General features: G+C 65.2%; 48 protein-coding genes and 1 pseudogene (1 of these 49 running past the window's edge). 17 read left to right on the top strand and 32 right to left on the bottom strand.

What is annotated here, in order from left to right:
* Positions 1–129, bottom strand: partial view of a bifunctional hydroxymethylpyrimidine kinase/phosphomethylpyrimidine kinase gene (thiD, locus tag K359_RS0148570; protein WP_029085331.1) — the start only. 669 nt of this gene lie to the left of the window's left edge; the window shows 129 of its 798 coding nt (coding positions 1–129); it begins with the start codon at positions 127–129; its stop codon lies beyond the left edge, outside the window.
* A gap of 181 nt (positions 130–310) precedes the next feature.
* On the opposite strand from thiD, the gene K359_RS0148565 reads away from it, so the two are divergent.
* Positions 311–556, top strand: coding sequence for an Lrp/AsnC ligand binding domain-containing protein (locus K359_RS0148565; RefSeq protein WP_016845986.1), 246 nt, complete (start codon positions 311–313; stop codon positions 554–556).
* 125 nt (positions 557–681) lie between these two features.
* Here the strand turns inward: K359_RS0148565 and K359_RS0148560 are convergent, their stop codons facing one another.
* On the bottom strand, positions 682–1614 hold the full coding sequence (locus K359_RS0148560) for a cytochrome c (protein ID WP_029085330.1): 933 nt from the start codon (positions 1612–1614) through the stop codon (positions 682–684).
* A 165-nt stretch (positions 1615–1779) separates the two neighbouring features.
* Between K359_RS0148560 and K359_RS0148555 the strand changes: the two genes are divergently transcribed.
* A complete protein-coding gene (locus K359_RS0148555) occupies positions 1780–2202 on the top strand; it encodes a CHRD domain-containing protein (protein ID WP_029085329.1) in 423 nt (140 codons plus the stop codon).
* A gap of 91 nt (positions 2203–2293) precedes the next feature.
* Here the strand turns inward: K359_RS0148555 and K359_RS0148550 are convergent, their stop codons facing one another.
* The gene (locus K359_RS0148550; RefSeq protein WP_029085328.1) at positions 2294–2740 is read right to left on the bottom strand and encodes a cytochrome c; all 447 of its coding nucleotides are present in this window, start codon (positions 2738–2740) and stop codon (positions 2294–2296) included.
* 102 nt (positions 2741–2842) lie between these two features.
* A complete protein-coding gene (locus K359_RS0148545) occupies positions 2843–5152 on the bottom strand; it encodes a xanthine dehydrogenase family protein molybdopterin-binding subunit (RefSeq protein WP_029085327.1) in 2310 nt (769 codons plus the stop codon).
* Positions 5153–5647: 495 nt separating this feature from the next.
* Here K359_RS0148545 and K359_RS56785 point away from each other — a divergent pair.
* A pseudogene (locus K359_RS56785) lies at positions 5648–7969 on the top strand (EAL domain-containing protein); the annotation flags it as partial.
* Positions 7970–8194: 225 nt separating this feature from the next.
* Here the strand turns inward: K359_RS56785 and murJ are convergent.
* The 4 genes from murJ to K359_RS0148510 form a co-directional block, all read right to left on the bottom strand.
* Positions 8195–9724: a murein biosynthesis integral membrane protein MurJ gene (gene murJ, locus K359_RS0148525; RefSeq protein WP_029085324.1), complete on the bottom strand. Its 1530-nt coding sequence runs from the start codon at positions 9722–9724 to the stop codon at positions 8195–8197.
* Positions 9725–9767: 43 nt separating this feature from the next.
* Positions 9768–10919: a DegT/DnrJ/EryC1/StrS aminotransferase family protein gene (locus tag K359_RS0148520; RefSeq protein WP_029085323.1), complete on the bottom strand. Its 1152-nt coding sequence runs from the start codon at positions 10917–10919 to the stop codon at positions 9768–9770.
* 33 nt (positions 10920–10952) lie between these two features.
* On the bottom strand, positions 10953–11969 hold the full coding sequence (locus K359_RS0148515) for a Gfo/Idh/MocA family protein (RefSeq protein WP_029085322.1): 1017 nt from the start codon (positions 11967–11969) through the stop codon (positions 10953–10955).
* Positions 11970–12215: 246 nt separating this feature from the next.
* Positions 12216–13628, bottom strand: coding sequence for a mannose-1-phosphate guanylyltransferase/mannose-6-phosphate isomerase (locus K359_RS0148510; RefSeq protein ID WP_029085321.1), 1413 nt, complete (start codon positions 13626–13628; stop codon positions 12216–12218).
* Positions 13629–13966: 338 nt separating this feature from the next.
* On the opposite strand from K359_RS0148510, the gene K359_RS0148505 reads away from it, so the two are divergent.
* Positions 13967–14932, top strand: coding sequence for a lysylphosphatidylglycerol synthase transmembrane domain-containing protein (locus K359_RS0148505; protein ID WP_029085320.1), 966 nt, complete (start codon positions 13967–13969; stop codon positions 14930–14932).
* 31 nt (positions 14933–14963) lie between these two features.
* Entirely contained in the window at positions 14964–15974 is a 1011-nt protein-coding gene (locus tag K359_RS0148500) for a glycosyltransferase family 4 protein (protein ID WP_029085319.1), read from the top strand.
* Positions 15975–16061: 87 nt separating this feature from the next.
* Here the strand turns inward: K359_RS0148500 and K359_RS0148495 are convergent, their stop codons facing one another.
* The 6 genes from K359_RS0148495 to rfaD all read right to left on the bottom strand — a co-directional run bounded on the left by K359_RS0148495 (position 16062) and on the right by rfaD (position 24020).
* Positions 16062–17003 carry an NAD-dependent epimerase/dehydratase family protein gene (locus tag K359_RS0148495; protein WP_029085318.1) on the bottom strand — a complete coding sequence of 314 codons (942 nt, stop codon included), beginning with the start codon at positions 17001–17003 and terminating at the stop codon, positions 16062–16064.
* Complete coding sequence (locus K359_RS0148490; RefSeq protein WP_029085317.1) at positions 17000–18214, bottom strand: glycosyltransferase family 4 protein; 1215 nt, start codon at positions 18212–18214, stop codon at positions 17000–17002. The genes K359_RS0148495 and K359_RS0148490 overlap by 4 nt, the downstream gene beginning before the upstream one ends.
* A gap of 48 nt (positions 18215–18262) precedes the next feature.
* Positions 18263–20176, bottom strand: a complete 1914-nt coding sequence (locus tag K359_RS0148485) for a nucleoside-diphosphate sugar epimerase/dehydratase (RefSeq protein WP_029085316.1) — start codon at positions 20174–20176, stop codon at positions 18263–18265.
* 84 nt (positions 20177–20260) lie between these two features.
* Positions 20261–21541 (bottom strand): O-antigen ligase, encoded by a 1281-nt coding sequence (locus K359_RS56780; protein WP_035978658.1) that lies wholly within the window; start codon positions 21539–21541, stop codon positions 20261–20263.
* Between the two features lie 8 nt (positions 21542–21549).
* The gene (gene rfaE1, locus K359_RS0148475; RefSeq protein WP_029085315.1) at positions 21550–23022 is read right to left on the bottom strand and encodes a D-glycero-beta-D-manno-heptose-7-phosphate kinase; all 1473 of its coding nucleotides are present in this window, start codon (positions 23020–23022) and stop codon (positions 21550–21552) included.
* 17 nt (positions 23023–23039) lie between these two features.
* On the bottom strand, positions 23040–24020 hold the full coding sequence (rfaD, locus tag K359_RS0148470) for an ADP-glyceromanno-heptose 6-epimerase (protein WP_029085314.1): 981 nt from the start codon (positions 24018–24020) through the stop codon (positions 23040–23042).
* Positions 24021–24156: 136 nt separating this feature from the next.
* Between rfaD and waaF the strand changes: the two genes are divergently transcribed.
* On the top strand, positions 24157–25221 hold the full coding sequence (gene waaF / locus K359_RS0148465) for a lipopolysaccharide heptosyltransferase II (protein ID WP_029085313.1): 1065 nt from the start codon (positions 24157–24159) through the stop codon (positions 25219–25221).
* On the opposite strand, the gene K359_RS0148460 is transcribed toward waaF, so the two are convergent.
* Complete coding sequence (locus K359_RS0148460) at positions 25203–26294, bottom strand: glycosyltransferase family 4 protein (RefSeq protein WP_371261271.1); 1092 nt, start codon at positions 26292–26294, stop codon at positions 25203–25205. The genes waaF and K359_RS0148460 overlap by 19 nt on opposite strands.
* 86 nt (positions 26295–26380) lie before the next feature.
* On the opposite strand from K359_RS0148460, the gene galE reads away from it, so the two are divergent.
* A complete protein-coding gene (galE, locus tag K359_RS0148455) occupies positions 26381–27394 on the top strand; it encodes a UDP-glucose 4-epimerase GalE (protein ID WP_029085311.1) in 1014 nt (337 codons plus the stop codon).
* Between the two features lie 108 nt (positions 27395–27502).
* On the top strand, positions 27503–29314 hold the full coding sequence (locus K359_RS0148450) for an ABC transporter ATP-binding protein (RefSeq protein ID WP_029085310.1): 1812 nt from the start codon (positions 27503–27505) through the stop codon (positions 29312–29314).
* Positions 29315–29340: 26 nt separating this feature from the next.
* Here K359_RS0148450 and K359_RS0148445 read toward each other — a convergent pair whose 3' ends face one another.
* A complete protein-coding gene (locus K359_RS0148445) occupies positions 29341–30519 on the bottom strand; it encodes a dipeptidase (RefSeq protein ID WP_029085309.1) in 1179 nt (392 codons plus the stop codon).
* Positions 30520–30684: 165 nt separating this feature from the next.
* Between K359_RS0148445 and K359_RS0148440 the strand changes: the two genes are divergently transcribed.
* On the top strand, positions 30685–31386 hold the full coding sequence (locus K359_RS0148440; RefSeq protein WP_029085308.1) for a fumarylacetoacetate hydrolase family protein: 702 nt from the start codon (positions 30685–30687) through the stop codon (positions 31384–31386).
* 66 nt (positions 31387–31452) lie between these two features.
* Here the strand turns inward: K359_RS0148440 and K359_RS0148435 are convergent, their stop codons facing one another.
* A complete protein-coding gene (locus K359_RS0148435) occupies positions 31453–31674 on the bottom strand; it encodes a hypothetical protein (protein ID WP_029085307.1) in 222 nt (73 codons plus the stop codon).
* 206 nt (positions 31675–31880) lie between these two features.
* Between K359_RS0148435 and K359_RS0148430 the strand changes: the two genes are divergently transcribed.
* On the top strand, positions 31881–32138 hold the full coding sequence (locus tag K359_RS0148430) for a hypothetical protein (protein WP_063619013.1): 258 nt from the start codon (positions 31881–31883) through the stop codon (positions 32136–32138).
* Between the two features lie 36 nt (positions 32139–32174).
* Here the strand turns inward: K359_RS0148430 and K359_RS0148425 are convergent, their stop codons facing one another.
* The gene (locus K359_RS0148425; RefSeq protein WP_029085305.1) at positions 32175–33866 is read right to left on the bottom strand and encodes an NAD-dependent malic enzyme; all 1692 of its coding nucleotides are present in this window, start codon (positions 33864–33866) and stop codon (positions 32175–32177) included.
* 449 nt (positions 33867–34315) lie between these two features.
* Here K359_RS0148425 and K359_RS63975 point away from each other — a divergent pair, with 449 nt between their 5' ends.
* Positions 34316–34471 carry a hypothetical protein gene (locus K359_RS63975; protein ID WP_165124580.1) on the top strand — a complete coding sequence of 52 codons (156 nt, stop codon included), beginning with the start codon at positions 34316–34318 and terminating at the stop codon, positions 34469–34471.
* Between the two features lie 140 nt (positions 34472–34611).
* Here K359_RS63975 and K359_RS0148415 read toward each other — a convergent pair whose 3' ends face one another.
* Entirely contained in the window at positions 34612–35541 is a 930-nt protein-coding gene (locus tag K359_RS0148415; RefSeq protein ID WP_029085304.1) for an aspartyl/asparaginyl beta-hydroxylase domain-containing protein, read from the bottom strand.
* 347 nt (positions 35542–35888) lie between these two features.
* On the opposite strand from K359_RS0148415, the gene K359_RS0148405 reads away from it, so the two are divergent.
* The 3 genes from K359_RS0148405 (at position 35889) to K359_RS0148395 (ending at position 39819) form a co-directional block, all read left to right on the top strand.
* Positions 35889–37091, top strand: coding sequence for an ABC transporter substrate-binding protein (locus K359_RS0148405; RefSeq protein ID WP_371261270.1), 1203 nt, complete (start codon positions 35889–35891; stop codon positions 37089–37091).
* 10 nt (positions 37092–37101) lie between these two features.
* Positions 37102–38820, top strand: coding sequence for an FAD-dependent oxidoreductase (locus K359_RS0148400; RefSeq protein WP_029085301.1), 1719 nt, complete (start codon positions 37102–37104; stop codon positions 38818–38820).
* A gap of 204 nt (positions 38821–39024) precedes the next feature.
* Entirely contained in the window at positions 39025–39819 is a 795-nt protein-coding gene (locus tag K359_RS0148395) for an IclR family transcriptional regulator (protein ID WP_029085300.1), read from the top strand.
* 1110 nt (positions 39820–40929) lie between these two features.
* On the opposite strand, the gene K359_RS63970 is transcribed toward K359_RS0148395, so the two are convergent.
* The 4 genes from K359_RS63970 to K359_RS0148375 all read right to left on the bottom strand — a co-directional run bounded on the left by K359_RS63970 (position 40930) and on the right by K359_RS0148375 (position 45453).
* Complete coding sequence (locus tag K359_RS63970) at positions 40930–41082, bottom strand: hypothetical protein (RefSeq protein WP_165124582.1); 153 nt, start codon at positions 41080–41082, stop codon at positions 40930–40932.
* 204 nt (positions 41083–41286) lie between these two features.
* On the bottom strand, positions 41287–42714 hold the full coding sequence (gene ahcY, locus K359_RS0148385; RefSeq protein WP_029085299.1) for an adenosylhomocysteinase: 1428 nt from the start codon (positions 42712–42714) through the stop codon (positions 41287–41289).
* 126 nt (positions 42715–42840) lie between these two features.
* Entirely contained in the window at positions 42841–44037 is a 1197-nt protein-coding gene (gene metK, locus K359_RS0148380; protein ID WP_029085298.1) for a methionine adenosyltransferase, read from the bottom strand.
* A gap of 60 nt (positions 44038–44097) precedes the next feature.
* Entirely contained in the window at positions 44098–45453 is a 1356-nt protein-coding gene (locus K359_RS0148375; protein WP_029085297.1) for a hypothetical protein, read from the bottom strand.
* A gap of 173 nt (positions 45454–45626) precedes the next feature.
* Here K359_RS0148375 and K359_RS0148370 point away from each other — a divergent pair, with 173 nt between their 5' ends.
* Positions 45627–47372, top strand: a complete 1746-nt coding sequence (locus K359_RS0148370; RefSeq protein WP_029085296.1) for a caspase family protein — start codon at positions 45627–45629, stop codon at positions 47370–47372.
* Positions 47373–47391: 19 nt separating this feature from the next.
* Here the strand turns inward: K359_RS0148370 and K359_RS0148365 are convergent, their stop codons facing one another.
* The 6 genes from K359_RS0148365 to K359_RS0148340 form a co-directional block, all read right to left on the bottom strand.
* Positions 47392–48510, bottom strand: a complete 1119-nt coding sequence (locus K359_RS0148365) for a cobalamin-independent methionine synthase II family protein (RefSeq protein ID WP_029085295.1) — start codon at positions 48508–48510, stop codon at positions 47392–47394.
* A 31-nt stretch (positions 48511–48541) separates the two neighbouring features.
* Entirely contained in the window at positions 48542–49258 is a 717-nt protein-coding gene (locus K359_RS0148360; RefSeq protein ID WP_029085294.1) for an ABC transporter ATP-binding protein, read from the bottom strand.
* Entirely contained in the window at positions 49251–50003 is a 753-nt protein-coding gene (locus tag K359_RS0148355; protein WP_029085293.1) for an ABC transporter ATP-binding protein, read from the bottom strand. The genes K359_RS0148360 and K359_RS0148355 overlap by 8 nt, the downstream gene beginning before the upstream one ends.
* On the bottom strand, positions 50000–51031 hold the full coding sequence (locus tag K359_RS0148350) for a branched-chain amino acid ABC transporter permease (protein ID WP_029085292.1): 1032 nt from the start codon (positions 51029–51031) through the stop codon (positions 50000–50002). Before K359_RS0148350 ends, K359_RS0148355 begins: the two co-directional genes overlap by 4 nt.
* Positions 51032–51038: 7 nt before the next feature.
* Positions 51039–51908: a branched-chain amino acid ABC transporter permease gene (locus tag K359_RS0148345; protein WP_029085291.1), complete on the bottom strand. Its 870-nt coding sequence runs from the start codon at positions 51906–51908 to the stop codon at positions 51039–51041.
* Positions 51909–52043: 135 nt separating this feature from the next.
* A complete protein-coding gene (locus K359_RS0148340) occupies positions 52044–53225 on the bottom strand; it encodes an ABC transporter substrate-binding protein (protein WP_029085290.1) in 1182 nt (393 codons plus the stop codon).
* A gap of 377 nt (positions 53226–53602) precedes the next feature.
* Here K359_RS0148340 and K359_RS0148335 point away from each other — a divergent pair, with 377 nt between their 5' ends.
* Positions 53603–53881, top strand: coding sequence for a hypothetical protein (locus K359_RS0148335; protein ID WP_029085289.1), 279 nt, complete (start codon positions 53603–53605; stop codon positions 53879–53881).
* A gap of 81 nt (positions 53882–53962) precedes the next feature.
* On the opposite strand, the gene purU is transcribed toward K359_RS0148335, so the two are convergent.
* Positions 53963–54826, bottom strand: coding sequence for a formyltetrahydrofolate deformylase (gene purU, locus K359_RS0148330; protein ID WP_029085288.1), 864 nt, complete (start codon positions 54824–54826; stop codon positions 53963–53965).
* A 129-nt stretch (positions 54827–54955) separates the two neighbouring features.
* Between purU and K359_RS0148325 the strand changes: the two genes are divergently transcribed.
* Positions 54956–55801, top strand: coding sequence for a uroporphyrinogen-III synthase (locus tag K359_RS0148325; RefSeq protein WP_029085287.1), 846 nt, complete (start codon positions 54956–54958; stop codon positions 55799–55801).
* Here K359_RS0148325 and K359_RS0148320 read toward each other — a convergent pair.
* Both K359_RS0148320 and K359_RS0148315 read right to left on the bottom strand, forming a co-directional pair.
* Positions 55798–56775 carry a tripartite tricarboxylate transporter substrate binding protein gene (locus K359_RS0148320; protein WP_029085286.1) on the bottom strand — a complete coding sequence of 326 codons (978 nt, stop codon included), beginning with the start codon at positions 56773–56775 and terminating at the stop codon, positions 55798–55800. The two genes, K359_RS0148325 and K359_RS0148320, sit on opposite strands and share 4 nt — an antisense overlap.
* Positions 56776–56890: 115 nt before the next feature.
* A partial coding sequence (locus K359_RS0148315) for a GDP-L-fucose synthase (protein WP_029085285.1) occupies positions 56891–57671 on the bottom strand: 781 nt, incomplete at its 5' end.

Below are 57671 nucleotides of genomic sequence, written 5' to 3'. Positions count from 1 at the left end.
CTGCGCGGTCAGCGCCGTGATCGCGGAGGCCCCGAAAACCCCGAGCGCGGCAAAGCTCTTGAGGTCGGCCTGGATGCCCGCCCCGCCCGAGGAATCCGAGCCGGCAATGGTGAGCGCGACCGGCGTCATCTCGCAGCACCGGCGGTTGATACGAATGAGACCGTTACGATCAAGACCATGGCCTGTCCTAGCCCGGCCGCCCATCGGCAGCAAGTTCGCCTGACTTTACCGCGAGTTGGCCTTGAGTTGGCCTTGCCTTGGCGGCCCGTTTTGGGCCTATAGTCGCGAAAATCCCCCGGAGACGACTTTGATGGTTCCTTTCTTCGTCCAGATCAAATGCAAGCTCGGCCAGTCCTACACCGTCGCCAACGCGCTGGCGGAAGCCGAGATTGCCTCCGAGATCTACTCCACCGCGGGCAATTACGATCTGCTGGTCAAGTTCTACGTCGACCACGACACCGACATCGGCCATTTCATCAACGAGAAGGTTCAGGTGATCCCGGGCATCCAAGACACCCTCACCATCATCACCTTCAAGGCGTTCGGCGCGAAGTAGACTTCGACTCCACTTTCGTCATGGCCGGGCAGATTCGCGAAGCGGGTCTTCCCGCTAAATCTCCCGGGCATGACCAAGCCAGGTGAAAGCGCCTGACGACATGGATCACGCTCTGAGCAAACCTCTCAGGAATCCTTCGCGGGCTTCTTCACCGGTTTCGGCGGTCCCTCGACCGGCGGCAGCGACTTGATGTATTCGGCGATTGCGTCGCGATCGTTCGGCGAGAGCTGCGAGGTGTTGCGGATCACGCGCACCATCGATCCGCCGGCGCTATCGCCGTCCGGCGTCTGCCCGCTCTCGAGGAAATAGGCGACATCCTTCGCGCTCCAGTCCGAGAGCCCCCTCGGCGTGATGTTGGGCACCCAGCCCTCGCCCTCCGGATTCGGGCCGCCGGCGAAGCGTTGCGCGCTGATGATGCCGCCGAGGAAATTCCGCGGGCTGTGGCACTCGGCGCAATGGCCAAAGCTGTTGACCAGATAGGCGCCGCGATACCACTGCGCCGAACGGCTGGGGTCCGCGATGAACGGCTGGCCGTTCATGAACAGGAATTTCCAGACGCCGACATTGCGCCTGATGTTGAAGGGAAACGGCAAGTCGTGACCGCGCACCTTGCCGGCAACCGGCGGCAGGGTCTTCAGATAGGCAAACAGGTCACGCACGTCATTGAGCTTGGCGTATTGATAGGACGTGTAGGGAAACGCCGGGAAATAGTGCGTTCCCGACGGCGAGGTGCCTTTCATGACCGCGGTGACGAAATCGGCCTCGCTCCAGCGGCCGATGCCGTCGTTCGGATCGGGCGAGATGTTCGGCGCATAGAAGGTGCCGAACGGCGACGGTATCGCAAGGCCGCCACCGAGCCTGGTGCGGTCGTCCTGCTTCGGCACGGCGTGGCAGGAGGAACATCCCCCCGCATTGAACGTTGTGAGGCCGTTGGCCAGGTTGGGCTGGTAGGCGGGCAGCGCGCTTGCGGCAACGGTCGCGGGGATCGTCAGCCACCAGAACACGCCGAAGCCGATTAAGCCGGCCAGGACGGCCAGGAGAAGAATTCGTCGCAACATTCACCGATCCGTCATTGGTCGCTTCAGCGTCTCAACCAGTATGATGGCAACCCGTCGCACAAGCTCGCATCAAATTTGCCGCAGTCACGATCAATTTGGGAATAAATCCGAAAAGCCGCTGTTTGAAGACTGCAACCATCGTGTGACGTCAAAGGGGAGAGAACCATGTCCAACAAGACCTTGCTTGCCGCACTCACGCTCGGCGCTGCCATCGCCCTCGCCGGCCCGGCCTTTGCCGAAAAGCTGACAGCGAAGCTGGATGGCAAGGCGGAAGTGCCGGCAACCACCACTGCCGGCACCGGCACCGCCGATATCGACTACGACGCCGCGAGCAAGAAGCTCAGCTGGAAGCTGACCTATTCCGGTCTCTCGGGCCCCGCCACTGCCGCGCACTTCCACGGCCCCGCCGAGGCCGGCAAGAATGCCGGCGTCGCGGTCGCGATCCCGAACGCGACGTCGAGCCCGGTCGAAGGCAGCGCAACACTGACCGACGCGCAGGCCGCCGATCTCCTCGCCGGCAAGTACTATGTCAACGTCCACACCGCGGCCAACCCGGGCGGCGAGATCCGCGGCCAGGTCACCAAGTAGTCTCTGACGAAGTAACACCAACAAGAAACGGCCGGCACAAAAAAGGGCGGACGCCTCAAAGCGTCCGCCCTTTTGATTGACCGAACGACGATCAGCCCTTCTTGAGGCGATAGGTCTCGTGGCAGCCGCCGCACTGCTTGAACAGCGCCGGCATTTCCGCCTTCAGCGTGTCGAGATCCTTGACCTTGCCTTTGGTGTCGGCGACGACCTTGGTGAAGCTCGCAATGTGGGATTCGAATCCGGCCTTGTCTTCCCAGATCTTCGGCGAGGCGGAGTAGTCGCCCTCCGGCTTGAGACCCTTGGTGCTCTCAGGGAACAGCGTCGGAAGCTTCTTGGCGGTGTCTTCGAACCTCGCCAGCGCGGCATCGACGGTTGCCTGGTCGTAGGGCTTCTCGCCCTTGATCATCGCCGCGATCGCGCCGGCGTTTTTGCCGGTTTCCTTCATCTGGGCCTGGGTCTTGTTGACCTGGTCCTGCTGGGCCACGACCGCACCCGCACTTAACGCAAGCACCGCAGCAACGACGACAATCCGCTTCATCGGCAAAACCCCTCAATCCTGCTCTGTCCCGGTCCGCGGTGTGCGGCCGGCCTGGTTTGCAAACACCGCAGGCGGAATCCTCATTCCGCCTGCGACAATTTATCAGAGATTATGCCGGCGCTGCGCCTCGCGGATCGCGATCCAGACCCGCTCCGGCGTGGCCGGCATGTCGATGTGGTCGATTGCGTATTCGCGATGCAGCCCCTCGACGATCGCGTTGACGACCGCCGGGCACGAGCCGATCGCGCCGGCCTCGCCTGCGCCCTTCACGCCGAGCGGATTGGTCGTGCAGGGCACGTTATGGGTCTCGAACACGAAGGACGGACCGTCGGAGGCGCGCGGCAGCGCATAATCCATGAACGTGCCGGTGACGAGCTGACCGTCGGCCGGGCTGTAGACCGCCTGCTCCATCAGCGCCTGCCCGATGCCCTGCATCGCGCCGCCATGAACCTGGCCCGCAAGCATCAGCGGATTGAGCGTGACACCGAAATCGTCGACGATGACATAGCTGACAATCTTGATGATGCCGGTGGCCGGATCGATCTCGACCTCGGCGAGATGGGTGCCGTTCGGATAGGTGCCGTCGGCGCTGGCAAACGTCGCGCTGGCGTTCATCTTCGAGGAATCGCCGCCGGGACGCCTGGCGAGATCGGCAAAGCTGACCGAGCGGTCGGTGCCGGCGATGCGAATGCGGCCATCAGCAATCTCGAGGTCGCCGGTGCCGGCTTCCAGCGCCTGCGCCGCGAGCTCCTTCAGCTTGTTGCCGAGGTCGTGCGTCGCCCGTTGCACGCTGACGCCGCCCGACGGGATCGATGCCGAGCCGCCGGTACCGAGGCCAGTCGCGATCTTGTCGGTGTCGCCCTGCAGCACGTGGACGCGCTCGGGCGGCACGCCGAACTGCTCGGCGACGATCTGCGCATAGGCGGTCTGGTGACCCTGCCCGCTCGACTGCGTGCCGATCAGGATCGAGATATCGCCGTTGGGATCGAGCGTCACATTGGCGGTCTCCTCGCCCATGGTGCCGCAGACCTCGACATAGCTCGCCATGCCGATGCCGCGCACGAGGCCGTCCTTCTTCGCTGCCTTGGCGCGCTTCGGAAACTCCTTCCAGTTGGCAATCTCCATCGCGCGCTTCATGTGTGCGACGAAGTCGCCGGAGTCGTACACCTTGCCGGTCGCGGTCGTGTAGGGCAACGACTTCGGCGGAATGAAATTCTTCCGCCTGATGGCGTCAGGCGTCATGCCGAGTTTTCGCGCGGCCGCATCGACCAGCCGTTCGATGACGTAGGCGGCTTCCGGGCGGCCGGCGCCGCGATAGGCATCGACCGGCACCGTGTTGGTGAACACGGTGCGGACCCGGCAGTGGAAGGCCTGGATGTCATAGAGGCCCGGCAGCATGCCGGCGCCACCATGCGGGATGTAGGGTGCAAAGGTCGAGAGATAGGCGCCCATGTCGCCCATCAGGTCGACATCCATGCCGAGGAATTTGCCGTCCTCGGCGAGCGCCATCTTCGCGGTGGTGAGATTGTCGCGGCCCTGCGCGTCGCCCATGAAATGGTCGGAGCGCTCGGCGGTCCATTTGATGGTCTTCTTGAGCTGGCGGGCGGCGACCGAGATCAGCGCATATTCGCGGTAGGGAAACAGTTTGGTGCCGAAGCCGCCGCCGACATCGGGGCAGATCACCCGCATGTTTTCCTTCGGCATCTTCAGGATCATGTCGCAGAGGATCTCGCGCAGGCGATGGCTGCCCTGGCTGCCAATCGTCAGCGTCAGATGATCCTTCCTGGCGTCGTATTCGGCGACAGCGGCGCGCGTCTCCATGAAATTGGTGATGACGCGCGGATTGACGATGGTGATCTCGGCCACCGCATGCGCCTTGGCGAAAGCATCTTCCGCAGCCTTCTTGTCGCCGATCGAGACATCGAACAGCACATTGCCGGGCTTGTCCGGCCACACCTGCGGCGCGCCCTTCTTCACCGCGTTGACGAGCCCAGCCACCGCCGGTAGCGGCGTCCACTTGACGTCGATCGCCTCGATCGCGTCACGCGCATGATCGACGGTATCGGCGACCACAAAGGCTATGGCGTCGCCGACATGCCGCACTTCGTCCTTCGCCAGGATCGGATAAGGCGGCGCGGTGAACGGATCGGTTTCGAGATTGAACAGGCACGGCAGGCCGCCGAGATCGGCGACATCGGCTGCGGTCAGGATCAGCGCCACGCCGGGCATGCCGCGGGCCTTGCCGGCATCGATCGTGTAGGTCGCGTGCGCATGCGGCGAGCGCAGCATCAGCGCATGCAATGCGGGAGACGGAGCGACGTCGTCGGTGTAGCGGCCCTTGCCGCGAATCAGAGCGTCATCCTCCTTGCGCCGCACACTTTGTCCGACGCCGAACTTGATGGGAGCTGCCATCGTCTCTCCAATTGCCTTGGTTGTTTGCATGCATATTGGCGTGGATGTCAGCGAAGCGCAAACCGCTTTCCGCCGCACGCAGCGCGATCACACAACCCGCACCTATGCATTTGATTTGACAACGCAAAACCAGTGCGTTTTGGAGCGAAGCGGGATACCGAGCCTCTCCATCGGAACGAGGCTCCAAACCATGAGATGCAGAATCTCTCGCGATGGCCGTGGCGAAAACTTCTGATGATGGAGAATCCGACCTGACAAATTTGTCGGAGCAGCGGGATAGAAACGACTGCCAACGCAACCTGAACTTAACCGCGACAAGAGTTTCATCCAGATTGGGTTTCTTCCGCACACTTGGTGCCGGTTGCAGGATTCACAAAAACTACACCAAAGAACCGGAAGAACCCCAGGTTGTGACCGCCGTCGCTGCAAGATTGTCGCGCGATATGCTAACGAGTTTGCCGCGTAATTGTAGTTTGGCATTTTGGTTGGGGACCGATGGCCGCTCGCAAATTGTCGCAAGGGCAGGCCCCCACGCGGATAGCGCGTCGGCGTTGGCACGAAGAGCGGTCGTTGCGGTGTGCCATCAGGTTGGCCCGCATGGGCTACTGGGAAGCGGAGAGTCCCGCCGCGACCGATTTCTGGATATCGCCTGAGCTCGCTGCCTTCTACGAATTCGAGACGGCCGACGGCTTCATCCCCATCGCCACGGTGCGCGAGCGCTATTTGCCTGAAAGCCGGAAGGTTCTGGAGGCGCATTACGCGGCCTGCTGGGCGGAGGGGCAGCCCTATGCGGTGCAGACGACGCTCCTCAGACCCGATGGCCGCCTGCTCGACTGCGTGGTGCATGGCGAGCCGGAGTTCGACGCGCACGGTCAGGTCCGGCGCGTATCCGGCATTGTCCGCGACGTCACGGAGGGGACTTCCGCGCTGCGGCGCCTGGCGGAGAGCGAGCAACGGCTGGCCGATTTCGTCAGCACTGCCTCGGACTGGTGCTGGGAGAGCGACGCCGCCCATCGGCTGCTGCCCTATCCCAAGTCGCTTGCCGGCAATGCGGCCTTCCAGACGGTGGCCGCTGGCAGGAAGGCACGCTGGGAACTGGCTTATGCGCCCGAAGACGCGGAGGCCATGGCGCGGCACCGGGCCGACATGGAGGCCCACCGCCCTTTTCGCGACTTCACCTATACGCTGATCGGCCAGGACGGATCGCGCGTCAGCATCTGCACCAGCGGCAAGCCCATCTTCGCCGATGACGGCAGCTTTCTCGGCTATCGCGGCACGTCCAGCGACATCACCCAGCTCAGGGCGGCCAAGGCGCTGCTCGACCAGCGCACGCGGGCGCTGGAGGAAGCCCACCGGCTCGGCAAGATCGGCACCTGGAGCTACCGGCTGGACATCGGCCGCACGGTCTGGGCGCCCGAGCTCTACCAGCTTCTCGGCTTCGAGCCCGACGCGTTCGAGCCGACCATTGAGAACATGAGGCCCTATTTCCTGGACGGCGACGCCGACCGCTTCCGGGAGGTGCAGAAACGGGTCCTGCGCAGCCGCAGGACCGAGGCCACCGACCTGCGCATGTTGCACGCGGACGGCACGGCTCGCGATCTTGCGGTGATCTGCAAGGCCGAGGTCGCCCACGACAAGGTCATCGGCATCATCGGCACCGTGCAGGACGTCACCGAGCGCAAGGAGGCCGAGCGCCAGCTCGAGCAGCTCGCCTACACCGACCCCTTGACCGGCCTTGCCAATCGCGCGCTGTTCAAGCGCCGGCTCGCCGACTTGATCGAGGGCTGCGCCCTGGAAGGCCGGAGCGGCGCGCTGCTGCTCATCGACCTCGATCGCTTCAAGGAGGTCAACGACTCCCTCGGCCATGCCGCCGGCGACGAATTGCTGATCCGGGTGGCGGCTGTGTTGCGGCAGGACCTGGGGCCGCGCGCCTTCATCGCCCGGCTCGGCGGCGACGAATTCGCCGTGCTGGCGGAGGGATGCGGCATGTCCGACGCCGCGCTGACCGGGCTTGCCGATCGCCTCATCGCCAAGCTGTCCGGCCCCGTCGATCTCACCGAGGGCGAGGCGTTCGTCGGCGCCACCATCGGCATCGCCCGCCTGCCGGAGCATGGGGCAGCGGCAGAGAGCGCCGTGCGCAACGCGGACCTGGCGCTGTACATGGCCAAGGAGGCCGGGCGCGGCCGGGCGCAACTGTTCGAGCCGGTCCATGCGCAGGCGGTCGATCAAAGGCTAGATCTCGGCCGGCATCTGCGCCGCGCCGTGGAGGCCGGCGCCCTCGAGGCCCATTACCAGCCGCAGGTGGACCTGAGGACCGGCCGCGTCACCGGCTTCGAGGCGCTGCTGCGCTGGACCCATCCCGAGCGCGGGCCAATCTCGCCGACGGAGTTCATCCCCATCGCCGAAAGCTCCGGGCTGATCGTCGATCTCGGCCTGTGGGTGCTGCGCGAGGCCTGCCGGCAGGGCCGCACCTGGCTGGATGCCGGGCTGCCGCCGCGCTGCGTCTCGGTCAATGTCTCGCCGGCCCAGATCTGGAACGTGGATTTCGAGACGGCAGTCTCGGCCGTGCTGGCGGAGACCGGCTTTCCGGCGGAGCTGCTCTGCCTGGAGCTCACCGAAAGCCTGTTCGTGGATCATACCGAGCAGCGGATCAGTCGCACGCTGACGGCGCTCTCCGGTCTCGGCATCCGGCTGGCGCTGGATGACTTCGGCTCGGGCTATTCCTCGCTCGGCTATCTGACGCGCCTGCCCTTCGACTGGCTGAAGGTGGACCGCGCCTTCGTCGATGGCATTTCCACCGCGCCGGAGAAGCGCAAACTGCTCGGCGGCATCATCGCTTTGTCGCACGGGCTGGGCATGAAGGTGGTGGCCGAGGGGGCCGTGAACTGCCGGCCGAACTGGACGTGCTCGGCGGGCTCGATTGCGACCTGGTGCAGGGCTTCGTCTTCTCCCCGCCCGTCGCCGCCGACCAGGCGCCGTTGGTGGCCGCCAGCATCGAGCGCGAGGCGTGCCGGATACAGCCGAAGCGGGTTAGCCTCTAGGCTAAACGCGCCGGAGCGCGAACAGCCAGCCGCGGCCGAACAGCGTGAGGATCAGCAAGGCATAGACGAAGATGCCCACCGCAATCAGCAGCAGCAGGATCAGCTCGTCGCGAAGGATCTGCATCGGCGCGAACCACACATAGGCGAAATGCCAGGTCAGCCACAGCGCAAGCGCGAGCAGCAGGCCGCACAGCGCGAAGGTGCCGAACGAGCGGATCAGCGCGCGATCGAGCACGAGATAACCGCGGCGGATCGCGAACATCAAAACGAGCAGCAGATTGACCCAGGCCCCGATCGCGGTCGCGAGCGCGAGGCCGACCTGCGCCAGCGTGCCGACCAGCGCGATCTTCAGCGCGACGTTGACCGCGACCCCGGTCAGCGCCGCCTTCACCGGCGTTGCGGTATCCTTGCGGGCATAGAAGGTCGCGACCGCGCTGCGGATCATCACGAACGGGATCAGCCCGACCGCATAGGCCGCGAGCGTGGCGCCGGCGCTTGCGGCATCGGCCTTCGAGAACGCGCCGCGAGCGAACATCGCGCGCATGATCGGATCGGCGACGGTCAGGAACGCCGCCACGAACGGCACCGAGAACAGCAGCGTGAAATCGAAGGCGCGGCGCTGCGCGGCCATGGCGCCGGCGTGGTCATCGGCGGAAAGCCGCCGCGACATCTCCGGCAGCAGCACGGTGCCGATCGCGATCCCGATCACGCCGATCGGCAATTGGTTGAGGCGGTCGGCATAATACAGCGCCGACAGCGCGCCGGCCGGCAGGAAGGTCGCGATGATGGTGTCGGCGAACAGCGCAACCTGCGTTCCCATCGAGCCCAGCGTCGCCGGGCCCAGTGCGCGGAAGAAGGCGCGGACGTCCTCGTCGAGCCTCAAGGGCGCGAAGCGCGGCAGCCCGCCATGGCGCGCGAGGTCGCCGGCGAGCAGGAAGTACTGAAGGAAGCCCGAGATCAGCACACCCCAGGCCGCGGCATGGCCGGCGCTCGGAAAGAACGCCGCCAGCGCCAGCGTCATCATCATGGCGAGGTTGAGGAAGATCGGCGCCGCGGCCGCGCTGGCGAAGCGATGCATCACGTTGAGCATGCCGCCATAGAGCGTCACCATCGTGATCAGCAGCAGATAGGGAAAGGTGATCCGCGTCAGCTCGATCGCGAGCTTGCGCTGCGCCGCATCGTCGGTGAAGCCCGGCGCGAGGATGCTCATGGCCTGCGGCATGAACGCCATCGCCACCACCAGCAGGATCACCTGCGAGGCGAACAGCAGTGTGAAGATGCGGTCGGCGAACAGCCGCGCCGAGGCTTCGCCGCGCTCGCCATGGACATGGGCATAGGCCGGCACGAACGCGGCGTTGAACGCGCCTTCGGCAAAGATCGCGCGGAAATGATTGGGCAGCCGCAGCGCCACGAAGAAGGCGTCAGCGACCGGCCCAGCACCGAGGATCGCCGCGAGCATGATGTCGCGTGCAAATCCGGTCACCCGCGATAGCAGGGTATAGCCGCCGACGGTGAAGATGCGCCCAAGCATCCGCTGCTTCTAGCGCATCATCACCCTAGGTCAAAATGACGTATCAGGCCGAAAGTGCGCTGCGCACAGCCGCGATGACGCGGTCCTGCGTCGCCTCGTCGAGATAGGGGTGCATCGGCAGGGCGATGACGTCCTTGGACAGGCGTTCGCTGACCGGCAGGCCGCCGTCGGCAACCGGGAAGTGGCTGTAGGCCGTCTGCTGGTGGACCGACTTCGGATAGTAGATCATGGTCGGGACGCCCTGCGCCTTCAAGGCGCCCGCGAAGGCATCGCGGTCGATGCCGTTGGACAGACGGATGGTGTATTGCGCCCACACCGAGGTGCAGCCCGGAGCAAGCCGCGGCACCGCGACGAGGTTGCCGAGTGCACGCGTATAGCGTTCCGCCACCTTGTTGCGCGCCGCGATCTCGTCGTCGAAGATCTTCAGCTTCTCGAGCAGGATCGCCGCCTGCATGGTGTCGAGCCGCGCGGTGAGGCCGAGCCGGACGTTGTCGTACTTGTCCGAGCCCTGGCCGTGCACGCGGATGCTGCGCAGCGTGCGTGCGAGCTCCTCGTCGTCGGTGAAGATCGCGCCGCCGTCGCCGAAGCAGCCGAGCGGCTTTGCCGGGAAGAAGCTGGTGCCGGTCGCGAGCCCGAAAGTGCCGAGCTTGCGGTTCTTGTAGGTGGCGCCAAAGCCCTGCGCGGCGTCATCGAGCACGAACAGGCCCTCGGCCTCTGCGACCGCGGCGATCGCGTCATGATCGGCGCTCTGGCCGAACAGATCGACCGGGATCACGGCAACCGGCTTCAACCCGCGCGCCCGCGCCGTCGCGATGCCGCGCTTGAGCGAGCTGACGTCGATGTTGAAGGTCTCTTCGTCGACATCGACGAACACCGGCGTCGCACCGGTCAGCGTCACGACCTCGCCGGTCGCGCAGAAGGTGAAGGTCGGGCACAGCACCGCGTCGCCCGGCCCGACATTCTTCGCCATCAACACCATCAGCAGCGCGTCGGTGCCGCTGGCGCAGCTCACCACGTGCTTGGCGCCGCTATAGTCCGCCAGTGCCTTCTCCAGCGCGGTCACTTCCGGCCCGTTGATGAACTGGCAATGATCAAGCACGCGCGCGACCGCGTCATCGATCGACTTGCCGAGCCGCCGGCGCTGCGCGGAGATGTCGATGAAGGGAATGGGCTCAAGCTGCAGATGCTGGTTCATGGAGGCTCTTTGCAAATGTTGAATGATTGACGGTCAGCCGGCGATGCGGCGCGGCCCCTTGCGCATCGTCGAGGCCGCAGGCCGCGCGGGCGATTCCAGGCAGCGGATCGCGATCTCGAGGCTCGCCACGCCCTCGTCGCCGGACACCGCCGGCACCTTGCCGCTGCGCACGGCATCGAGGAAGGCGATCAGCTCGGCGCGCAACGGCTCGTCGTGACCGACCGGCAGATGACGCATCGAATAGCTGCCGTCCGGCTTGAAGCCGAAACATTCGGTGACCTGGCGCGTCAGCAGGTCGCCCATCACATATTTGCCGCGCGTCGCCACCGTCACGTTGCGCGCCTTGAACGGCGTCAGCCAGTTGGTGTTGATGTGGGCGAGCACGCCGGAGGCCGTGCGGAATTGCAGCAGCGCGATGTCCTCGCGCTCGGCGACCGCGCTCGAGAGCTGCGGCTGCACCTCGACGATGTCGGACTCGGTGAACCAGCGGATCAGGTCGATGTCGTGCACGGCGAGATCGATCACGACGCCGACATTGGACATCCGCGGCGGGAACGGGCCGACCCGGGTGATGCCGATCGACAGGATGTCCTCGCCCGAGATCGCCTGCTTGATCGCGGCGACCGCCGGATTGAAACGCTCGACATGGCCGACCATCAGCGTCACGCCGGCCTTCTCGGCGGCGGCGACGATCTCACGCCCCTCCTCGACCGTGGACGCGACCGGCTTCTCGACCATGATATGGATGTTGCGCGCGATGCCGGCGAGCGCGATCTCGTGATGCAGATGGGTGGGTGCTGCGATCGTCACCGCATCGACGCCCTCGGCGAGCAGTTGATCGAGGCTTTCGAACGCACGGCAACCGACCATGTCGATGGCGCGCGTGCGGTGTTCGGGCAGCGGATCGACGATGCCGACCAGCATGACGCCGGGCAGTCCGGCCAGCACGCGGGCATGGTTGCTGCCCATCACGCCGGCGCCGATCACGCCGACGCGCAATACGCGGCCGATATCGGCCTTCGCGCCGGCTGCGGACACTTTTGCATTCATATCGTAGACCCCAAGTGACGTTCTGGCGGTTGTCCCGGGCTTCTCGCAGAGCCACCCCCGGCTCCGGCGGAATCAGGGCCCCTCTTCCCGATCTGCGCCTCCGGCGCAAATCACCCCGCTTCGTTGGCAGCCGCTATAGCACGGCGCCCCAAATGTGGCGAATGCCAACAACGAAATCCGGACACGTTTTGATTCAAAGAGTTACATCGTCCCGCGACTCATGGACGGCACGGGAACCGGCTCGCCTCAGGTGCGCTGATAGTCGTCCTCGATGCGGATGATGTCGTCCTCGCCGAGATAGCTGCCGGTCTGCACCTCGATCAGCTCGAGCTGAATCTTGCCGGGGTTCTCCAGCCGATGCACCGCGCCGATCGGGATGTAGATCGATTCGTTCTCATGCACCGTCTTGATTAGCTCGTTGACGGTGACCTGCGCGGTGCCGCGCACCACGATCCAGTGCTCGGAGCGGTGATGGTGCTTTTGCAGGGAGAGCCGCCCGCCCGGCCGGACGATGATGCGCTTGACCTGGTGGCGGTCGCCATTGTCGACCGACTGATAGGAGCCCCAGGGACGATGCACCTTGATGTGGTTCTCGGTCACCTCGGGCGCCGCGACCTTCAGCTTTGCGACCAGCCGCTTCAGCCCGTTGGCGTCCTTCTGGCGCGACACCAGCACGGCGTCCTGGGTCGCGACCACGACAAGATCGTCGACGCCTTCGAGCGCGACCAGCGCCCGGTCGGTCGTGACGTTGCAGTTGCGGGAGTCCTCGAACACGGCGGTGCCGCGCGCGGCATTGCCCAGGCTGTCCTTGTCGGACAGCTCCCAGACCTGGCGCCACGAGCCGATGTCGGACCAGCCGCACGCCACCGGCACCACCGCAGCATGCGATGTCTTCTCCATCACGGCATAGTCGATCGAGATCGCCTTTGCCGCACCGAAGGCCTGCGCATCAAGCTTGACGAAGCCGAGATCGCGCGCCGCCGATGCAACCGACAGCTCCACCGAGGCAACGCTGTCGGCATCGACATTGCGATACTCGTCGAGCAGCACGCCGGCGCGGAACATGAAGTTGCCGCTGTTCCAGAGATAGCCCGCATCGATATAGTCCGCCGCAGTCGCGGCATCCGGCTTCTCGACGAATTTCGCCACCGCGCGCACCTCGCCGGCGACCACCTCGCCCGGGCTGATGTAGCCGTATTCGGTGGCGGGCCGTTCCGGCTTGACGCCGAACGTCACGATGCGGCCGGCTTCCGCGGCAACCAGTCCGCCGCGGCACGCGGCGACAAAGGCCTGAGTATCCCGCACCAGATGGTCGGCGGCGAGCGCCAGCACGATCGCCTCGCCGTCACGGCTCTGCGCGAACACCGCACCGGCCGCAATGGCTGGGCCTGAGTCCCGGCGCATCGGCTCCAGCAGCACATCGGCCTCGCGGCCGACCTCGGCCAGTTGCTCCAGCACCATGAAGCGATAGGCCTCGTTGGTGATCACGATCGGCCGCTCGAACACGCTGGCGTCCGAGACCCGCAGCAGCGTCTCCTGGAAGGTCGAACGGGCCCCAAACAGCGACAGGAACTGCTTCGGATGCACCTCGCGCGACGCCGGCCACAGCCGGGTGCCCGCGCCACCGCACATGATCAGGGGAATAATTCGTCGATCCATCGATGCCTCAAGTCCTGTCGTGTCCGTGGACGACACACTAACATTGCGCCCGGGCGGCCGCAGCGGACAGCCGTGTTACCTCGAAAGCACGATCCGAGGAGCATAGCGTGCGCCCCCGCACGTCTGGTCGGATTTTACCTGTAATGGTAAACCCCGGCGGAGTGCCGTCCCTCCCGCTTCGGGCCTCTTTAGCCGCCCCGTCGAGCGGGCCGCAATAGGGGTCAGTACGGGTATTGCCAGATCGGTGCGAAAACCATACCAAGGCGACGAATTTGGGCGCGCGAAAGCGTTTTGCGCAGTTTTTGAAACATTCTGAAAACCTGGCAGCGCGAACGGAAATGCGCCGAATCCTGCTTTCGACCGTCAAGATCCTGATCTCGGCTGCGCTGCTCTATTTCTCGCTGCGCAAGGTCAATCTGTATGACCTCGCCTCGCGCATCCAGGTCGAGAGCCTGAGCTGGCTCGGCCTCGCGATCGCGGTCACGTTCCTGCAGATCTTTCTCGGCGTGCTGCGCTGGCGGGAGATCGGCGTGGAGTGCGGCGCGCCGCTGGAGACGTCCCAGGCGATGCGCTTCAACGTGATCGGCACCTTCTTCAACCAGACACTGCCGTCCTCGATCGGCGGCGACGCGGTGCGGCTTTGGCTCGTCGCGCGCGCCGGCGCAGGCTGGCGCGCCGCCACCTATTCGATCTTCGTCGATCGCGCGGTCGGATTGATCGCGCTTGCCGTCGTGATCGCCGCGACCCTGCCCTGGAGCTATCGGCTGATTTCCGATCCCCACGGCTGGACGGCGTTGCTGCTGCTGGACCTCGCCGGACTGGCTGCCGGATTTGGCTTCCTGTTGATCGGCGTGTTGCCGTGGCCCTGGCTGGCGCGGTGGTGGGCGACGCATCACATCCATGCCTGCGCTGTGATCGCGAACCGGGTGCTGTTCAGCCGTGCGCATGGATTGAAGGTGGCAACCCTCTCAATTGCCATTCACGTGGTGACGGTCGTGATCGCCTGGTGTGTGGTGAAGTCGATCGCGGCCCCCGTCACCTTCGGAGAGATCTTCCAGCTGCTGCCACCGGTGATGCTGATCACGATGATGCCGATCTCGATCGCAGGCTGGGGCGTGCGCGAGGCCACGATGGCGCTGGCCTTCGGCTATGCCGGATTGATCGCCAATGAGGGCGTCAACGTCTCGCTGTTGTTCGGCGCGGTGACGTTCGTGGTCGGAGTGTTCGGCGGCCTGGTATGGATCCTGAGCCCGGAAAAGGCCGCCAAGGGCGCCGCACCGATCGAAGTCCCGGGATCGCAATAGCGAGTCCCGGGATCACAATAACCGGACCAGAATGAGCGCTTTCGAAATCCTCCTGTCGTTGATCGCAGCGGCTCTCGCCGCAGCGGTCTCGGCCGTCCTGATCCAGGCGACGCGGCCACTGCTGCTGCGTGTGGCGCTCGCGAAACCGAATGCGCGCTCGTCGCACCGCATTCCGACCCCGCAGGGCGCCGGCATCGCGGTCACCGCAGCCACGCTGCTCGCGGGCGGCATCGTCATCGCCCTCACCGGATCGCCGGACCTGACTATACCATTCACGGTGTTCGCGGCCTGCCTGTTCATCGCGGTGGTGGGTTTTGTCGACGACATCCGCTCGCTGCCCGTCGTGCCGCGGCTGTTGCTGCAGGCGGCCGCCGTTGCGGCCGTGGTGTTCTCGGCGCCTGATGATCTCAGGCTCGTTCCGGCCTGCCCGATCTGGCTCGAACGCGGCCTGCTGCTGATCGCAGGCCTCTGGTTCGTGAACCTTGTCAACTTCATGGACGGGCTCGACCTGATGACGGCGGCCGAGGCCGTGCCGATCACGGTGGCGGTCGCCCTGCTCGGCAGTTTTGGCCATGTCGGCGCCGCACCCGCGCTGATCGCGGCGGCGCTGTGCGGCGCGCTGCTCGGCTTCGCGCCGTTCAACCGGCCGGTCGCAAAGATATTCCTTGGCGATGTCGGCAGCCTGCCGATCGGCTTGCTGCTCGGCTGGTGCCTGCTCGAGCTTGCCCTGCACCAGCAATTCGCCGCCGCGCTGCTGCTGCCGCTGTACTATCTGACGGATGCGACGGTCACGCTGTTCCGCCGCATGGCGCGGCGCGAGCCATTCTGGGCCGCGCATCGCTCGCACTTCTATCAGCGCGCGACCGACAACGGATTCACGGTATGGCGCGTCGTCGGCGAGGTCTTTGCGCTCAACCTCGTGCTGGCGCTGCTCGCATTCGCCTCGGTCGGCCTCAATTCCCTCAGCGCGGACATCGCCCTGCTGCTGGCCGGCGGGCTCGCCGTCGGCTGGCAGCTGCGCCGGTTCTCGCGGCCGCTCTAGCATGATCCGGAAAAGTGGAGACCGGTTTTCCCTCGCGACAAACGCGAAGCGTTTGCGCGGAGATCATGCTCAAACAGGGAGATTGGATCAGATATCGGTCCGGCTCAGCGCGCGCCGCAGCCCCTCGTCGAGGCTGATCGGCTGCTGCCATCCGGTGCTCGCGACCTTGGAGAGATCGAGTTCGAGCGAGGCGAACAGGCTGTCATAGGCTTCCTTGCGGCCGCTGATCCCGAGCAGCACCTTCAACAGCGGCTGCGGTAGCCAGAACAGGCGCGGCGAGGTTTGCGCCGCGCGGGCAAGGCGCTCGACGAACTCCCGCGTCGAGACCTGCTCGCGGTCAGCCACCAGGAACACCTCGAAATCATGTCCCGGTTGCAACAACCGATGCAGGATGAACGACGCCAGGTTTTCCGCCGACAGGAACGCGCGGCGATTCTTCACATAAGCGAGCGGAAGCGGCATGCGATTCATCACCGCGCGCTTGAGCAGGTCGAAATTTCCCTTCGCGCCGGCGCCGTAGATCAGCGGCGGCCTGATCACGGTGACTCGCATGCCGCTGCCCGGCACGATTTCCTTCAAACCGACCTCGGCGGCCGCCTTCGAGTTTCCGTAGAGACCGCGCGGCGTCAGCACATCGTCCTCGCGATACGGCGGACGCCCGTAATTGCTGCGCCCATGCACCAGGATCGTGCTGACGAAAATGAAATCCCGCACGCCGGCAGCGGCCGCCGAACGCGCCAGATGCAGCGTGCCCTCGATGTTGACGTTGCGGTAGAGCTCGATCGCCTGTTCGTCGGACTGCTGGTGAACGCGGGCCGCAAGATGAACCACGGCGTCGACGCCATCGAGCGCGGCGCGCCAATCGGTGGCCGGGCTGAGCGAGCCGATCGCCACGTCGTTTGCATCCTGCGGCGGGGTCCGCACCGCGCGCCGCACCAGCCAGCCGTTGCGCGCCAGCACCGGCACCACATGGCGACCGACGAAGCCGCTCGCGCCCGTCACCAGAACCGTCCGCCGACCATCCTTCATGCCGTCCGCTCCGCATCGCGATTGGAGAGCAGCTCCCGAACCAGCGCAGCATAGCTCGCCAGCGCCCGCTCGGGGCTGAAAGTCCGAGCGGTCGCGACGGCGCGCTCGGCCATCGCGGTGTCCTGCGATCGCGACGCCAGCCTGACGGCATCGGCGAGTTGATCGGCCCGCTCGGGGGTCACGACCCAGCCCAGCCGGTTTTCGCTGACGGTGAGCGCCGCCTCCGCCTCGGGCTCGGAGACGAGGATGACAGGCCGTCCCGCCGCAAGCAAATTGTAGAACCGGCTCGGGACCGACACCCCGGCGACGTTCTTGCGATAGGGAATGAGCCAGACGTCCGCGCTGGAGAGCAGCGCATCCAGCTCGCCGTCGGCGACGCGGTCGACCAGCGTGACGTTGGCGAGTTGCGACGCGGCCTGAAGGTCCTTCAGACGCGCGAAGCCCATGCCCCAGCCCGAGAGCAGGAAATGGATGTCGGTCTCATCCTGCAGCAGCCGCGCGGCCTCGAACACGATGTCCGGATCGTGGGTGAAGCCGAGATTGCCGGACAGGCCGACGACGAAGCGGGCGGCGATGGCCTTGCGAAACGGATTGTCGGGACTGACGGGACGGTTGCCCGGGGTGAGCGTGGCCCAGTTCGGAATGAACCTGATCTTCTCAGGTGTCATGCCGCCATACCGCAGCAACAGTTTTTCGGCGTCGCGGCCGATCACGATGACCGCGTTCAAGGCACGGAACATCAGCGCGTTGATCGCGCGCATCGCCCGTGCCACCAGCGAGGTCGGCCGCAGCAGCCCGGCCATCACCAGCACGTCGGGAAACAGGTCGTGCAGGATCAGCGCCGACCGCGCCCCCTTCAACCTTGCCGCGGCGGCAACTGCATAGGGCAGCGCGAAGGGTGCGGTCACGGTCAGCGCCACGTCGCCGCGCTGCAGCCGCGACAGCAGCGCAAAGAAGATCCGGCCGGTGAACAGCGCCTCGGCCAATGCGCGCTTGATCAGCGCGGCCTTGCCCGGCAGCCAGTTCCTGATCTCGACGACGACGGGCCGCCCGGGCGCGGACGCCTGCGCCGAGCCCGGCATGCCGGAGACGACCATCACCTCGGCCTCCTGCGCGATCCGCTCGGCGATCGCGGCCATGATCGCGGCGGTCGTGCTGTGGTCCGGCGGATAGTGCTGGCTGACGACGACGACTTTTCGAGAACTGGGCATCAATGGCTTTCGAAACGGTCTTGCCTCATCGTGCGCAGGACGGCGCGGTCAGGCGGCATTCGATCCGAACTCGGGCACGGCATCCTGAAGCACGGCGTGGATGGTGACGCGGTCATCTCTCGCGATCGCATCCTCCAGCGCCGCGAGCCACTTGCGCAGCGTCGCCATCGGGGGCTGGTTCGGCTTCGCCGCCATCACGCCGGCGACGCCGATCTCGAGCGTCGGCTCCTGGCTTGCGAACAGGATCTCGTTCAGCCGCTCGCCGGGACGGATGCCGCTGAACACGATCTCGACATCGACGCCGGGCTGCAGGCCCGACAGCCGGATCATCCGCTCGGCGAGATCGACGATCTTCACCGGCTGTCCCATGTTCAGCACATAGACCGAGACGTCAGGCCGCGCCGGCGTCACCGCGTGCGTGGCCGCAGTGATCACGAGATCGCAGGCCTCGCGGATCGTCATGAAGTAGCGAACCATGTCCGGATGGGTGACCGTGATCGGTCCGCCGGCCTCGATCTGCGCCTTGAACTTCGGCACCACCGACCCGTTGGACGCCAGCACGTTGCCGAACCGCACCGAGATCAACCGCATGTGCGACTTGCCCTTGGCCTCGGTCATCAGGTCATGGTCCAGCGCCTGACAATACATCTCGGCAAAACGCTTGGTCAGGCCCAGCATCGACACCGGCTCGATCGCCTTGTCGGTCGAGATCATCACCATCGCGCTGGCGCCCGCCGCGCGCGCGGCGTCGGCCACGTTGACCGAGCCGAAGATGTTGGTCTTGACCCCCTCGCTCCAGTCGCGCTCCAGGATCGGCACATGCTTGAGCGCCGCGGCATGGAACACGATGTCGGGCTTGAACTCGCTCATCAGGCGCGTGATGCGCTCGCGATCCCTGATATCGGCGATCCGGCCCTCGATCGCGGCGCCGGTGTCGCGCGCGGACAGTGCCTCGGTGACCGCATAGAGCGCCGGCTCGGAGTTCTCCACGACCAAGAGGCGCGCCGCGCCGAAGGTCGCGACCCGGTCGCAGATTTCCGCGCCGATCGAGCCGCCGCCGCCGGTCACGATCACCGACTTGCCCCGCACCAGCGCCTCGAGCCGCGCGTAGTCGATCTTCTGGCTCGGCCGCAGCAGCAGGTCCTCGACCGCGACATTGGTGAGCCGCGGCGCATCGCCGCCTTCCAGCGACGGCAGGCGGCTGACCATCAGTCCGAGCCGCTTGGCGCGCATCAGCACGCTCTCCGGATGCGCCTCCGGCTCGAACGCCGAGGGCATCATGACCACGCGCTTGATCGGCCGCTGGCGGGTCTCGAAGTCGCGAATCACGGCCTCGATGTCATCGACGCCGCCGACTACTGGAATGTTGCGGATCATCTGGCCGCGATCCGCGTTCGACGGCGAGAGCACGCCGACCGGCCAGAGCCGCTTGATGGCGCCGTTCTCGATGCCGCGCAGCACGACTTCCGCGTCGGCGGTGCGTCCGACCAGCAGCGCAGACGCGGCGTTGTCGGACCGGGCATGCAGGCGCGTGCGCGAATAGCGGAAATAACGATAGCCGATGCGCAACGCGCTCAGCGCGAACACTTCCAGGAAGAAGAACAGGATGATGGTGACGCGGCCGAGGAACACCGGACTCTGCGAACTCGATCCCGTGAAGAAGTAGACATAGTCCAGCACGACCAGTGCCAGCGTCAGCACCGCCGCGACCCGCAGGATATTCACCGCGTCGGGCAGCGAGGTGAAGCGCCATTTCGCCGTGGTCAGGTTGGAGAAATAGCTGACCGCAACGCTGAAAAGCACGAACCAGGGCAGAATGCGCAGCAGGTGCGGCAGCCGGTCGGTAAGGAGGCTGCCCTCGAAACGCAGATAAAAGCTCGCCAGCAACGCAAACGTCGTCGCCAGCGCGTCATGCGCCATAATCAGGAAGTTGCGCAGGGTGAATTGTGAAAGACGCGTCATCTAACAGACGGGTTGCCGGCAGCTGGGAGTTCGCGATGGGACATTGGCAGGCTGATAGCGTATCTGCACAGCCCTTGCCAGCGATCATGGACCGACGGGAGGTTCGGGTTCCATATCAGTCCCCAATCGCCCCTTCAACGCCATGCCGCCGGCAACCCCGACGCCCAGCACATACATCCAGCCTTCGTGAAAGTCGAAGATGTGTGAATTAAACAACGAAGTAAAAATATTCTGCACCACAACGAGGAGTCCGATCCAATTGGCGAGACCGTCGCCGCGAAACAGCAAGAGATGCAACAGCCACATGGCGTAAAGTATGCCGACGCCCAGAATGCCCCACTGCACGGCGACGTTCAACGTTTGATTGTGAGGATTGCCGATCACCCCGCCGCTAGCCTGGGTCTCACCGCCGACCGCGACACGCTCGAACAGGCCGCGCGTCGAGCCGGTGCCGTGGCCGACGAGCGGGGCCTCGGCAAAGAACCCGAGCGACTTGCGCCAGAATTCCAGCCGCAAACCCATCGACGTCGGCTCGTTGCGCTCCATGTAGAGCTTGTAGTCACGCTGGAATGACTCGGCCGTCCAGCGCAATTGCGGCGACGCATACCACGCCACCACGGACAACGCGACGGTCGCGCAAGCGATCAGGATGATGCTGCGCCAGCGCAGATGGAGCAGCGCAAACACGGCGAACATGATCGGAACCGTCACCATCGCGGTCCGCGACACCACCACCAGCGCCATGTTGGCGAACAGGCTGAGCGCAATCGCGATCAGCAGCACGGCCGGCAGGACCCGTTTTTCCCGCAACAGCATGACGACCGGATAGGAGAGCCCGACCGCGCACAGCGTGAATTCCTGGCTCTGGTTGATGTAGTTCTTGACGAAGACTCCCTGCTCCCCAGGACCAGGCGCCCTCAATGCGAGGCCGGGATAGGCGAACACCAGCCAGGACATCACCATCAACAGCGTGCAGGACACGACGAAGGCCACGAACACCCAGCTCCCGCGCGTCGAGCGCTGGAAATGATAGAGCAGCACCGGAAGCACCAGCAGCTTGGCCGTCGGCCCGACCGCGTAGAATCGCGCGCCCCATGCGGCGTCCGACCAGAGCGTGCCGACCAGCGCGAGGCAGAACAGCGCGATCGGCGCCACGCAGATCGGCCGCTTCAGCAGCGTCCAGAACGCCCTCAGGTCGACCGTCGGCACAATCGCGATCAGCAGCACCACGCCGAAGATGCCGACCAGCGAGGTCGACCACGGCAGCGACAGCGCGATCAGCACCGCGACCACATCGGTCGTGGTGTGCCAGCGCGCCGGATCGCGCCAGGCTGGGCACGCCGCGGCGCCTGCCTGAGATGCCACGCTCGCGCTCACGCCTTGCCCTCACGGGCCCGGGCAACCAGCGACGTGGTGCTGTGGCCGGGCAGGATTTCGACCAGCACAACCTCGCCGCCGGCGGCTTCGACGATCTCGTGGCCGACCACCTGCTCGCGGGTGTAGTCGCCACCCTTGACCAGCACGGTCGGCCGCACCTTCGTGATCAGATTGATGGGCGTGTCCTCCTCGAAGATCGCGACAAGGTCGACGGCTTCCAGCGCCGCCAGCACCTCGGCGCGGGCGCGCTCGTTCTGCACAGGACGCCCCTCGCCTTTCAGCCGCCGCACCGAGGCGTCGCTGTTCAGCCCTACGACCAAGCGGTCGCAGGTGCTGCGCGCGGCGGTCAGCACCTTGACGTGGCCGGGATGCAGGATGTCGAAACAGCCGTTGGTGAAGCCGATGCGCAGATCCTGTTTGCGCCATTCCTCGAGATGCGCATCGATATCGCCGCCGGCCGGCACGATCTTGTCCTCGGCCGCGAGCGAGGCGTGCGGCAGGATCCGTCGCCGCAATTCGGCGGACCTGACGATCGCGGTCCCGGTCTTGCCGACCGCGACCGCCGCCGCGGCACTGGCGATCCGCAGCGCGCCGTCCCAGTCGGCACCACCCGCCAGCGCCAGCGCCAGCGCCGCCGCAACGGTATCGCCGGCCCCGGAGACATCGCGCACCTTGACCGGCAGCGCCGGCACATGGATCGAGCCGCCGTCCCGCGTCACCAGCGTCATGCCGCGCTCGCCCTGCGTCACCAGCATCGCCTCGCAATCCGCGAGATACATCGCATCGGGCGCGGCCTGGGCGATGCTGTCCTGGCTGTCGGCGCGGCTGCGGGTCGCCTCGGCAAATTCCTTCCGGTTCGGCGTCAGCACGGTGGCGCCGCGATAGATCGCGAGATTGGCGCTCTTGGGATCGACGATGACGCGCTTTTTCGCCTGGCGCGCGGCGTCGATCACGTTGCGGATCACGCGCGCGGTGAGCACGCCTTTGGCGTAGTCGGACAGCAGCACGATGTCGGCACGCGCAAGATGCGGCAGGATCGCATCGATCAGCTGCTGCTCGATGGCGGGCGCCGCCGGCGCGGCGAGCTCCCAATCGGAGCGCAGCATGTGGGTCGAGAATTGTTCGGAAACAAAGCGTACCTTGCGCGTGGTCGGCCGTGCGGCGTCGCGCACCAGCACGGTCTCGATGCCGGCCTCCTTCGCCAGCGCCTCGCTCAACGCGGTGCCGGCGGCATCCTCGCCGATCAGGCCGACAAAGATGCAGCGCCCGCCGAGCGCGGCGATATTGCGCGCGACGTTGCCGGCGCCGCCGATATTGGTCTCGCTGCGCCTGACCGCGATCACCGGCGCCGGCGCCTCCGGCGAGATTCGCGACACTTCGCCGTACACGAACTCGTCGAGCATGAGGTCGCCGACGCAGAGCACGGTCTGACCGGACATCGCACGCGAGATCGCTTCAAAATCGAACATCTGTCACACTGATCCGCTTAGCGATAGCGATCTGGGCGGTCGAGAAAGCCCTTCACATAGGCCCCGACCGCGTCTTCCAACCGAGTAAAGCCGCCATTGTATCCGGCGCGCCCGAGACGATCGACAACGCTCTGGGTGAAGTACTGGTAACTGCCGCGGATCTGCTCCGGCATATCGACATACTGGATGTTCGGCGGCAGGGCGAGCGCGCCATAGGCCGAGACGATCAGGTCCTTGAAGCTGCGCGCCTTGCCGGTGCCGACATTGAACAGCCCGGAGACCCGCGGCGTCGCGATCAGCCACATCATCACCCGCACGACGTCGTCGACATAGATGAAGTCGCGGCGTTGATCGCCATCGGCGATGCCCTCGCGATGCGACTTGAACAGCTGCACGACGCGGCCTGCCCTGATGTCGTCGAAGCGACGCGCCAGCACGCTCATCATCGCGCCCTTGTGATATTCGTTCGGGCCGAACACGTTGAAGAATTTCAGCCCGGCCCATTGCGGCGGCAGCCGTTCGCCCTTCGCCACGCGCTCGGCGACCGCAAGGTCGAACAGCTGCTTGCTCCAGCCGTACAGGTTCATCGGCCGCAGCCGCTTCAGCGCCTCGACCGACCCGTCGTCGTCGAACCCCCGTTCGCCGTCGCCATAGGTCGCGGCCGAGGAGGCATAGATGAACGGCGTGGCATTGGCGGTGCACCAGTCGAGTAGCCGCATCGAGAGCCGGAAATTGGTCTCGATCACCAGATCGCCGTCGGTCGCCGTGGTCTCCGAGATGGCGCCGAGATGGATGACAGCGTCCAGCTGCCGTCCCTTCAGCCAGTCGCCGAGCTCGGCCGGGGGAACGACGTCGGCAAGCTGACGCTTGGCCAGGTTCCGCCACTTGCCGTCGTGCCCGAGGATATCGCAGACCGCGACGTCGCTGCGCCCGGCGTCGTTCAACGCGGCCACGACGTTCGACCCGATAAAACCAGCACCCCCGGTTACCAGAAACATGATGAAATCCCGCCAGATTCCTTTGGGCCGCCAGCTTTGCCCCACTCCGGCGCCACAGGCAACGACGGCTTTACCTCTAATCGCGAACCAGTTACCGACTTGGCCGCGTCCGACCCCGGTCCTGGCCCCTTTAGAAATGAATATTGATTCAATATCTGATATCGAAACACAGGATACGGAGGATAGCAGACCTATCCTGATCGTACCCTATGTTTGGATTGGGGATTTCGTGCGCGGCCACACCGTGGTCCGGGTTCTCCGCAAGCGCTGGCCCAATCGGCCGGTCGATCTGCTGACGTCAAGCCTGTGCGCGCCTTTGGTCAATTATATGCCGGGTGTCCGCGCCGGGCTCGTCTACGACCTGCCGCGCAGCCGGCTGGCCTTGGGCAAGCAGCGGGAACTCGCTGCCGAGCTTCGCTCCCGGAACTACGCCACCGCGCTGGTGATGCCGCGCACCTGGAAGTCGGCCATCGCGCCGGCGCTGGCCGGGATCCCGGAGCGGGTCGGCTTCTTTGGCGAGGCGCGATTCGGCCTGATCAATGCCATGCGCTGGGGCGAAAGGAAGCTGCCGCGCTTCATCGACAAGAACGCCGTGCTGGCGCTGCCCGACGGCGCCCCCCGCCCGGGCGAATGGCCGGTGCCGCAGCTCCGGGTTCCCGCCGACGAGATCGGGCGCTGGCGGCAGGCCAACGGCCTCGGCACTGGCCCCGCCGTGGCACTCGGGCCCGGCTCGGTCGGTGCGTCCAAGCGCTGGACCTATTATCCGGAAGCCGCGCGCCTGTTCGCCGAGCGTGGCTTCGACGTCTGGGTGGTCGGCGGCCCCGGCGAGAAGGCGCTGGCGCAGGAGATCGCCGCCGCCGCCGGCGCACGGGTCCGCGATCTCACCGGCACCGATTTGCGCAACGGTGTGCTGGCGATGGCCGCGGCCAATGTCGCCATCGCCAACGACTCCGGGCTGATGCACATCGCGGCCGCAATCGGCACGCCGACCATGGGCATCTTCGGCCCTACCGACCCCTATCTCTGGGCCCCGCTCAATCCCCTCGCCGCAACGGTGCGGCAGACCAGGAGCAAGCTCGCGTGCCAGCCGTGTCAGCGCACGGTCTGCACCATGAACGACCATCGCTGCATGCGCGACATCGCAGCCGAAGAGGTCGTCGATATCGCGCAACGCGTGCTGGCTCAGATCAACGTGCGATAGACCGCCGCAATTGCGCGCGCTTCCGCATCGAGGCTGAACTTATCCACAACTCGTTGGCGGGCCCGCGCCCCCATCGCCGCTGCCGACGCCGGATCGCGCATCAGCGGCTCGAGCGCGGCCACCAGCGCGTCGGCGTCGCCGGTCGGCGTCAGCACGCCGGTCGTGCCATTCTCGACGACGAACTCGGCAGCGCCCGCCCGCGCCGCGACCAGCGCCGCGCCTGCCGACATCGCCTCGATCAGGGTCAAACCAAAGCCTTCGTTGCGCGAGGTGAAGGCGTAGATCGTCAGCCGCTGGTACCAGCGCACGACATCCTCGATCGGCAGTTCACCTGTGATGATGATGCGCGATTGCAGGCCGGCCGCCCCGATGCGCCGCTTCAGCTCGCTGGCAAAGATCTGCTGCTCCGGCACCACGGCGCCGACGATGACGGCGGTGAAATCGGGATAGCGCGGCAGCAGCCTGCACATCGCCTCGACGAACACGTCGCTGCCCTTCTGCGCGCGCACCCGCCCGAAACAGCCGATCGCATAGCGCCCCGGCAATCCGCTCTCGGCGAAGGCCGCCGCACGATCGGCCGGCGGAGCGTAGCTGATGGTATCGACGCCATGCATCACCACGGTGGCCTCGCGCTTCAGATACGACGCCGATAGCGGACTGGTCGCGATGATCGCATCCATGTTGCGGATCAGCCAGCGCGTCAGCCAGGTGTGATGACGTTGCGCGGCCGACGTGAACAGCAGTTTGAGCGGCCAGCCGAGCGCACGCAGCACGAGTCCCGCGATCATCTCGTCATTGCGCCGCGCATGCCAGATCAATGGCGACGCGCGCCGCCACAACCGCATCAGATCGGCAAATCCCATAGCGTCGATGCCGTCGGGCCGATGCGAGCCGAGCCATGCCGCGCGAAACATTTTGGCAAGCTTCGGCGCGACCATGCGGTTGGTCGCGGTGACACCGGAATAGCGCCGGTGCAGATTGGGCACGATGAGCTCGAGCTCGGGCGCAGGTGTGTTCTCGATCGGCACGCAAGTCTCCGTTTCGCGCCAGTTCCTATACGCAACATTAAGCATAGTGGCCAGATCGGCCCGCTCGAAACCCCCTCTTCACCGCGCTCCCGCTAGCATCGCCGGCCAAAGATATCGGGAGAGCTCTATCCATGACTGTGCTCGTGACCGGCGGCGCCGGCTATATCGGAAGTCACATGGTTCATGCACTGGTCGATGCCGGCGAGAGCGTCGTCGTGATCGACAATCTCTCCACCGGCTTCTCCGCGTTCCTGCCCGACGGCGTGCCGCTGTTCATCGGCGATGCCGGCGACGAGAACCTCGTCGAGGGCGTGATCGCACAGCACAGCATCGACAGCATCACCCATTTCGCAGGCTCCGTGGTGGTGCCGGACTCGATGCGCGATCCGCTCGGCTACTATCGCAACAACACCATGACGACGCGCAGCCTGCTCAATGCCGCGGTGAAGGGCGGCGTCAACCGCTTCATCTTCTCCTCGACCGCGGCCGTCTACGGCAATCCGGACCAGGTGCCGGTGCCGGAGATCGCGCCGACCCGTCCGCTGTCGCCCTACGGCTCCTCGAAGCTGATGACCGAGATCATGCTGCAAGATGTCGCCTCTGCCCATGGCATGAGCTACGTCGTGCTGCGCTACTTCAACGTCGCCGGCGCCGACCCGAAGGGACGCGTCGGCCTCGCCACCGTCGGCGCCACCCATCTGCTCAAGATCGCGGTCGAGGCCGCGACCGGCCAGCGCGCCAAGATCGACGTGTTCGGCACCGACTATCCGACGCCGGACGGCAGCTGCGTGCGCGACTTCATCCATGTGAGCGACCTCGTCGAAGCGCATCGCTCGGCACTGTCCTATCTGCGCGCCGGCGGGCAATCGGTGACGTTGAACTGCGGTTATGGCCGCGGCTATTCCGTGCTCGAGACGATCGAGACGGTGCGCCGGGTCTCGATGCGCAATTTCGCCGTCGCCTATGCCGCACGCCGGCCCGGCGACATCATGACCATGGTGGCCGACACCACGAGGATCAGCTCAGCTCTCGACTGGACGCCGCGCTACGATGATCTCGAGACCATCGCAACCCATGCGCTGGCCTGGGAGGAGAAGCTGTTCCGGGAGCGCGGCGGCCCCGCGCGACAGGCAGAATCGGCCTAAAAATCAAGCCGTTATCAAGCCGTTATTGGGCTTGAAAAAGCCCCGCCAAGCGGGCAATGAGGTCCCGCAACCTGACGGCCGGCACGGCCCGCCGTCAATGGACCGCGGATGGCTCAGTTTCCAAAGAAAATTACCGACGATCCCTACGGCGCGGCGGTCCTGATTCGCCGCCTGGTCATGGAACAGGGGATTACCTACTGGCGGCGCTATCTGACGGCGTTCGCCCTGATGGCCGTTGCGGCGGGCTCGACGGCGGGCGCCACCTACGTGCTCGGACAGGTGATCAACCAGGCCTATGTCGACAAGAACATTCCCGGCATCGCGATGTTCGCCGGGATCACTGTGGTGCTGCTGTTCATCAAAGGCGTGGCGACCTATGGCCACATGGTGATCCTGACGAAGATCAGCAACGCCATCCTGGCGCAGAACCAGCGGCAATTATTCGCCAAGCTGATGAGCGAGAGCATCGGCTTCTTCTCGCAGCGGCACTCGTCGGAATTCCTGGCGCGGCTGACCGCCGGCGCCAAGTCGATCACCGACGTGCTCAACATGCTGGTCAATGCGATCGGCCGCGACTTCCTGATGCTGATCAGCATGCTCGCCGTGATGGTCTGGCAGGACCCGCTGATGTCGTTCATCGGGCTCGTGGCGGTGCCGCCGGCGATGCTGATGCTGCGCAGGCTGGTGAAGCGGATCAAGGGCCTCGCCTACAACCAGTTCACCGGCACCGCCGACATCATGGAGACGATGCAGGAATCGCTGCAGGGCATCCGCACCGTGAAGGCGTTCACGCTGGAAGACACCATGCAGCAGCGGATCGACGAGAACATCGCGATCGTCGAGCGCAACGCCAACAAGATGGCGCGGGTCGCCAACCGCTCCAACCCGTTGATGGAGATGCTCGGCGGCTTCGCGGTCGCCGGCTGCCTGATGTACGGCGGCTATAGCGTGGTGGCGCTCGGTTCCACGCCGGGCCAGTTCTTCACATTCCTGACCGCCTTCCTGATGGCGACCGAGCCGGCCAAGCGGCTGGCGCGGCTCAACATCGACCTCAACAGCCAGTTGGTCGGCGCGCGGATGCTGCTCGAGGTCGTCGACAGCCCGGCAAGCGAGCAGACCGACGACGACAAGCCGGCGCTGAAACTCTCCGACGCGCGGATCGAGCTGCGCGACGTGAGCTTCGCTTATCGCCCCGGCGAGCCGGTGCTGAACCGCATGAGCTTCATGGCCGAGCCCGGCAAGGTCACCGCGCTGGTCGGCCCCTCCGGCGGCGGCAAGTCGACGGTGCTCGCGCTGCTGCTGCGCTTCTACGAGACGCCAGCGGGCGAGATCCTGATCGACGGACAGTCGATCTCGTCGGTGTCGCGCAGATCGCTGCGCCGGCAGACCGCCTATGTCGGCCAGGACGTCTATCTGTTCCGCGACACCATCCGCGCCAACATCGCCTTCGGCAAGCCTGACGCCAGCGAGGCCGAGATCATCGACGCCGCCAGGGCCGCCTGCGCGCACGACTTCATCATGAGCTTCCCGCTCGGCTATGACACGCCGGTCGGCGAGCACGGCACCCAGCTCTCCGGCGGCCAGCGCCAGCGCATCGCAGTCGCCCGCGCGCTGATCAAGAACGCGCCGATCATCCTGCTCGACGAGGCCACCGCCGCGCTCGATTCGGAGTCCGAGAAGCAGGTGCAGGAAGCGATCGAGCATCTCTGCCAGGGCCGCACCACGATCGTGATCGCGCACCGCCTGCACACCATCATGCATGCCGATGCGATCCTGGTGGTCGAGGGCGGCGAGATCGTCGAGCGCGGACGCCATGACGATCTGCTGCGCCGCGGCGGCCGCTACGCCTCGTTCTTCCGGCTGCAGCACCGTCAGGACGCCTCCCCGGTGGCCCTGGCGCCGATCAGCGCCACCGGCTAAGCGGCTCATCCCTTCTCATCTCTTTCTCATCCCTTGGCGGCAAGGCCTGCGTGCAGCACGCGCAAAACATTACCGCCCATGACCTTGCGGATGTCGTCCTCGGAGAATCCGCTCGACATCAAGGCCTGGGTCACGGCGACGATCCCACTCGCATCGAATGCCGTGGTGGTCGAGCCGTCGAAATCCGAGCCGAGGCCGACATGGTCGATCCCGACGAGGCCGCGGACATGGGCGATCGCCCGCGCGACATCCTTCGGATCGAGCGAACAGACCGCCCCCTGCCAGTAGCCGATGCCGATCACGCCGCCGGTCCGCGCGACCGCCCTGACTTCATCGTCTGTGAGGTTGCGGTTGACCTTGCAGGTCGCCTGCACGCCGCCATGGCTTGAGACCACCGGGCGCGTCGCCATCGCCAGCACGTCGGCGACCGCGGCGTGGCTGGCATGGGCGAGGTCGACGACCATTCCGAGCGCCTCCATCCGCTGCACGACCTGGCGGCCGAGCGGCGTCAGTCCGCCCTTGGCCACGCCGTGCATGGAGCCCGCGACATCGTTGTCGAAGAAGTGGGCGAGACCGGCCATTCTGAACCCGGCGGCGTAGAGCACGTCGAGATTGCCGATGTTGCCCTCGATGTTCTGCAGGCCCTCGATCGACAGCATGCCGCCCACCGCCGTCACGCCGTTCTTGCGGTCGGCAAGCAGGCGATCGATGTCGGCCGGCGTCGTGATCAGGCGAAGCCGTCCGCCGGAGTTCTCGGCGAAGCTCCGCAATTTCTCGGCATGCCACAGCGAACGCTGCAGCAGCGAGAACCAGGTCCGCGGCGGTTGCAGATCGATGATGGCGAGATTGGTGATCGTATCGGTGTCGCCGCCGTTGGCGTCATAGTTCTGGCCCTTCGGCGACTTGGTGACCGACGAGAACACCTGGAGCGCGTAGTGCCCCTCGATCAGCCGCGGCAGGTCGATGTGGCCGCGATCGGATCGCGCGATCAGGTCGCGCTTCCACAGCAGGCTGTCCGCGTGCATGTCGGCGACGTCGAGCGTCGCCTGCAAGGCGCGGGCGGCGGGCGTGATCTCCAGCGCCACGCGCTGCACCTTGTTCTGTCCGCGGTCGATCCGTTCCGGGGTCACCGTGAAAAACCGGACGGCGGCGGCGACCAGAGCCATAGCGATCAGAGCAAGGCCGATTGAAAGCCATCTCCTCATGAACATCCCCTTGGGCCTCACCGCTCGCGCTCGCTCGTCGCGGGTGCGCTCAGCGGAAAGCTGGCCTCACATCTGCGCCTGGTGCAGCCGCAGCCCCTAGCCCCCAGCGCCGTAACCGCGTAAATACGGCCCGCGCTCCCTCCTTCAACCCTCCGGGACCCGTTCATGAACGCCGCCTCCACCGTCATTCCGCTTCCCCCGCAGCCCTCGCTTCCCGTCGTCGGCGAATCCGGCACCTATCCGGTCCGCCGCATCTGGTGCGTCGGCCGCAACTATCTCGAGCATATCAGGGAGATGGGCAATGACGAGCGTGCGCCGCCGTTCTTCTTCGGCAAGCATGCCGACATGCTGGTGCCCGATGGCGCGACGATCCCCTATCCGCCGCTGACCAAGGACCTGCATCACGAGGTCGAGCTGGTGGTGGCGATGAAGAGCGGCGGGCTGAACATTCCCGCCGACAAGGCGCTCGAGCATGTCTACGGCTACGCAGTCGGCATCGACCTGACCCGCCGCGACCTGCAGATCGCCTCGCGCAAGAAGGAGCGGCCCTGGGAGATCGGCAAGTCGTTCGACTATTCCGCGCCCTGCTCCGCGATCCAGCCGGCCGCGAAGATCGGCCACCCGACCGCAGGCAAGATCTGGCTCACCGTCAACGGCAAGGAAGCGCAGAAGGGCGACCTCACCGAGCTGATCTGGAACGTGCCGGAGATCATCTGGCAGCTCTCGCAGCAAGTGAAGCTCGCTGCCGGCGACATCATCATGACCGGCACGCCGGCCGGCGTCTCGCAGCTACAGCCCGGCGACAAGCTCGAATGCGGTGTCGACGGCGTCGGCACGCTCAAGGTGTCGATCGGCAAGCCGGAATAGGCAGACCGCACAAGAGATGATGCAAAGCCCCGGACCTCGCGGTCCGGGGCTTTTTGCTGGGCGCGCTCAGCGCATCGTGCCGGGCATGCAGGGCGGCTCGGTGAAGGGCGCGGTTGCGAACGATCCGACATTCGGCGCGCGCACGCAATCGGTGGACTTGCTGCCGACCGTTGTCGTCGCCTGAGCATGGGCGCGCCGCATCGCAGCATTGTTGCCGGCGGCGAACGCCTGAGCCGAGAACGCAGCTGCCGCAATCAACGCAAGCGTCGCGATGGTCAATTTGGTCATTGGGTTTCTCCGCACGATGGATGAAGCCGACCAAGTTCGGCTCCTGTGACCAATGACCGTGACAGTTCGAAGAATATTTCCTCCGGCCCGATCACCGAACCGCGAGCGCGTCATCACGTTCGGCGGAGCGAGGAATATCGGAATGACAAAACGCCTCCGTCTATCAGAGCCGCGCGCAACGCGGCGATGACTGTATGGAGGTTTTCATGATCGACTTCCGGCAACTTGGCCTCGCTGCAATTCTCTCCGCAGCCATGGCGACCGCTTCCTTCGCTGCGACGGTCGAGGCACCCGGCGCATACGCATCGAACGAAACCGCGACCAGGCCATGGTCGGCGCCGGTCGGCCATCGCCAGCCGCGCGCCGCCGACATTCCCGCCGCGACATCGGCGTCGCTGCAAACCCTCGATCAGGAGGACGCAATCGTCGACCGCAAGATCAAGGGCATTTGCCGCGGCTGCTAGCACACCGACGCCGCGGAACGCGACCGCCGTTCGCGATCAGGGCGTGCGGCGATACGGCACGTAGCGCGGGGTCCAGACCTTGGCGTGGATGCGCGCCTCGACCTGGTCGATCGGAATGTCCTTGGCGAGCCTTTCCTTGTGCGCCTGCAGCGCCACCGCGAGCGCAACCGTCAGCGACACGTCACGCAGCGCGCTGACCGGCGGCAGCAGATTGTGCTTCGGGTTGTTGCGGGCCGGCGAGACGCTGGCCAGCGCCTTCGCCGCGGCCATGAACATGCCGTCACTGACCCTGACAGCGCCGACTGCGAGCGCGCCGACGCCGACGCCGGGGAAGATGTAGGAGTTGTTGGTCTGGTCGACCTTGAAGCGGGCGCCGTCGCGGGTGATCGGCGGGAACGGGCTGCCGACACCGATCAGCGCCCGCCCCTCGGTCCACGCCTCGATATCGACCGGCGTCGCTTCCTCGCGCGAGGTCGGGTTGGACAGCGGGAAGATCACCGGACGCGCGTTGCACTCGGCCATCGCGCGGACGATCGGCTCGGAGAACGCGCCGGCCTGACCGGACACGCCGATCAGCACGGTCGGCCTGGCGTTGCGGACGACGTCGAGCAGCGCGATCTTGTCGGGATGGCTGAGCTTCCAGCCGGCGATCGCCTGCTTGTCCTGGACGAAGGGAAGCTGGAACGGCGCGAGCCCGCTCATGCCCTCGAGCAATAGCCCGTCGCGGTCGACCATGAAGAAGCGCTTCGCCGCCTCGCTCTCCGACAGGCCGGCGTCGACCATCGCGGCGCGGATCAGGCTGGCGATGCCGCAACCGGCCGAGCCCGCGCCGAGCACGGCGACGCGCTGCTCGGTCAGCGGCACGCCGGTGACGTTGATCACGGAGAGCAAGGCGCCGGTCGCCACCGCCGCGGTGCCCTGGATGTCGTCGTTGAAGGTGAGGAGCCGGTCGCGATAGCGCTCGAGCATGCGCGTCGCGTTGTTCTTGGCAAAATCTTCCCACTGCAACAGAACGCGCGGCCAGCGCTTGGTCACCGCAGAGACGAAGGCCTCGATGAAGTCGTCATACTCCTGGCCGCGGACGCGCTCGTTGCGCCAGCCGATATAGAGCGGATCGGCCAGGCAGTCGGGATTGTCGGTGCCGACGTCGAGCAAGATCGGCAGCGTCGTAGCCGGATGCAGCCCGCCGCAGCCGGTGTAGAGCGAGAGCTTGCCGATCGGGATACCCATGCCGCCGGCGCCCTGGTCGCCGAGCCCGAGGATGCGCTCGCCGTCGGTCACCACGATCGCCTCGACATGATCGAAGCGCGGCTGCGCCAGGATGCGGTCGATGCGGTGCTTGTGCGGGATCGAGAGGAACAGCCCGCGCGGCTTGCGGAACAGCCGGCTGAACTGCTGACAGCCGGCGCCGACGGTCGGCGTGTAGACGATCGGCAGCAGCTCTTCGAGGTTCTCGACCAGCAGCGCATAGAACAGCGTCTCGTTGGTGTCCTGCAATTCGCGCAGGAAAGCGTAGCGCTCGAGATCGTTCTCGAAGCCGCGCAGCGCCTGCAGCCGGCGCGAGACCTGTTCGTCCAATGTCGCAACATTGGGCGGCAGCAGGCCATGCAGGTCGAACGCCTCGCGCTCGGCCTCGGAGAACGCCGTGCCCTTGTTCAGCTGCGGATCGGCGAGCAGTTCATAGCCGCTCAGCGCAGTGGTCGCGAAAGCTCCTGACGTCTCGGACATGACAAGGGTTCCCTCAATGCGGATGCCTGATGCGACTGTATCACTTCAGTGCAACGAATCGGAGAGCGAAGGGCGTCGTGCTACGCAAGGCGGAATGCTGGCCAAGGGGCGATGACAAGGGGCGACGAGCGGTCATCCGGTCTCCGGCAACGCATTCCGGCTACTCAAGCGGACCGAGATCAACATACGTTGGTATAACTTCCCCATTCCTTGTCATGACCTGTGCTGACGCTCGTACAATTGAGCGACGGAGAGAGATTCTTATGCTCCAGGGTACTGCAACGGATGCGCAAATAGCTAAGAACTTCTCTCTCGGGAGGCGCGACTAACAATAGCAATCCTCGTTCTACAGCGGGCGCGTTGTGTTCCCGAATCTGTGATCAGGATCACTGCTCCGAGGCGTGAATCGCAAGACTGTCACGCATGCGGGTACTTCGAGGAACACTGAAATGATCGTCAACATTCAGAAGCTTAATGGCCTGTGGCACCTCATCGTCGGGTCGTGCAAGATCCGAACTCCGTTCCTGGAGACTCAGGACCGGGAGTCGGTCGTCGCGTATGCCCGGCGGGTCTACCCCGGCGCCAAGGTCTTCGAACGCGACTGATTTTGGCTGCGACGTCCCAAAGCTCACGCCCCCGAGAAAAGCCCCGGAGCGCGCTCCGGGCTTTTGCATTTTGAAGGGCGGATCAGCGCAGCGTAATCCGCCATGCTTCCGCACGACGCGGCGGATTACGCCTTCGGCAATCACCGCAGCGCCGACACCACGATCAGGCCGAGGATCAGCGCGGTCACGGAATACTTCAGCGTGTAGTACACGTTCCGATTCCACTCCTTGACCTTGCGGCTGGCGAGATGGAGCTCGTAGAGCTTGCCGAACACCTTGTTCAGCGCGCCGACATACTCGCCGTCGACGTTCTGGGTGGCCGACGCCTTGACGATGTTGTGGCTGACCCAGCGGTTCATCCTGGTCATGAAGCCGTACTTCATCGGGCGCTCGACGTCGCAGAACAGGATGATGCGGTTGACGTCGGTCTTGTTCTCGGCGCTGTGGATGAAGGTTTCGTCGAACATGAAGGCCTCGCCGTCGCGCCAGACGCATTCGACGCCGTCGACCAGGATGCGGCACTCATTCGAGTTCGGCGTCACCAGGCCGAGGTGATAGCGCAGCGAGCCGGCGAAGGGATCGCGATGCGCCCCGAGCTTGCCGCCGGGCGGCAGCATCGCGAACATCGCGCCGTGCACATTCGGGATCGAGTTCAGCAGCTCCACCGTCTTCGGGCACAGCGTGCGCGCCGACGGCAGGAAGTCGTCGTACCATTTCAGATAGAAGCGCTTCCAGCCGCTCTTGAAGAAGGAATAGAAGCCCCAGTCGTTGTTCTTGGCGGCGGCGCAGATGAAGCCCTCGTCGAACAGGCGGGTCGCCTCGTCGCGGATGGTCTCCCAATTGTCGGAGAGCTTCTTCAGCTCGGGAAACTGTTCGACCGGGATCACCGGCGTGTTTGCTACCGCCGAGCCCGCATACATCAGCACATTGTAGGGCGCGAGGTAGGTCGAGTGGTCGCCGAGCTGGCGGGCGAACCGCAACCGCTGCTTGCCGCGGAAGTGAACGTAGAGCGTAGAGGCCACCAGCACGTAGAGAATGACGAGCTGCGGCGCGAAGAGCTGTCTCAACATGATCCGTCTATGATCGCAGCGCGCCGATGCTCTCCATGCACCGCCCCGTAGCAGCCTAGACCCTTGATGGGCGGCTTAGCCCCGGGCGGCGAAGCGCAACGCCGTCCGCGAAAACTCCCTTGTTTCATCCTGACTTGGCACTGCGGCGTGGGCCAGAAGCCCTGCCGCGGTGCCGTCCCGGATGAGCCATCTAAGCGTACGCTCACCGAATGTGAAGCGCCGCCTCATTCGAAGGAGCAACCGTGTGGCAACAATCACACACTCATTATTCGCCATTGACAAAATGATTAGATAATTACTAATCTTGCGATGACCCGCCAGAAGAGCGCGGACATCCATAGGGAGGAATGATGAGACACGTTCTGGCGGCAGCCATTCTCGCGGCAATGACATCCGTCACTCATGCCCAGGTTTCCGACGACGTCGTGCGCATCGGGGTGCTGACCGACCTGTCGAGCTGGGGACGCGACAACTCCGGCCCGGGCTCGGTCGAGGCGGCCAAAATGGCGGTGGAGGAGTTCGGCCCCACCGTGCTCGGCAAGCCGATCGAGATCATCTCGGCCGACCACCAGATGAAGACCGACGTCGGCGTGCAGGTCGTGCGCGGCTGGTTCGACAACGGCAAGGTCGACGCCGTCGTCGATATCCCGAATTCCGGCATTGCGATCGCCGTGCACAACATGGTGCGCGAGCGCAACAAGATCGCGCTCTTGTCCGGCCCCGGCGCGAGCTCGCTGACGGATGAATTGTGCAGCCCCAACACCGTGCACTTCACCTACGACACCTACGCGCTATCGAAAGTGACGGCCTCGGCGGTGATCGCGGAGGGCGGCAAGTCCTGGTACTTCATCACCGCGGACTATGCCTTCGGCCAGCAGCTCGAGAAGGACGCGACCCGCTTCATCAACGAGATGGGCGGCAAGGTGCTCGGCAGCGTGCGCCATCCAACCAACACCGCCGACTTCTCCTCCTTTGCGCTGCAGGCGCAGAGCTCGAAGGCCGACGTGGTGGCGTTCGCCAATGCCGGCCAGGACACCGACAATTCGATCAAGCAGTCCGGCGAGTTTGGCCTCGTGCAGGGCGGCCAGAAGCTGGTCGGCCTCCTGATGTTCGACACCGACGTGCATGCGATCGGGCTCAACGCCGCGCAGGGCACCTACATGACGACGGCGTCGTACTGGAACATGGACGAGAAGACCCGCGCCTGGTCGAAGAAATTCTTCGCCCGCACCAACGTGATGCCGACCATGATTCAGACCGGCGTCTACGGCTCGGTGCTGCATTATCTCAAGGCGATCCAGGCCGCCGGCACCGACGACCCGAAAGCGGTGATGGCCAAGATGCGCGAGCTGCCGATCGAGGACACCTTCGTGCATGGCGGCAAGTTGCGCGAGGACGGCCGCGTCATCCGCGACATGTATCTGGCGAAGGTGAAGAAGCCCTCGGAATCCAAGGAGCCGTGGGACTATCTCGACATCATCAAGACGGTGAAGGGCGAGGACGCCTATCGTCCGGTCTCCGAGTCGAAGTGCCCGCTGCTCAAGAAATAGGATCGATCGCGTGGCCAACGAAGAAACGTATGAATGCGACGCACTGGTCGTCGGCTCCGGCTGCGCCGGGCTGTCGGCGGCGGTCACAGCGGGCCATCACGGCCTGAAGGTCCTTGTCGTCGAGAAGGAGCCGCGCTTCGGCGGCACCACCGCGCGCTCCGGCGGCTGGCTGTGGATTCCCGGCACCTCGCTGGCGAAGGCCTGGGGCATCGCGGAGAGCCCCGACCAGGCCAGGACCTATCTGCGTCATGAGGCCGGCAACAGCTTTGACGCCGCGCGCGTCGATGCGTTCCTGACCGAAGGGCCGAAGGCGGTCGACTTCTTCACCACCAGCACGGCTGTGCGCTTCGACATGCCGCTGACCTTCCCGGACTATCATGCGGAAGCGCCCGGCGGCGCGCAGGGCGGCCGCTCGATGGTGACGCGGCCGTTCGACGGCCACGAGCTCGGCGGCGCCCTCAAGGATCTCGGTAGCCCCCTGCCCGAGCTCACCGTGTTCGGCATGATGCTCGGCTCCGGCAAGGAGATCGTGCATTTCATGCGCGCGACGCGGTCGCTGACCTCGGCGGCCTATGTCGCGAAGCGGCTGTCGAAACACGCCATCGACGTGATGCGCAACGGCCGCGGCATGACGCTGACCAACGGCAATGCGCTGGCCGGCCGGCTGGCGAAATCCGCGTTCGACCTCAAGATCCCGCTCTGGCTTAATTCACCGGTGCGCGAATTGATCGTCGAGAACGGCGTGGTGCGCGGCGCGATCGTGGTGCGCGAGGGCCGCACCATCCGCGTCAATGCGAAGCGCGGCGTGGTGCTCGCCTGCGGCGGCTTCCCCCATGACGTCGCGCGGCGGCAGAAGATGTTTCCGCATGCGCCGACCGGAAAAGAGCATTACTCGCCGGGACCAACAGGCAACACCGGTGACGGCTTGCGTCTCGCAGAATCCGCCGGCGGCTGCGTCGAGGATTCGCTGCCGAACGCCGCGGCCTGGGTGCCGGTCTCGGTCACGACGCGCAAGGACGGCTCAAAGGGTGTGATGCCGCACTTTATCGATCGCGCCAAGCCCGGCGTGATCGCGGTGATGCGCGACGGCCGGCGCTTTGCCAATGAAGGCAATTCCTACCACGACTTCGTGCAGGAGATGATCAAGGCGGCGAAGCCCGGCGAGGAGATCGCCGCCTTCTTGCTCTGCGATCACGCGACCTTGCGCAAATACGGCCTCGGCTGCGTGCCGCCGCGCCCGATGCCAACAGGCCATCATCTGAAGACCGGCTATCTCAAGCGCGGCGCGACGCTGTCGGAGCTTGCCGCGCAGGCCGGCATCGAGGCAAAAGCGCTTGAGGCAACCGTCGCGGCTTTCAACACAACCGCCGCCGAGGGACGCGATCCCGCCTTCGGCAAGGGCTCGCGCGCCTATAACCGCTACCAGGGCGACGCGCTGCACGGACCCAATCCCTGCATCGCGCCGATCCAGCAGGGGCCGTTCTACGCCATCAAGATGGTGATCGGCGATCTCGGCACCTATGCCGGTATCCGGACCGACGCCAATGCCCGCGCGCTCGACGCCGACGGCCAACCGATTGCGGGTCTCTATGCCGCCGGCAACGACATGGCGAGCATCATGGGCGGCAACTATCCCGGCGCCGGCATCACGCTTGGGCCCGCGCTGACCTTCGGCTACATCGCGGGCAAGCACATCGCCGGCGCAACTCAGGAAAGGAGCACGCTGTGAGTCCCGTCATCCTGAGGAGCGCGCTCTTGCGCGCGTCTCGAAGGATCGACGGCCACTAGCCGGGCAGTTCATCCTTCGAGACGCCGCTTCGCGGCTCCTCAGGATGACGGGGTGGGGACGAATGTGATGCACAAGGACTCATCGACGTCTCGCGGACGGCGTGGTTTCTTGCTAGGTGCAAATCCGGCACGCGAACAGGGCCACATGACGAAAGAAAGCCGCGGCATACAGTCGATCGAGGTCGGCGGGGAATTGCTCCGCGCGCTCGCCCGCAGCGGCGAACCGATGATGCTGCGCGATCTCGCGCGCGAGGCCGGCATGCCGCCGGCCAAGGCGCATCCCTATCTGGTGAGTTTCTCTCGCATCGGCCTGATCGAGCAGGACGAGACCACCGGCCGTTACGAGATCGGGGCGCTGGCGCTCGAGCTCGGCCTGATCAGCCTGCGCCGGCTCTCCGCCGTGCGGATCGCGACGCCGCGGATCGCCGCGCTCGCCAACAGCATCAATCACGCGGTGTCGCTGTCGGTCTGGGGCACCCACGGCGCGACTGTGGTGCGGCTCGAGGAGCCGAGCCACCCTGTGCACATCGCGATGCGCGTCGGGTCGGTGGTGGCGCTGCTGGAGACCGCGACCGGCCGCGCCTTCGCCGCCTTCATGCCGCCGAACGCCGTCAAGACGGCGCTCGAGAGCGGGCTCGATCGCCTCGGCGTCGGCTACAATCCGAAACGCGAGACCATCAGCGCCAAGACCACGGAGATGCTTGCCGAGGTGCAAAGCCGCGGGCTCGCGCGCGCAATCGGCGATCCCCTGCCCGGCGTCAACGCCTTCGCCGCGCCGGTGTTCGATCACGCCGGCCACGTCGCGCTGGTGATCACGGCGATGGGTCCGGAGGGCACCTTCGACGCGAGCTGGGACAGCGCCATCGCAGCCGCGCTGCGCGATTGTGCAGGCGACATCTCGCGGCAGCTCGGGCACGGTTCGGTGCGGGCATCGGAGTGACGCTGGGCCTTTTCCGACGTCATCCCCAGGTACGCAATTGCGTACCCGAGAAATGGTGAGCACGCTGGTCAGGCTCCCTCCCCCCTTGCGGGGGAGGGTTGGGGAGAGGGGTGGCCCCGGGGCGAGATAATTGATGATGACATCACTCTCGCAAAATCGTTTGCTTGTCGCCGCAACGATACGGAGACAGCGCGCCGTGTGGCACCCCTCTCCCTAACCCTCTCCCGCAAGGGGAGAGGGAACCCTTCCGCCGGTGCGTCCCTCACACGCCAATCACTGAGTTGCCTGACGGCGCAAGCCCCCGCAGCAAAAATATTTCTATTTATCAGAACACTCAACTCAGTGTATGTTTCGCCCGTCTCACCCGATCGAGGGGCGCTTCGCGGTCGTCACGAACGCGGTGTGGGATGCGGTGGACGCCGAGCGTGGAACTGACGAGAGCACGCGAAGCGGACGGTGAAGTCGTGTGGTCCTGACGCCCTGGCGGCAGGTGTCTCGTCGCAAGACGCGAAGGCGTTTTGCGAAGGCGGTGACAAACAAGCCAAGTCTCGCCGGGGAGAGCACGAAGTAAGCCGTAACCCATCGCGCAGGGAAAGCCGGATTGCTCCGGTTACACCTGTGGTCCTACCCCCGAGCTTTCTACCTTTTGCTCGGGGCCCATGGGTGCGATCGGCACCCGGCTTTCCCTGCGCCCTCTGCAAGAGAGAGGGCGAAACGAAGAGCAAAGCTCGGGCAATTCATGTCGCGAGAATGCGAATGTGTGACTCGCAAGCCGCGCAACACACTCGGTGTCGTCCCGGGCAAGCGAAGCGCGACCTCGGGACCCATAACCACAAATGCCAATTGGCTTACAACGCTGCGGCCACAGCATGCTTCGACAACTCAATCCAGTGGTTACGGTCCCGGCTTTCGCCGGGACGACACTGAGATTGTGGCGCGAGAACGCGAAGCTGCGTCCTCATCTTCAACTGTCATCGCCCGGCTTGACCGGGCGATCCAGTACGCCGCGGCCTCTCGGCTCAAGCACCGGCGTCTCTGGAATACTGGATCACCCGCATGCGCGGGTGATGACACCGAGTGCTCTGCTGTTTGAAATGTGAATCGAAACAATCAGGCGCGCAGCGCCTGCAGGCTCTTGAAGGTCAGCCGCTTTGGGTCGCGGACGCCGGCGAGATAGAGCTTGCGAATGAAGGCAATGACGGTGTCGCGATCGCAATCGGTCAGCGCGACCACGGCGTCGACCGCAATCTTCTGGGCTTCCATGGGAACAAATCCTCCGCTGCAGCCTCGAACCCGGAAGCCTAGGCGCTGCCGGTTAATCCGGCATTAACCTCTGCCCACAATCGCCGATTCCGGCCCCCTCGCGTATACGCGAAACAACGCATGCGACGGCCTGTCCAACCACCGCAGCAAAAAGCCCCGGACGATGCCGGGGCTCTTCACGTGATCGACTGTGACGACCGCAGATCAGTAGCGGTAGTGATCCGACTTGAACGGGCCTTCCTGCTTGACGCCGATATAGTCGGCCTGGTCCTTGCGCAGTTCGGTCAGCTTGGCACCGACCTTGGCGAGGTGCAGGCGGGCCACCTTCTCGTCCAGCGTCTTCGGCAGCACGTAGACCTTCTTCTCGTACTTGCCGCCCTTGTTGTTGGCGAACAGCTCGATCTGCGCCAGCGTCTGGTTGGTGAACGACGCCGACATCACGAAGGACGGGTGGCCCATTGCGTTGCCGAGGTTAACCAGACGTCCCTCGGAAAGCAGGATGATGCGGTGCTTGTCGGGGAATTCGATCTCGTCGACCTGCGGCTTGATGTTGTTCCACTTCAGATTACGCAGACCTGCGATCTGGATCTCGTTGTCGAAGTGGCCGATGTTGCAGACGATGGCGCGATCCTTCATCGCGCGCATGTGCTCGATGGTGATGATGTCCTTGTTGCCGGTCGCGGTCACGAAGATGTCGGCGCGCGGCGCGGCCTCTTCCATCGTCACGACCTCGTAGCCTTCCATCGTCGCCTGCAATGCGCAGATCGGATCGACCTCGGAGACCATGACGCGGCAGCCGGCCTGGCGCAGCGAAGCCGCCGAGCCCTTGCCGACGTCGCCGAAGCCCGCGACCATTGCGACCTTGCCCGACATCATCACGTCGGTGCCGCGGCGGATGCCGTCGACCAGCGATTCACGGCAGCCATAGAGGTTGTCGAACTTCGACTTGGTGACGCTGTCGTTGACGTTGATCGCGGGGAACAGCAGCTTGCCCGCCTTCTCCATCTCGTACAGACGGTGCACGCCCGTGGTGGTCTCTTCCGAGACGCCCTGGATGTTCTTGGCGATCTCGGCGAACCAGCCCTTCGGCTTCTCCTTCAGCAGGCGCTTGATCAGCGCGAAGAAGACTTCTTCTTCCTCGGAACCAGGCTTGTCGAGGAACGCGACGTCGCCCTGCTCGGCGCGCAGGCCGTGATGCACCAGCATGGTGGCATCGCCGCCGTCATCGAGGATCATGTTGGGCGTGCCGCCGCCGTGCCAGTCGAACAGCTTTGCGGTGTAGTCCCAGTATTCGGTCAGCGTCTCGCCCTTGACCGCGAACACCGGAATGCCGGCCGCGGCGATCGCGGCCGCGGCGTGATCCTGCGTCGAGTAGATATTGCAGGAGACCCAGCGGATGTCGGCGCCGAGCACGGCCAGCGTCTCGATCAGGACCGCGGTCTGGATCGTCATGTGCAGCGAGCCGGCGATGCGTGCGCCCTTCAGCGGCTGCTTGGGGCCGTACTCCTCGCGGGTCGCGATCAGGCCGGGCATCTCGGTCTCGGCCAGCGAGATCTCCTTGCGGCCGAACTCGGCGAGCGAAATTTCCTTGACGATATAGTCGGTGAAGCCGGGCTTCGTGGGGGCGTTCATGAGAGCGTCCTGTTGTTGAATTGGTCGTTCCGGGCCGCCGCGCAGCGGCGAACCCGGAATCTCGAATTGATGGAAAAGGATTCCGGGTTCGCTCGCTCGCGCGAGCGCCCCGGAATTACGCAAGGTTCAGAGCGCGCGCTTGAGCGACTCGACGAGATCGGTCTTCTCCCAGGAGAAGCCGCCCTCATTGTCCGGCGTGCGGCCGAAATGGCCGTAGGCCGAGGTGCGCGCGTAGATCGGACGATTGAGGTCGAGATGGGAGCGGATGCCGCGCGGCGTCAGATCCATCGCCTTCGCCGCCGCCTTCTCGAGCTCGTCCTCCGACACCTTACCGGTGCCGTGGGTGTCGATGTAGATCGAGAGCGGACGCGCCACGCCGATCGCGTAGGCGAGCTGCAGCGTGCAGCGGTCGGCAAGACCGGCCGCGACGATGTTCTTGGCGACGTAGCGCGCGGCATAGGCCGCCGAGCGGTCGACCTTGGTCGGATCCTTGCCGGAGAACGCGCCGCCGCCATGCGGGGCCGCTCCGCCATAGGTGTCGACGATGATCTTGCGGCCGGTCAGGCCGGAATCGCCGTCGGGACCGCCGATGTAGAACTTGCCGGTCGGATTGATGTGCCAGATCGTCTTGCCGTTGATCCACTCCTTCGGCAGCGCCTCGCGCACATACGGCTCGACGATGTCGCGGATCTGGCTGGACGAGAGGTCCTCGACCAGATGCTGGTGCGAGACCACGATCTCGCGGACGCCGACCGGCTTGCCGTTCTCGTACTGCACGGTCACCTGGCTCTTGGAGTCCGGACCCAGCACCTTCTCCTTGCCGGAGTGGCGCGCTTCGGAGATCAGCCGCAGGATCTTGTGAGCATAGAAGATCGGCGCCGGCATCAGGTCCGGCGTCTCGTTGGTGGCGTAACCGAACATGATGCCCTGGTCGCCGGCACCCTCTTCCTTGACCTCACCCGGCTGCAGCGCATCGACGCCCTGCGCGATGTCGGCCGACTGCGGATGCAGCAGGATCTCGATGTCGCAGGTCTTCCAGTGGAAGCCGTCCTGCTCGTAGCCGATGTCCTTGATCGCGTCGCGCACGACGCCCTCGATGTGCTCATTGGTGACCGAGCTCGGGCCGCGGGTTTCGCCGGCGATCACCACCTTGTTGGTCGTCGCGAGCGTTTCGCACGCCGCACGGATCTGCCACGGGTCGATGCCCGCCTTGGGGCCCTCGCGATAGAACAGATCGACGATCTCATCCGAGATGCGATCGCAGACCTTGTCCGGATGGCCTTCCGAGACCGACTCGCTGGTGAAGAGATAAGACGCGCGCATCAAGCAAACCCCTTGTTTCGTCGAAGTCCGACGTTGGTTGGTGAATATGTCCCCGGAATGTCAGTCTCGTCGCCGCGAGATGACGTAGGATTCGTCGTAGAACCACAGCCCGTTGTGTTTGCGGAGAACTTCGCGCGTAGCCTCGAGAGCTCGTCCGTTTTCGGTCGTTTCGGTCAACCGCTCATCTTCGATCTGCGCGACATACACCGCCGCATTCCACGCTGCAAAGGCCGTCGAGGTTCCGATCGAACCGGTCACCTCATTGGGCAGCGCCTCCATATCATATCGGAAGATCGAACGGTTATCGGCGTAGGCGTTGAAGTTCAGCTCACGACCGGCCGACCCCAACTCGTATTTCACCGCGCGCAGTATCTCATGACGGCTGACGGCGAAAGGATTTTCTCCGGGCCAGACGGCTTGAATGATTTCAAGCGCGGGATCGCTTCCGTGGGAGTGGATTCCTATCAGCCGTCCGCCGCCGCGCAACGCGCGGGCCAGCGGCGCGATGATCCGCTTGGCGCGGAAATTCACCGAGGATTTGGCCCGATACGGCTGCGAGGCGATCACAAGATCGAAATTGGCCTCGGTGCGGCCGGCCCGGGGAATGATGGAATCGAGCAGGAAGCGGTGGTCGTCGCGGTACAGCACCAGCGCCACCGGCCGCTCATAGATCGGCATCGCATTGCCGGGGCTGAGATTGGCCCGCCAGTTCTGCTCAAGGAATGGGCCGAGTTCCGCGATCTGGGCCTCGAATTCACCCGAGGAGGCCCCGCGCAGCGCCACCTCGTGCCAGATCATGCTGGCGGCCGCCGTGGAGTTCTTGGGCGTCAGCCAGGGCGCCTCGGCGTAGTACATGTTGGTGAACACGAAGACGCTCGCCGGGTGCTCGAACAGGCGGTCGGGGACCTTGTCCAGGGTGAGGCGGACGTCCTCCAGGCTCAGTTCCTTACCGGCGACATAGAACGGCATATGTGGGAAGCGGCCATGCATGGCACGCAGGACCCGCGCCAGCACGGTGCCGTCGCCCATCCCGGCATCGAACACCCGCAGCGCGGGCGGCCGCGGATGGATGGCGGCCAGTTCCAGCGAGACCCGGTCGGCGATCACCCGCTTCTCGCTGCAGGTATGCACGAACAGCAGATAGCGCTGACGGTTCTCGAAAAAGCGGAAATTGCCCCGCGGATCGCGCTTCTCCGGCGGAACCACCAGGCCGCGCGGCGGCGGCACGCCACCCGGGGTCGAGGTCGCAATGAAGGCATTGATGCGGTCGAGCGTGTCGATGGTGATGCGCTTGCCCTCGCGCAGCCGGTGCACCAGCTTGCCGTCGTTGACGGCACGGCGGCCGAACGTCGTCTCCGCCATGTCGGAGCGGCGGCAGAAATCCGTGATCTGACTGAGGATTTCGTCGTTCTTCATGGGGCCTGGGGTGGGCGGCGGCGAGTGGGCAGAAAGTGGGCAGAGATAGTGTGCAGCGGCGTATTACCATCATTTTCCCACCAGTTGAACCCCCCTTTACTGCCCGATCACCAAACACGCATAGATCGCCTCGCCCTCGCCGATCGCCATAACGGCTTACCCGTGGATGACCGATGCGCCGCCTGCTCCTGATCCCCGCCTTCCTTGCCGCCCTGCTCTGGTCGGCGCCCTGCCTCGCCCAGCCGCGCGCGCAACTCGGCCCGCTCTGCACGACCGACACGACACCGGCCGACCAGATGATCGACGCCTGCAGCAAGATCATCGCGCTGAAGGTGTTTTCCGGCGAGAAACTCGCGACCATCTATTTCTGGCGCGCGGTCGGCTGGAACAAGAAGGGCAACTACGCGCAGGTGATCGCTGACGCCACCGAGGCGCTGCGCCTCAAGCCGAGCACCGCCGTCTACAATCTGCGCGGCTCAGCCTATTACGACAAGGGCGAGTACGACATTGCGATCGCCGACTTCAACGACGCGCTGCGCATGGGGCCGCCGAACGGCATCATCTTTCACAACCGCGGCAACGCCTATCGCGGCAAGGGCGACTACGCCAAGGCGATCGCCGATTATGACGCGGCGATCAAGGCCGGTCCGAAGTCGGCCTTCTCCTACCAGAACCGCGGCTCCTCGAAGCAGGCGCTCGGCGATCTCGACGGCGCGCTCGCCGACATCAACGAAGCCGTCAGGATCGATCCGTCGCTGCCGCAGCCATTGATCAGCCGCGCCGTGATCTGGCGCGCCAAGGGCGACATCGCACGCGCGATTGCGGACACCTCCGAAGCGATCCGGCTCGCGAAGGCGAAGGCGCCCGTCAACATCATGACGCCGCCAGGCAGCGTCTTGATCTCGGCCTATACCCAGCGCGGCCTCAGCTATGAGGCAAAGGGCGATGCCGCGCACGCCAAGGAAGACTACGCCTCCGTGCTCGAGGGCGTCGCGTCCGACGCCGGCAGCAAGGCCAACCAGGCCACCGCCAAGGTGCGGCTGGCACTGCTCAAGGAGGCCGATTTAGCACCGCGCAACGATGCAGCCCCCCGCAAGGCAGCGACGGCACCTGCCGCCGAGAGCAGCCCGACCGCGCCACCGGCAGGCTCCGTCACCGCACCGGCGCCGCCCGCCGCGCCGTCACAGGCCGCAGCAACCAGCCGGCGCGTCGCGCTGGTGATCGGCAACGGCGCTTATGGACATGTGAAGGCGCTGCCCAATCCGCCGAACGATGCGCGTGCCATCGCCAAGAGCCTGCGCGAGATCGGCTTCACCGTCTCCGAGGGCCTCGATCTCAATCGCGACGCGATGCAGAAGACGATCCACGACTTCCTGCGCGAGGCGGCACGGTCGCAGATCGCCGTGGTCTACTACGCCGGTCATGGCGTGCAGGTCGATGGCCGCAACTATCTCGTGCCGGTCGATATCGAGTTCAAGGCGGGCGGCCGCATGACCGACGCGATGGTCGACATGGACACCATCATGGCCGGTCTCGACGATCAGATCCGCACCAACATCCTGATCCTCGATGCCTGCCGCAACAATCCGATGGCGCCGCAGGTCGCGTCCGCAGGTCCGAGCCGCGGCATCGAGGCCGGCTCCGGCCTTGCCGCGCCCGCCTCGCTCGGATCGGGCTCGACGCTCGGCGCCGGCACGCTGATCGCATTTGCGACCGCGCCGGGCCAGGTCGCGCTCGACGGCGAAGGCGCCAACAGCCCGTTCTCGGCGGCACTGTCGCGCCATGTCGGCACGCCCGGCCTCGAGGTGCAGCAGATGCTGACCCGCGTCCGCGCCGAGGTCGTCGCCGCGACCAAGGGCAAGCAGGTGCCGTGGTCGAACTCCTCCCTGCTCGGCGAGGTCTATCTGGCGGAGAAATGACGACGTGATCGCTAACGCGTCACTTGCCCCACACCTCGTTCGCGACCTCGACCGCGAGCCGCAGCTTGGCCCACTGCTCTTCCTCGGAGAGGATGTTGCCCTCCTCGGTGGAGGCAAAGCCGCATTGCGGCGACAGGGCGAGCTGCTCAATCGGGGCAAACTTCGATGCTTCCTCCAGCCGCCGCTTGATGTCGTCCTTCTTCTCGAGCTCGCCGAACTTCGAGGTGATGACGCCGACCACCACGACCTTGTTGCCCTTGGGCAGGAAGCGCAGCGGCTCGAAGCCACCGGCACGATCGGAATCATACTCGAGGAAGTAGCCGTCGTAATTGGTGCCGGCTAGCATGGTCTCGGCGACCGGCTCATAGCCGCCCGAGGAGATCCAGGTCGAACGGAAATTGCCGCGGCAGACATGGGTGGTGATCACCATGTCGGACGGACGATCGGCGATCGCGTAATTGATGACCCGGGCGTAGATCTCCTGCAGGCCGTCGGGATTGTCGCCGCGGTCGCGCGACTTCTGCAGTTCCTCCTGCGAGCACAGATAGGCCCACACCGTGTCGTCGAATTGCAGGTAACGGCAGCCGGCGTCGTAGAACGCCTTGACCGCCTTGCGATAGGTCTTGCCGAGGTCCTGGTAGAATTCCTCGAGGTCCGGGTAGACCTCCTTCGAGATCAGCTTGCGGCCGCCGCGGAAGTGCAGCACCGCCGGCGACGGGATCGTCATCTTCGGCGTGACATGCGCCTGGTCGGCGTACTTCTTCAGGAACCTGAAGTGATCGAGCATCGGGTGATGATCGGAGAAGTCGAGCTTGCCGATCACCCTGATGGCGTCGTGCCGGGTCTGCACGCCCGCGAACTGGATGCCCATGTCGGGGTGGAACAGCTCGCAACCGGTCAGGTGGCTGAGGAAATCGAAGTGCCACCACGAGCGGCGGAACTCGCCGTCGGTCGCAAGCTTCAAGCCGACCGAGGCCTGCTTGTGCACGACTTTCTCGATTTCCATGTCCTCGACCTTGCGCAACTCGTCGGCCGAGATCTCGCCCTTCTCCAATCTGGCGCGCGCTTCCTTGATCTTCGGCGGCCGCAACAGGCTGCCGACCTCGTCGGCGCGGAACGGAGGCTTGGTTCGCTGCATGGTCAACTCCCGAACGTTTCTAATGTGCCTTCTAATGTGCCTTGGCCCCGGAGACGCCGAGGTGGCGCTCGAGGACGGAGGGATCGGCTTTCAGCGCAGTGCTTGCGGCATCGTGCACGATCATGCCGCGTTCCAATATCACAACGCGGTCGGCGAGCCCGAGAATCTTTTGTGCATTCTGCTCGACGATGATCGAGCAGATGCCACCGGCGCGCGTGATGGTTCCGATCGCCTTTAGCAATTCCTCAACAATGATCGGCGCGAGGCCTTCGGTCGGCTCGTCGAGCAGCAGCACTTTCGGGTTCAAGGTCAGCGCGCGGCCGATCGCGAGCATCTGCTGCTCGCCACCCGACAGCTGGTTGCCGAAATTGCCGCGCCGCTCCTTCAGCCGCGGAAACATCTCGTACACCCGCTCGACCGTCCACGGCCCAGGCTGCGCCACCGCGGTCATGTTTTCTTCCACCGTCAGCGAGCGGAAGATGTTGCGCTCCTGCGGCACCCAGCCGATCCCTGCGCGGGCGCGCTGGTCGGGCCGCATCGCGGTGATGTCGTGGCCTGCCAGCGCGACGCTGCCACTGAGGCGCCTGACGATGCCGACGATCGAATTGATCAGCGTGGTCTTGCCGGTGCCGTTGCGGCCGAGCAGCGCGAGCACCTGGCCCTCGGCGAGCGAAAGCGACATATCGGGCAGCACCACCGCCTCGCCATATCCGGCGCGCAGGCCCTTGATGGAGAGCAGGTCAGGCATCGGCGGCCTCGCCGAGATAGACCGCCCTGACCTGCGGATCGCGCGCGACCTCGTCGGGTGCGCCCTCGGTGAGCAGGCCGCCATTGACCAGCACCGAGATGCGGTCGGCAAAGGAGAACACGAGGTCCATGTCGTGCTCGATCAGGAGCACGGTGACGTCGCGCGGCAGCGCCGCCACCGCCGCCAGGATATCATGGCGCTCGCTCTCGGGCACGCCGGCCGCGGGCTCGTCGAGCAGCAGCACCCGCGGCTTCGCGGCGATCGCGACCGCGATCTCGAGCAGCCGCTGCTTGCCATAGGGCAATGTCGAGGTGAGCTCTGTCATCACATCGAGCAGATCGAAGCGCGACAATATCTCGGCGATCTCGGCGTTGACGTCGCTGCGTGTCCCCATCCGCCGCCACCAGTCGCCGCCGCGGCCCATCCGCTCAGAAACGGCGAGTCCGATGGTCTCGAGCGGGGTCAGGTCGGCATAGAGCTGGTTGATCTGGAAGGTGCGCGACAGTCCGCGCAGCACCCGCTTGTGCACGGAGAGGCCGGTGATGTCGCTGCCTTCGAGCAGGATGCGTCCGCTGTTCGGCGTCAGCACCCCGGTAAGCTGATTGATGACGGTGGTCTTGCCGGCGCCGTTCGGTCCGATCAACGCGTGGCGGGCGCCCTGCATCACCTGCAGCGAGAGATCGCGGGTGACGCGAAGGCCGCCGAAGGATTTTTCCAGGCTGCGGGTCTCCAGCGCGATCGTCATGACGCATCGCTCTCCGGCACGGCGACGGCGGCCTTGCGGCCGGCGAACTGGCGGATAATCAGGTTCGGCACGAACAGCACCCAGCGGTGGATGCGCGCGCGGCCGACCAGCACGATCACGACCAGCACGAGGCCGATCCAGAACAGCCAGTATTGCGGGGTGAGGGTCTGAAACAGCTCCTGCAGCATCTTGAACACGACGGCGCCGATCAGCCCGCCATAGAGATAGCCGGTGCCGCCGATCACCAGCACCAGCATCAGGTCGGCGGAGCGCTCGAAGGAAAACACGTCGAGCGAAGCGAGCGCCGTGGTCTGGGTGAACAGCGCGCCGGCGATCCCGGCATAGAATGCGGCGAGCGTATAGACCGCAATCAGGCGGCGGTTGACCGGCACGCCGATCGCGGCCGCGCGCAGCGGATTGTTCCGGATCGCGCGCAGCGACAGGCCGAACGGCGAATGCACGACGCGGCGGGCAAACAGGAACAAGATGAACAGCACGATCAGCGAGTAGAAGAACCCGGTCTTGCCGAACATGTCGAAGCCGAACAGCCCGAGGATCGGCTGCATCTCGATGCCCTGCAGGCCGTCGGTGCCGCCGGTGAAGTTGGAGAAGCGTTCGGCGAGTGCTTCGAGCAGCAGCGCGATGCCGAGCGTCACCATCAGCCGCGTCAGGTCGACGCCGCGGATGACGAGGAAGCTGGTCAGGAAACCGAGCACCGCGGCAACGAGACCGGCGACGACCAGCGCGATGACGGGCTCGTTGATGATGCCGTGCAGCGCCAGCAGCCCTGCCGAATAGGCGCCGACGCCGAAGAAGGCCGCATGGCCCAGCGAGACGATGCCGGCGTAGCCGAGGATCAGGTCGAGCGACAGCGCGAACAGGCCGAGCCGCACGATGTCGGTCATGATCAGGTAGCGCGACGGGAACAGGAAGGCGCAGGCGAGCGTCAGCACCCAGAAGGCGACCTCGCTGATCCGCCAGCGCGCGCTGGCCATCGCGTGAGTGGAGACGTCGGACAGCGCGGTCATGCCCGCCTCACCGCGCCGCGGTGCGGCCGAACAGGCCGTTGGGGCGCCAGAGCAGGATCACGATCATCACCGTGTAGATCACGAAGGGTCCGACCTTGGGCACGTAATATTTGCCGGCGACGTCGGCGACGCCGAGCAGCAGCGAAGCGAGGAACGGCCCGGTGATCGAGGATGAACCGCCGACGGTGACGACGATCAGGAAGTAGATCATGAATTTCAGCGGGAAGTATGGATCGAGCCCGAGGATCTCCGCGCTCAACGCGCCGCCGAGGCCGGCCAGACCACAGCCGAAGGCGAAGGTGAAGGCGAACACCTGCGGCACGTTGATGCCGAGCCCGATCGCGGCGCGCGGATCGTCGACCGCGGCGCGCAGGCGGCTGCCGAACCGCGTTTTCGCCAGGACGAGTTGCAGCGCCAGCGTGAGCAGGCCGCAAATCACGACGATCATCAGCCGGTAGCGTCCGATGCCGACGCCGAACAGATCGATCTGGCCTTCCAGCGCTGCGGGCAGCTTGATGAAGACCCGCGACGATCCCATGATGTAGTCGACCGCCGCGACCGACATGAAGACGAGACCGATCGAGAACAGCACCTGATCGAGATGGCTGCGGGCATAGAGATGGCGGTACAGCGTGCGCTCCAGCGCGATGCCAATCACCGCGCTTCCGACAAAGGCGAGCGGCAGGCCTGCGAAGAACGGCCAGCCGGAGTTGTTGACCAGCACGGCACAGATATAGCCTCCGGCCATGGCGAAGGCGCCGTGTGCGAGATTGACGAAGTTCATCAACCCGAGCGTCACCGCCAGCCCGCAAGCGAGCACGAACAGCAGCATGCCGTAGGCGACGCCGTCAAACAGATTGGTGAGGATAGAGGCCATGGAGAGTCGACGAATCCTGCTAGTAACTCGTCATTCCGCGGCAGCGTGCTAGCGCTGAACCCGGAATCTTCTTCGATAATATCAAGATCCCGGGTTCGCGCTAAGGCGCGCCCCGGGATGACGCGCTTTCGCGCGTCACTTCTTGGTCTTGCCGGAATCCTTGACGGCCTCGAAGGTTGCGAACTCGACGTTGTAGAGCTCGCCGTCGACCTTCTCGACCTTGCGGATATAGATGTTCTGCACGATGTCGCGGGTTTCCGGATCAATCGAGATCGGGCCGCGCGGGCTCTCCCACTTCATGCCCTTCATCGCCTCGATCAGCTTGTCGCCGTCGGTTGCGCCATTGGTCTTCTTCAGCGCCTCGTAGATCAGATGGATGCCGTCATAGCCGCTCACCGCCATGAAGCCCGGTCGGTTGCCGTATGCCTTTTTGTAGGCGGCGACGAAATCCTTGTTCATCGCCGACGGATGCGCCGCCGAATAAAGATGCGCCGTCACCGCGCCGAGCGCGGCATCGCCCATGTTGTTGAGCAGATCGTCGTCCATCACGTCGCCGGGGCCGATCACCTTGATGCCGCTCTTGTCGAGCCCGCGCTCGGCATATTGCTTCATGAAATTGCCGCCCTGCCCCGCCGGCACGAACACGAACATCGCGTCGGGCTTGGCATCCTTCATGCGCTGCAGGAACGGCGCGAAGTCAGGATTGGCGAGCGGGACCTTGACCTCTTCCACGACCTCGCCGCCGCCGGCGGTGAAGTGCTGCTTGAAGAAGGTCAGCGCGTCGTTGCCCGGCGCATAATCCGAGGTCAGCGTCGCAACCTTCTTGATGCCGTTCTTGACCGCCCAGTCGCCGATGATGGTGGAGGATTGCGCCAGCGTGAAGCTGGTGCGCACGATATAGGGCGAGCGCTCGGTGATGATCGAGGTGCCGGCCGCCATCACGACTTCCGGGATCTTCGCCTGCGTCGCCAGCGGCGCCGCGGCAAGCGCCGCGGGCGTCACGCCGAAGCCGGCGATGAAGCTGACCTTGTCGTTGACGATCAGCTCCTGCGCGAGCCGCTTGGTGTTGTCGGGCACCGCGGCGTCGTCCTTCAGGATGATCTCGATCTTCTTGCCGGCGACGATGTCGCCCTTCTGCTGCATATAGAGCTTGATCGCATTATCGATCTGCTTACCGGTCGACGCCTGGCCGCCGGTCATCGGCAGGATCAGGCCGATCTTGACGGTGTCTTCCGCCCGCGCCGGCGCGCTGGCGCACAATCCCGGAAGCACGGCCGAAGCGGCGCCCCACAGCAACATTTTGCGACGATTGAACATCGACGTCCCTCCCCCTTCCATTCTTCTGCGTCGAGCCGAGTCCCCCGGCCCTTGCCCTAACTTAACCCAACCATGTCACGGCCAAGGCGCAACGCGACAAGGCGTCTCCCCGTGCCCTCTGTCAATCGGACGATGGACGTGTGTCGCGCGGGATGCGATCAGGCTCGCGGACGAGACCAGTATCAGGGTACCAAAGCCGATCCCCGAAATTCAATGCCCCGCGAGAACCGGTCTCGCGCGCAAGGGCTTCGCGGGCTCGATTCATTTGTACGATCGTACAAACAAAGCGGCGATGTCAACAAACAAGCACAATTGCAGCCGAACGGTCGCGCCCGACGTCCATCATCCATAAAGACCAGGGTTGTATGCTGCCTCCCATGCCGATCGTCACGCGCCACATCCCCGTCCTGATTGCCCTCGCGCTCGCGGCCTGCGCGCTCGGGGGATGCAGCACCGTGAACCAAAAGCTCTCGTCCGGCATGGCCGACTACATTCCGGCCTGGGCCGGCGGCCTGCCCGCGGATGCGCCGCCGCGGCAGGGCACCCCGGAATACGACAAGTTCATGCAGGAGCGGGAACGCAAGCGCCAGATCCCCGCGGCCGAGCGCGGCGACGACGCCAAGCCGGCCGCGACCACGCAGGGCGCGGCCCACTGAGTCGATGCTCTGGTCGAGGGAGTCCTCTCTCCCGAGGATTTCGCCGCGGCAGCCGAGTTCGACCACGGCATGAATTGCGGGTCAGTCGACGAACACCACGGTCTTGCGGCCGTTGAGAATGACACGGTCGGCGAGATGGTAACGGATCGCGCGCGCCAGCACGCGGCGCTCGATGTCGCGGCCCTTGCGCACCAGATCCTCCGGCGTGTCGCGATGGCTGATACGCTCGACGTCCTGGTCGATGATCGGCCCCTCGTCGAGATCGCTGGTGACGTAATGCGCGGTGGCGCCGATCAGCTTGACGCCGCGCTCATGGGCCTGGTGGTAGGGCTTGGCGCCCTTGAAGCCCGGCAGGAAGGAATGATGGATGTTGATGCAGCGGCCCGATAGCCGCGCGGACATCTGGTCCGACAGGATCTGCATGTAGCGGGCCAGCACCACGAGATCGGTGTTGGTGTCCTGGGCCAGCTGCCACACCGCGTCTTCCTGCTGCCGCTTGGTCTCTTTCGTCACCGGCAGATGATGGAACGGGATGTCGCCGAAATCGAGCGAACCATAGCTCTCGCGCGGGTGGTTGGAAACGATCGCGGTCGGGATCATCTCCAATTCGCCGGTGCGCCAGCGATAGAGGATGTCGACCAGGCAGTGATCGGACTTCGACACCAGCAGCATTACCCGGCGGCGGCTTGCGCGATCGCGCATCTGCCATTCCATGGCGAAACGTTCGGCGATCGCGGCAAAGCCGGTCTGCAGCGCAGCCAGCTCCACCGCGAGGTCGGCCGCGGTGAACACCACGCGCATGAAGAACTTGCCGGTCTCGATATCGTCGAACTGCTGGGCGTCCAGGATGTTCTGCCCGTTATGCGCGAGGAAGGTCGAGACCGCCGAGACGATCCCCGGGCGGTCCGGACAGGACAGGGTCAGAACGAATTGATGGTCGGGCATGCCAATTGACCAAAGCTTGAGCGGGTAAGTGGAATTTTCGGCCCTCGTCTACACCGCAGGCGGCCTTGCGCCAATCCCGGCGTGGGGGTCAAATCGAACAAATGACGACAATGTTTGTTAGGGACCATCATGGCTGACCGGCTGAACGGCTACCGCATCCTGATCCTCGAGACCCGCGAGGAGGCGCAGTTTTCCCGCCTGCTCGCCGAACAGGGCGCCGACGTGCTGCAATGCCCGATGTTCACCATCCACGATGCGCCTGACCCGGCGCCGATCGAGGCCTGGATTCGCCGCGCCATCGAACGGCCGCTCGACGACCTCGTGCTGATGACCGGTGAAGGGCTGCGCCGCCTGATGAAGGTCGTGCGCCGGATCGGGGTCGAGGCGGAGTTTGTCACCAGCCTCGGCAAGACGCGCAAATTCGCCCGCGGCCCCAAGCCCGGCCGCGCGCTGCGCGAGATCGCCCTGGAGCCGCAAATGACGACGGAGAAGCCGACCTCGGAAGGCGTCGCTGAGATGCTGTCGAAGCTCGACCTGAGCGGCCATCGGCTCGGCCTGCAGCTTTATCCGGACAAGGACCACGCCACCTTGATCGGCGCGATCAAGGCATGTGGCGCCGAGGTCGATACGGTGCTGCCCTATGTCTATGATGCGCAAGCCGCCGACACCAACATCGTCACCGCGATCGAGGAGATGGCTCAGGGCCGCATCGATGCGATCGCGCTGACCAATCTCGGCCAGGTCCGCCGCCTCGTCGAGGTGGCACGGGCGCGCGGTTGCGAGGACAGGTTACGCGAGGGGCTCGCGCGTACGCCGATCGCTTCGGTCGGACCGGCGGTATCGGATGAACTCAAGTCCCAAGGCCTGCGCACCGACATCTACCCGGCCGAAGACGCCTTCTTCATGCGGCCGTTGATAGCGGCGATGGCGGCAGCGCTTTCAAAAAATCCGCCGCGCGCGGCGGCGCGAAGTTAATCCACCTTGGCGCCAGCGAACTTGACCACCTTGCCCCACTTCTCGGTCTCGTCCGCCACCAGTCTGCCGAAGTCGGCAGCCGAGCCCGGCAGCAGCATCGCGCCGAGTTCGGTGAACCGCGCCTTCGCCTTGGGATCGGCGAGGATTTCATTGACGGCCTTGTTGAGCTTGTCGACGATTTCGGGCGGCGTGTTCTTCGGCGCTGCGAGGCCGTACCAGGCGCTCGCCTCGTAGCCCGGCAGGAAATCGGCGACCGGCGGCAGATCCGGAAGCACGTCCGAACGGGTCGTGCTGGTGACGGCAAGTCCGCGCAGCTTGCCGGATTTGACGTGCTCGGCACAGGTCGGAAGATTGTCGAACATCACCTGCATCACGCCGGAGAGCATGTCGGTGATCGCCGGCGCGCCGCCCCGGTAGGGCACGTGCTGCATCTTGATGCCGGTGAGCATCTTGAACAGTTCGCCCGACATGTGGATCGTCGAACCGTTGCCTGACGAAGCCATGTTGAGCTTGCCGGGATTGGCCTTTGCATAGGCGATCAATTCGGGAATCGACTTGATCGGCAACGACGGGTGCACCACCACAACGTTGGGAAAGCGAATGATGCCCGCGATCGGCTCCATCTCGCGCATGAAATCGAAGGGCAGTTTTTCGTAGAGCGTCGCGTTGATCGCATTTGCCGGCGCGACCAGCAGCAGCGTGTAGCCGTCGGGCGCCGCGCGCAGCGCCGCCTCCGTGGCGATGTTGGTGCCGCCGCCCGGCCGGTTCTCGATAATGAAGGATTGCCCGAGCTTTTCCGACAGCCACTGCCCCATCAGGCGCGCCGTGAGGTCTGCCGAACCGCCGGGGGTGTAGCCGATCACGAGGCGAACCGGCCGCGCCGGATAAGTCTCGGCACGCGCGCTTCCAAATGTGAGCGGAAGCGCAGCCGTACCGGCTGCAAGGTGCAGGAATTGGCGGCGCAGAATTTTCATGATGCCTCCACCGACGCACTGGCGGCTCTTGCGGCCGCTCGGGCACGCGCATCCTATCGCGCGGCGTCGCCAAGCCGACAGATATTCTCAGTCGGAGGGCGGGAGGATCACCGCGTCACTTCGTCTCGTTCAGATAGGCCTGATAGGCGAGCTTGATGCCATCCTCGAGCGAGGTGGTGGCGCGCCAGCCGAGCCTGGCCAGACGGCTGACGTCGAGCAGCTTGCGCGGCGTGCCGTCCGGGCGCGAGGTGTCGAAGCTGATCTCGCCGCGATAGCCGACGGCGGCGGCGACCACGCGGGCGAATTCGGCGATGGTGATGTCCTCGCCGGTGCCGATATTGACCAGGTCCGGCGACGAATAGGTCTTCATCAGATGGATGCAGGCGTCGGCGAGATCGTCGACATAGAGGAATTCGCGGCGCGGCGTGCCGGTGCCCCACACCACGACATTGGCGGCCCCGGAGACCTTGGCCTCGTGGAAGCGGCGGATCAGCGCGGCGACGACGTGGCTGTATTCGGGATGATAATTGTCGCCGGGACCGTAGAGATTGGTCGGCATTACGCTGATGAAATCGGCGCCATACTGGCTGCGATAGGCCTCGGCCATCTTGATGCCGGCGATCTTGGCGATGGCATAGGGCTCGTTGGTCGGCTCCAGCGGGCCGGTCAGCATCGAATCCTCGCGCAGCGGCTGCGGCGCCAGGCGCGGATAGATGCAGGACGAGCCGAAGAACATCAGCTTCTCGCATCCATTGGCATGGGCGGCCTGGAGCACATTGGTCGAGATCGCGAGATTGTCGTAGAGGAATTCGGCCCGCAGCGTGTTGTTGGCGACGATGCCGCCGACCTTGGCGGCGGCGAGGAACACGGCCTGCGGCCGCTTCGCGGCAAACCAG

It is taken from the genome of Bradyrhizobium sp. th-b2 (assembly GCF_000426785.1).
In the GTDB taxonomy this organism is placed as follows: Bacteria; Pseudomonadota; Alphaproteobacteria; order Rhizobiales; family Xanthobacteraceae; genus Bradyrhizobium; species Bradyrhizobium septentrionale.
Note: the sequence above shows the minus strand (reverse complement) of the source record. Positions and strands in the feature narration are given on the sequence as shown.

Bases quoted from the DNA above. Each gene is read 5' to 3' on its own strand.
- K359_RS0148565 (WP_016845986.1), top strand. From the start codon at position 311: ATGGTTCCTTTCTTCGTCCAGATCAAATGCAAGCTCGGCCAGTCCTAC.
- K359_RS0148560 (WP_029085330.1), bottom strand. From the start codon at position 1,614: ATGTTGCGACGAATTCTTCTCCTGGCCGTCCTGGCCGGCTTAATCGGC.
- K359_RS0148555 (WP_029085329.1), top strand. From the start codon at position 1,780: ATGTCCAACAAGACCTTGCTTGCCGCACTCACGCTCGGCGCTGCCATC.
- K359_RS0148550 (WP_029085328.1), bottom strand. From the start codon at position 2,740: ATGAAGCGGATTGTCGTCGTTGCTGCGGTGCTTGCGTTAAGTGCGGGT.
- K359_RS0148545 (WP_029085327.1), bottom strand. From the start codon at position 5,152: ATGGCAGCTCCCATCAAGTTCGGCGTCGGACAAAGTGTGCGGCGCAAG.
- murJ (WP_029085324.1), bottom strand. From the start codon at position 9,724: ATGCTTGGGCGCATCTTCACCGTCGGCGGCTATACCCTGCTATCGCGG.
- K359_RS0148520 (WP_029085323.1), bottom strand. From the start codon at position 10,919: ATGAACCAGCATCTGCAGCTTGAGCCCATTCCCTTCATCGACATCTCC.
- K359_RS0148515 (WP_029085322.1), bottom strand. From the start codon at position 11,969: ATGAATGCAAAAGTGTCCGCAGCCGGCGCGAAGGCCGATATCGGCCGC.
- K359_RS0148510 (WP_029085321.1), bottom strand. From the start codon at position 13,628: ATGGATCGACGAATTATTCCCCTGATCATGTGCGGTGGCGCGGGCACC.
- K359_RS0148505 (WP_029085320.1), top strand. From the start codon at position 13,967: ATGCGCCGAATCCTGCTTTCGACCGTCAAGATCCTGATCTCGGCTGCG.
- K359_RS0148500 (WP_029085319.1), top strand. From the start codon at position 14,964: ATGAGCGCTTTCGAAATCCTCCTGTCGTTGATCGCAGCGGCTCTCGCC.
- K359_RS0148495 (WP_029085318.1), bottom strand. From the start codon at position 17,003: ATGAAGGATGGTCGGCGGACGGTTCTGGTGACGGGCGCGAGCGGCTTC.
- K359_RS0148490 (WP_029085317.1), bottom strand. From the start codon at position 18,214: ATGCCCAGTTCTCGAAAAGTCGTCGTCGTCAGCCAGCACTATCCGCCG.
- K359_RS0148485 (WP_029085316.1), bottom strand. From the start codon at position 20,176: ATGACGCGTCTTTCACAATTCACCCTGCGCAACTTCCTGATTATGGCG.
- rfaE1 (WP_029085315.1), bottom strand. From the start codon at position 23,022: ATGTTCGATTTTGAAGCGATCTCGCGTGCGATGTCCGGTCAGACCGTG.
- rfaD (WP_029085314.1), bottom strand. From the start codon at position 24,020: ATGTTTCTGGTAACCGGGGGTGCTGGTTTTATCGGGTCGAACGTCGTG.
- waaF (WP_029085313.1), top strand. From the start codon at position 24,157: ATGAATATTGATTCAATATCTGATATCGAAACACAGGATACGGAGGAT.
- K359_RS0148460 (WP_371261271.1), bottom strand. From the start codon at position 26,294: ATGCTTAATGTTGCGTATAGGAACTGGCGCGAAACGGAGACTTGCGTG.
- galE (WP_029085311.1), top strand. From the start codon at position 26,381: ATGACTGTGCTCGTGACCGGCGGCGCCGGCTATATCGGAAGTCACATG.
- K359_RS0148450 (WP_029085310.1), top strand. From the start codon at position 27,503: ATGGCTCAGTTTCCAAAGAAAATTACCGACGATCCCTACGGCGCGGCG.
- K359_RS0148445 (WP_029085309.1), bottom strand. From the start codon at position 30,519: ATGAGGAGATGGCTTTCAATCGGCCTTGCTCTGATCGCTATGGCTCTG.
- K359_RS0148440 (WP_029085308.1), top strand. From the start codon at position 30,685: ATGAACGCCGCCTCCACCGTCATTCCGCTTCCCCCGCAGCCCTCGCTT.
- K359_RS0148435 (WP_029085307.1), bottom strand. From the start codon at position 31,674: ATGACCAAATTGACCATCGCGACGCTTGCGTTGATTGCGGCAGCTGCG.
- K359_RS0148430 (WP_063619013.1), top strand. From the start codon at position 31,881: ATGATCGACTTCCGGCAACTTGGCCTCGCTGCAATTCTCTCCGCAGCC.
- K359_RS0148425 (WP_029085305.1), bottom strand. From the start codon at position 33,866: ATGTCCGAGACGTCAGGAGCTTTCGCGACCACTGCGCTGAGCGGCTAT.
- K359_RS63975 (WP_165124580.1), top strand. From the start codon at position 34,316: ATGATCGTCAACATTCAGAAGCTTAATGGCCTGTGGCACCTCATCGTC.
- K359_RS0148415 (WP_029085304.1), bottom strand. From the start codon at position 35,541: ATGTTGAGACAGCTCTTCGCGCCGCAGCTCGTCATTCTCTACGTGCTG.
- K359_RS0148405 (WP_371261270.1), top strand. From the start codon at position 35,889: ATGATGAGACACGTTCTGGCGGCAGCCATTCTCGCGGCAATGACATCC.
- K359_RS0148395 (WP_029085300.1), top strand. From the start codon at position 39,025: ATGACGAAAGAAAGCCGCGGCATACAGTCGATCGAGGTCGGCGGGGAA.
- K359_RS63970 (WP_165124582.1), bottom strand. From the start codon at position 41,082: ATGGAAGCCCAGAAGATTGCGGTCGACGCCGTGGTCGCGCTGACCGAT.
- ahcY (WP_029085299.1), bottom strand. From the start codon at position 42,714: ATGAACGCCCCCACGAAGCCCGGCTTCACCGACTATATCGTCAAGGAA.
- metK (WP_029085298.1), bottom strand. From the start codon at position 44,037: ATGCGCGCGTCTTATCTCTTCACCAGCGAGTCGGTCTCGGAAGGCCAT.
- K359_RS0148375 (WP_029085297.1), bottom strand. From the start codon at position 45,453: ATGAAGAACGACGAAATCCTCAGTCAGATCACGGATTTCTGCCGCCGC.
- K359_RS0148370 (WP_029085296.1), top strand. From the start codon at position 45,627: ATGCGCCGCCTGCTCCTGATCCCCGCCTTCCTTGCCGCCCTGCTCTGG.
- K359_RS0148365 (WP_029085295.1), bottom strand. From the start codon at position 48,510: ATGCAGCGAACCAAGCCTCCGTTCCGCGCCGACGAGGTCGGCAGCCTG.
- K359_RS0148360 (WP_029085294.1), bottom strand. From the start codon at position 49,258: ATGCCTGACCTGCTCTCCATCAAGGGCCTGCGCGCCGGATATGGCGAG.
- K359_RS0148355 (WP_029085293.1), bottom strand. From the start codon at position 50,003: ATGACGATCGCGCTGGAGACCCGCAGCCTGGAAAAATCCTTCGGCGGC.
- K359_RS0148350 (WP_029085292.1), bottom strand. From the start codon at position 51,031: ATGACCGCGCTGTCCGACGTCTCCACTCACGCGATGGCCAGCGCGCGC.
- K359_RS0148345 (WP_029085291.1), bottom strand. From the start codon at position 51,908: ATGGCCTCTATCCTCACCAATCTGTTTGACGGCGTCGCCTACGGCATG.
- K359_RS0148340 (WP_029085290.1), bottom strand. From the start codon at position 53,225: ATGTTCAATCGTCGCAAAATGTTGCTGTGGGGCGCCGCTTCGGCCGTG.
- K359_RS0148335 (WP_029085289.1), top strand. From the start codon at position 53,603: ATGCCGATCGTCACGCGCCACATCCCCGTCCTGATTGCCCTCGCGCTC.
- purU (WP_029085288.1), bottom strand. From the start codon at position 54,826: ATGCCCGACCATCAATTCGTTCTGACCCTGTCCTGTCCGGACCGCCCG.
- K359_RS0148325 (WP_029085287.1), top strand. From the start codon at position 54,956: ATGGCTGACCGGCTGAACGGCTACCGCATCCTGATCCTCGAGACCCGC.
- K359_RS0148320 (WP_029085286.1), bottom strand. From the start codon at position 56,775: ATGAAAATTCTGCGCCGCCAATTCCTGCACCTTGCAGCCGGTACGGCT.